36 protein-coding genes and 2 tRNA genes (1 of these 38 running past the window's edge) are annotated in these 44082 nt (G+C 63.5%); 24 read left to right on the top strand and 14 right to left on the bottom strand.

Features of this window, described 5'->3' with window-relative positions; translation table 11 throughout:
* Positions 1 to 169 precede the first annotated feature (169 nt).
* A tRNA-Ile gene (locus AC1D3B_RS10890) sits at positions 170 to 246 on the bottom strand.
* A gap of 35 nt (positions 247 to 281) precedes the next feature.
* Complete coding sequence (hrcA, locus tag AC1D3B_RS10885) at positions 282 to 1286, bottom strand: heat-inducible transcriptional repressor HrcA (protein WP_478190667.1); 1005 nt, start codon at positions 1284 to 1286, stop codon at positions 282 to 284.
* Positions 1287 to 1314: 28 nt separating this feature from the next.
* Here hrcA and AC1D3B_RS10880 point away from each other — a divergent pair, with 28 nt between their 5' ends.
* The 3 genes from AC1D3B_RS10880 to rapZ are packed head-to-tail and all read left to right on the top strand — an operon-like array spanning position 1315 to position 4767.
* Positions 1315 to 2211 carry an NAD kinase gene (locus tag AC1D3B_RS10880; protein WP_478190666.1) on the top strand — a complete coding sequence of 299 codons (897 nt, stop codon included), beginning with the start codon at positions 1315 to 1317 and terminating at the stop codon, positions 2209 to 2211.
* 1 nt (position 2212) lies between these two features.
* Entirely contained in the window at positions 2213 to 3895 is a 1683-nt protein-coding gene (recN, locus tag AC1D3B_RS10875; RefSeq protein ID WP_478190665.1) for a DNA repair protein RecN, read from the top strand.
* Positions 3892 to 4767, top strand: coding sequence for an RNase adapter RapZ (gene rapZ, locus AC1D3B_RS10870; protein WP_478190664.1), 876 nt, complete (start codon positions 3892 to 3894; stop codon positions 4765 to 4767). Before recN ends, rapZ begins: the two co-directional genes overlap by 4 nt.
* A 20-nt stretch (positions 4768 to 4787) precedes the next feature.
* Here rapZ and mutY read toward each other — a convergent pair whose 3' ends face one another.
* From mutY to mutM, 3 genes are all read right to left on the bottom strand, one after another.
* The gene (mutY, locus tag AC1D3B_RS10865) at positions 4788 to 5825 is read right to left on the bottom strand and encodes an A/G-specific adenine glycosylase (protein ID WP_478190663.1); all 1038 of its coding nucleotides are present in this window, start codon (positions 5823 to 5825) and stop codon (positions 4788 to 4790) included.
* A gap of 99 nt (positions 5826 to 5924) precedes the next feature.
* On the bottom strand, positions 5925 to 7886 hold the full coding sequence (locus AC1D3B_RS10860) for a dynamin family protein (protein WP_478190662.1): 1962 nt from the start codon (positions 7884 to 7886) through the stop codon (positions 5925 to 5927).
* 73 nt (positions 7887 to 7959) lie between these two features.
* A complete protein-coding gene (gene mutM / locus AC1D3B_RS10855; protein WP_478190661.1) occupies positions 7960 to 8775 on the bottom strand; it encodes a bifunctional DNA-formamidopyrimidine glycosylase/DNA-(apurinic or apyrimidinic site) lyase in 816 nt (271 codons plus the stop codon).
* An 82-nt stretch (positions 8776 to 8857) separates the two neighbouring features.
* Between mutM and AC1D3B_RS10850 the strand changes: the two genes are divergently transcribed.
* The 8 genes from AC1D3B_RS10850 (at position 8858) to AC1D3B_RS10815 (ending at position 15250) form a co-directional block, all read left to right on the top strand.
* Positions 8858 to 10681 carry a tetratricopeptide repeat protein gene (locus AC1D3B_RS10850; RefSeq protein WP_478190660.1) on the top strand — a complete coding sequence of 608 codons (1824 nt, stop codon included), beginning with the start codon at positions 8858 to 8860 and terminating at the stop codon, positions 10679 to 10681.
* Between the two features lie 35 nt (positions 10682 to 10716).
* Positions 10717 to 11178 (top strand): lipoprotein insertase outer membrane protein LolB, encoded by a 462-nt coding sequence (locus AC1D3B_RS10845; RefSeq protein WP_478190677.1) that lies wholly within the window; start codon positions 10717 to 10719, stop codon positions 11176 to 11178.
* The gene (gene ispE, locus AC1D3B_RS10840) at positions 11175 to 12035 is read left to right on the top strand and encodes a 4-(cytidine 5'-diphospho)-2-C-methyl-D-erythritol kinase (protein WP_478190659.1); all 861 of its coding nucleotides are present in this window, start codon (positions 11175 to 11177) and stop codon (positions 12033 to 12035) included. Before AC1D3B_RS10845 ends, ispE begins: the two co-directional genes overlap by 4 nt.
* 67 nt (positions 12036 to 12102) lie before the next feature.
* Positions 12103 to 12179 (top strand) — tRNA-Gln (locus AC1D3B_RS10835).
* 77 nt (positions 12180 to 12256) lie between these two features.
* Positions 12257 to 13234: a ribose-phosphate pyrophosphokinase gene (locus tag AC1D3B_RS10830; RefSeq protein WP_478190658.1), complete on the top strand. Its 978-nt coding sequence runs from the start codon at positions 12257 to 12259 to the stop codon at positions 13232 to 13234.
* Between the two features lie 96 nt (positions 13235 to 13330).
* Positions 13331 to 13990 (top strand): 50S ribosomal protein L25/general stress protein Ctc, encoded by a 660-nt coding sequence (locus AC1D3B_RS10825; protein ID WP_478190657.1) that lies wholly within the window; start codon positions 13331 to 13333, stop codon positions 13988 to 13990.
* A gap of 143 nt (positions 13991 to 14133) precedes the next feature.
* A complete protein-coding gene (gene pth, locus AC1D3B_RS10820; protein WP_478190656.1) occupies positions 14134 to 14766 on the top strand; it encodes an aminoacyl-tRNA hydrolase in 633 nt (210 codons plus the stop codon).
* A 31-nt stretch (positions 14767 to 14797) separates the two neighbouring features.
* Positions 14798 to 15250, top strand: coding sequence for a hypothetical protein (locus AC1D3B_RS10815; RefSeq protein ID WP_478190655.1), 453 nt, complete (start codon positions 14798 to 14800; stop codon positions 15248 to 15250).
* On the opposite strand, the gene AC1D3B_RS10810 is transcribed toward AC1D3B_RS10815, so the two are convergent.
* Positions 15247 to 15558, bottom strand: coding sequence for a YfhL family 4Fe-4S dicluster ferredoxin (locus AC1D3B_RS10810; RefSeq protein WP_478190654.1), 312 nt, complete (start codon positions 15556 to 15558; stop codon positions 15247 to 15249). The genes AC1D3B_RS10815 and AC1D3B_RS10810 overlap by 4 nt on opposite strands.
* Positions 15559 to 15704: 146 nt before the next feature.
* On the opposite strand from AC1D3B_RS10810, the gene AC1D3B_RS10805 reads away from it, so the two are divergent.
* From AC1D3B_RS10805 to AC1D3B_RS10780, 6 genes are all read left to right on the top strand, one after another.
* Entirely contained in the window at positions 15705 to 16655 is a 951-nt protein-coding gene (locus tag AC1D3B_RS10805) for an ABC transporter permease (protein WP_478190653.1), read from the top strand.
* Positions 16652 to 17530 (top strand): ABC transporter permease, encoded by an 879-nt coding sequence (locus AC1D3B_RS10800; RefSeq protein WP_478190652.1) that lies wholly within the window; start codon positions 16652 to 16654, stop codon positions 17528 to 17530. The genes AC1D3B_RS10805 and AC1D3B_RS10800 overlap by 4 nt, the downstream gene beginning before the upstream one ends.
* Positions 17531 to 17537: 7 nt before the next feature.
* Complete coding sequence (locus tag AC1D3B_RS10795) at positions 17538 to 18527, top strand: ABC transporter ATP-binding protein (RefSeq protein ID WP_478190651.1); 990 nt, start codon at positions 17538 to 17540, stop codon at positions 18525 to 18527.
* Positions 18524 to 19357: an ATP-binding cassette domain-containing protein gene (locus AC1D3B_RS10790; protein ID WP_478190650.1), complete on the top strand. Its 834-nt coding sequence runs from the start codon at positions 18524 to 18526 to the stop codon at positions 19355 to 19357. The genes AC1D3B_RS10795 and AC1D3B_RS10790 overlap by 4 nt, the downstream gene beginning before the upstream one ends.
* Before the next feature lie 84 nt (positions 19358 to 19441).
* Positions 19442 to 20932, top strand: coding sequence for an ABC transporter substrate-binding protein (locus AC1D3B_RS10785; RefSeq protein WP_478190649.1), 1491 nt, complete (start codon positions 19442 to 19444; stop codon positions 20930 to 20932).
* Entirely contained in the window at positions 20929 to 22335 is a 1407-nt protein-coding gene (locus AC1D3B_RS10780; protein ID WP_478190648.1) for an amidase, read from the top strand. Before AC1D3B_RS10785 ends, AC1D3B_RS10780 begins: the two co-directional genes overlap by 4 nt.
* Positions 22336 to 22395: 60 nt before the next feature.
* Here the strand turns inward: AC1D3B_RS10780 and AC1D3B_RS10775 are convergent, their stop codons facing one another.
* The 7 genes from AC1D3B_RS10775 to tssH all read right to left on the bottom strand — a co-directional run bounded on the left by AC1D3B_RS10775 (position 22396) and on the right by tssH (position 32128).
* Positions 22396 to 24561: a type VI secretion system Vgr family protein gene (locus AC1D3B_RS10775; RefSeq protein WP_478190647.1), complete on the bottom strand. Its 2166-nt coding sequence runs from the start codon at positions 24559 to 24561 to the stop codon at positions 22396 to 22398.
* A 47-nt stretch (positions 24562 to 24608) separates the two neighbouring features.
* Positions 24609 to 25949: a type VI secretion system baseplate subunit TssK gene (gene tssK / locus AC1D3B_RS10770; RefSeq protein ID WP_478190646.1), complete on the bottom strand. Its 1341-nt coding sequence runs from the start codon at positions 25947 to 25949 to the stop codon at positions 24609 to 24611.
* A 36-nt stretch (positions 25950 to 25985) separates the two neighbouring features.
* The gene (gene tssJ, locus AC1D3B_RS10765) at positions 25986 to 26702 is read right to left on the bottom strand and encodes a type VI secretion system lipoprotein TssJ (protein ID WP_478190645.1); all 717 of its coding nucleotides are present in this window, start codon (positions 26700 to 26702) and stop codon (positions 25986 to 25988) included.
* Positions 26703 to 26753: 51 nt separating this feature from the next.
* Positions 26754 to 27239: an Hcp family type VI secretion system effector gene (locus AC1D3B_RS10760; protein ID WP_478190644.1), complete on the bottom strand. Its 486-nt coding sequence runs from the start codon at positions 27237 to 27239 to the stop codon at positions 26754 to 26756.
* A 49-nt stretch (positions 27240 to 27288) separates the two neighbouring features.
* Positions 27289 to 28794 (bottom strand): type VI secretion system contractile sheath large subunit, encoded by a 1506-nt coding sequence (gene tssC / locus AC1D3B_RS10755; protein WP_478190643.1) that lies wholly within the window; start codon positions 28792 to 28794, stop codon positions 27289 to 27291.
* Positions 28795 to 28803: 9 nt separating this feature from the next.
* A complete protein-coding gene (gene tssB, locus AC1D3B_RS10750; RefSeq protein WP_478190642.1) occupies positions 28804 to 29361 on the bottom strand; it encodes a type VI secretion system contractile sheath small subunit in 558 nt (185 codons plus the stop codon).
* Between the two features lie 73 nt (positions 29362 to 29434).
* Positions 29435 to 32128, bottom strand: coding sequence for a type VI secretion system ATPase TssH (gene tssH, locus AC1D3B_RS10745; RefSeq protein ID WP_478190641.1), 2694 nt, complete (start codon positions 32126 to 32128; stop codon positions 29435 to 29437).
* 613 nt (positions 32129 to 32741) lie between these two features.
* Here tssH and tssL point away from each other — a divergent pair.
* The 7 genes from tssL to AC1D3B_RS10710 all read left to right on the top strand — a co-directional run bounded on the left by tssL (position 32742) and on the right by AC1D3B_RS10710 (position 43446).
* Positions 32742 to 33923: a type VI secretion system protein TssL, long form gene (gene tssL / locus AC1D3B_RS10740; protein ID WP_478190640.1), complete on the top strand. Its 1182-nt coding sequence runs from the start codon at positions 32742 to 32744 to the stop codon at positions 33921 to 33923.
* A complete protein-coding gene (gene tssM, locus AC1D3B_RS10735) occupies positions 33920 to 38056 on the top strand; it encodes a type VI secretion system membrane subunit TssM (RefSeq protein ID WP_478190639.1) in 4137 nt (1378 codons plus the stop codon). The genes tssL and tssM overlap by 4 nt, the downstream gene beginning before the upstream one ends.
* Positions 38053 to 38691 carry a TagK domain-containing protein gene (locus tag AC1D3B_RS10730; protein ID WP_478190638.1) on the top strand — a complete coding sequence of 213 codons (639 nt, stop codon included), beginning with the start codon at positions 38053 to 38055 and terminating at the stop codon, positions 38689 to 38691. The genes tssM and AC1D3B_RS10730 overlap by 4 nt, the downstream gene beginning before the upstream one ends.
* Complete coding sequence (tssE, locus tag AC1D3B_RS10725) at positions 38688 to 39296, top strand: type VI secretion system baseplate subunit TssE (protein WP_478190637.1); 609 nt, start codon at positions 38688 to 38690, stop codon at positions 39294 to 39296. The genes AC1D3B_RS10730 and tssE overlap by 4 nt, the downstream gene beginning before the upstream one ends.
* A gap of 81 nt (positions 39297 to 39377) precedes the next feature.
* On the top strand, positions 39378 to 41258 hold the full coding sequence (gene tssF, locus AC1D3B_RS10720) for a type VI secretion system baseplate subunit TssF (protein WP_478190636.1): 1881 nt from the start codon (positions 39378 to 39380) through the stop codon (positions 41256 to 41258).
* 2 nt (positions 41259 to 41260) lie between these two features.
* Positions 41261 to 42343, top strand: coding sequence for a type VI secretion system baseplate subunit TssG (gene tssG, locus AC1D3B_RS10715; RefSeq protein ID WP_478190635.1), 1083 nt, complete (start codon positions 41261 to 41263; stop codon positions 42341 to 42343).
* Positions 42340 to 43446 carry a type VI secretion system protein TssA gene (locus AC1D3B_RS10710; RefSeq protein ID WP_478190634.1) on the top strand — a complete coding sequence of 369 codons (1107 nt, stop codon included), beginning with the start codon at positions 42340 to 42342 and terminating at the stop codon, positions 43444 to 43446. The genes tssG and AC1D3B_RS10710 overlap by 4 nt, the downstream gene beginning before the upstream one ends.
* A gap of 50 nt (positions 43447 to 43496) precedes the next feature.
* On the opposite strand, the gene AC1D3B_RS10705 is transcribed toward AC1D3B_RS10710, so the two are convergent.
* Positions 43497 to 44082, bottom strand: the 3' portion of a protein-coding gene (locus AC1D3B_RS10705) for a PAAR domain-containing protein (RefSeq protein WP_478190633.1). It continues 386 nt past the right edge of the window; only the last 586 of its 972 coding nucleotides appear in the window; its start codon lies beyond the right edge, outside the window; its stop codon occupies positions 43497 to 43499.

Below are 44082 nucleotides of genomic sequence, written 5' to 3'. Positions count from 1 at the left end.
GGGTCTGGGTCTGGGTCTGGGTCTGGGTCTGGGGAATGTCGCGGCACCGGCGTGATCACCAAGAAGGCGATGGGGTTCGAGAAACCCATGGCAGCAACATGGTGCGTGGCAGTCATTCCTCCTGCCACGCTTTCGCGGCAGTGGAATCGGCCTCTCTCTGAAGCGTTCGTGGTAGGCCGTGCTGGGCTTGAACCAGCGACCAACGGATTATGAGTCCGCTGCTCTAACCAACTGAGCTAACGGCCCACGCGCCAAGGATTCTAGTGGGCCTGCGCCGCGCCCTACTTCCGATGGCTCAACGCGTTGGTGACCAGCTTCGACGTGATGTCGACGATCTGGATCATCCGTTCGTACGGCATGCGCGTCGGACCTATGACGCCGAGGGTTCCGACCACCTGTCCGTCGACCTCGTAGTTCGCGCTCACGATCGACAGGTCGTCGAAGGGCACCACCTGGCTTTCACCGCCGATGAAGATGCGCACGCCCTCCGCCTGGCTCGATACGTCGAGCAGGCGCATGAGTTGGGCCTTCTGTTCGAAGAGTTCGAACGCGCGTCGAAGGTGGCTCATATCGCTCGAAAAATCGGTCACGGCCAGCAGGTTGCGCTCGCCTGCGATCACCACTTCGTCCTGCGCCTCGGTCATCACCTCGGAACTGACCTGGACTGCCGCCTGCATCAGCGCCGCGATCTCGCTGCGCAGTTGCTCGACCTCCGACTGGAGACGATCCCGTACCTGCTCGATCGACAGGCCTGCATAGTGGGCGTTGATGTAGTTCGACGCCTCGACGAGTTGCGACTGCGAATAGTCGGCTTCGGGAAAGATGACCCGGTTCTGCACATCGCCATCGGGCGCCACGATGATCACGAGCAGGCGCCGGTCGGACAGCCGCAGGAATTCGATCTGCCGGAACACCGACGCGCGGCGCGGCGCCATCACGACACCCACGAACTGCGACAAGTTCGACAACAGGTTCGCGGCGTTGGCGATCACCTTCTGCGGTTGGTCGGGCGCAAGGCTCGGGGTGGAAAACTGTTCGCGCTGCGCGGTCAGCATGGTGTCGACGAAAAGCCGATAGCCGCGTGCGGTCGGAATGCGCCCCGCAGACGTGTGCGGGCTTGCGATGAGGCCCAGGCCCTCGAGGTCGGACATCACGTTGCGGATGGTCGCTGGCGAGAGGTCCAGCCCCGATGCACGGGACAAGGTGCGCGAGCCAACGGGTTGCCCTTCGGCGATATAGCGCTCGACGAGGGTCTTTAGCAGCAACTTGGCGCGGTCGTCCAGCATCCGGCAATTTTAATGTTGTAATTTGTAGATGACCTCCCGCTTTCGGCACGTCGCGCTCATAGGTAAATACCAGGCCTCCGGTGCCCGGGCGCAATGTGGTGCGCTGGACGACGTCATGGGAGGCATCGGCGCCTTCCTCGAAGCACAAGGCTGCAAGGTATTCGTCGAACAGTCTCAGTCTGACGATGTCGAGGTGGGCCCCTATCCTGCCCTGACGGTCGAGGAAATCGGTGAGGAGTGCGATCTCGCGCTCGTCGTCGGGGGCGACGGCACCATGCTCGGCATCAGTCGGCAGCTCGCGCCGTATGGTGTTCCGCTGATCGGCATCAACCGGGGCCGCCTGGGCTTCATCACCGACATATCGCTGGACAACTACCAGGCGACGCTGATCCCCATGCTGGCCGGAGAGTACGAGGAAGACCACCGCAGCCTGATGCACGCCCAGGTGATGCGCGATGGCGCCTGCGTCTTCGACGCGCTGGCCCTCAACGACGTGGTGGTCAATCGGGGCGCGACTTCCGGCATGGTGGAGCTGCGCGTCACGGTTGGCCGCCATTTCGTGGCCAACCAGCGCGCGGACGGCATGATCATCGCTTCCGCCACCGGTTCGACGGCCTATGCACTCTCGGCCGGCGGGCCGTTGTTGCACCCTGCGGTGCCTGGCTGGGTAATGGTGCCAATCGCACCCCACACCCTCTCCAACCGCCCGATCCTCCTGCCGGACGAAGACGAAGTCTCGATCGAACTCGTGGGCGGACGCGACGCCAGCGCCAGCTTCGACATGCAATCCCTGGCTTCCCTGGCGATCGGCGACCGGGTCGTGGTGCGTCGGTCGGAATACCGCGCCCGCTTCCTGCATCCCAAGGGCTGGAGCTATTTCGACACCCTGCGCAAGAAACTGCATTGGAACGAAGGAGGTTCCTGACATGGCATTGCGCCGCATCGCCTTGCGCGATTTCGTGATCGTGCGCTCCCTGGAGCTCGATCTTTCCACGGGCTTCACCGTCCTGACCGGCGAAACGGGGGCGGGCAAATCCATCCTGATCGACGCGCTGCAGTTGGCGCTCGGCAACCGCGCGGACGCCGGCGCGGTGCGCGAAGGCGCGGAGCGCCTGGACGTGAGCGCCGAGTTCGACGCCGATCCTTCGCTCACCGGCTGGCTTGACGACGGCGGCTTCGAGGCGGGCGATGCCCTGCTCCTGCGCCGTACCGTCGACCTCCAGGGGCGCAGTCGCGGCTGGATCAACGGCAGTCCGGCAACCGCAACGCAGTTGCGAGAAGTCGGCGACCGCCTGCTGGATATTCACGGCCAGCACGCCTGGCAGAGCCTCACGCGGCCCGATGCCGTGCGTGGGCTCCTCGACGCCTATGCGGGCGTCAGCACGACCTCGCTCGACATCAGCTGGCAGGCTTGGCGGCAAGCAATCTCCGCCCTGGAGAACGCACGCTCCGCGCAGGACTCGCTGCAGCGCGAGCGGGAGCGCCTTCAATGGCAGGTCGCCGAAGTGATGAAGCTGGCGCCCGGGGCAGACGAGTGGGACGAACTGTCCGCGAGCCACACGCGCATCTCCAACGCCCAGGCGCTCATCGACGCGGCCGAAGGCGCATCCAGCGCACTCGAGGACGACGACAGCGGTGCGCTGGCCGCGCTGAGTCGTGCGGTCACGCTGCTGCAGAACTGCGAACACATCGAACCCGAATTCAAGGCGCTCGGCGAGGTGCTGGCGTCGAGCGTGGCGCAAGCCTCCGATGCCGCGCATTCGCTGCACAGCTACCTGCGCCAGGCCGACACCGATCCGGAAAAGCTCGCCGAACTCGACGAGCGCATGGGGCTCTGGATGTCCCTTGCCCGCCGGTACCGACGCCCTCCTGCCGAACTGCCCACCCTGCTCTCGGGCTGGCAGGCCGAGCTCCAGGCGCTCGACGCCCAGAGCGATCTGGATGCGCTGGAGCGTGCCGAAAATTCGACGCGGCAGGCCTACCTCAAGGAAGCGAAGGCCCTGAGCAAGGCACGCAAGCAGGCCGCGCCACGGCTCGCCCTTGCTGTAACGCAGGCCATGCAGGAACTCGGGATGAAAGGCGGCCGGTTCGAAGTCGAACTCCAGCCCTTGGCGCAGCCCTGTCGTTCCGGTCTCGAAGACATCGCCTTCCTGGTCAGCGGCCATGCGGGAAGCACGCCGCGCTCGATCGGCAAGGTCGCGTCCGGCGGTGAGCTCTCGCGCATCGCATTGGCCATCGCGGTCACGACCAGTGAGCTCGGTGCAGCGCAGACGCTGATCTTCGACGAGGTCGATGCAGGCGTCGGCGGCGCAGTGGCCGAGACCGTGGGACGCCTCATGAAGCAGCTCGGCCGCGACCGGCAAGTGCTGGCGGTCACGCACCTGCCGCAGGTTGCCGCCTGCGCGGATCACCATCTCGTGGTCGCCAAGCGGCAGACGAGCGTCAAGGGCCAGGAGGGGCCTCGAACGGAAAGCGGTGTGTCGGTGCTCGACGGCGAAGCGCGGGCCCAGGAAATCGCACGCATGCTGGGCGGCGAACGCGTGTCCGCGACATCGCTGGCGCACGCGCGCGAAATGCTCGGCACGAAGACACCGGAGACCTCCTCATGAGTCTGGAGCTGGTGCTGATCACCGGCATGTCGGGCTCCGGCAAATCCGTGGCGCTTCATGCGCTCGAAGATGCCGGCTATTACTGCGTCGACAATCTGCCGCCTGAACTTCTTGCACCCTTCGTCGCCCTGCAACAGCAGCAGAACGCCAAGCGCGTTGCCATTGCGATGGATGTGCGAAGCGGCGTCTCCCTGCCGCTGGTGCCGCAACAACTCGAGGGCCTGCGGCATGAAGGCGTTTCATTGCGGTCGCTCTTTCTCGACTCCACGACCGATGCCCTGGTACGCCGATTTTCGGAGACGCGGCGTCGCCATCCCTTGTCGCGCCACGAAGGCCGCACCGATGCGCCCGAACAGCAACGCGTGCTCGTCCAGGCCATCGAGCTCGAGCGCGAACTGCTTGCGGATCTGCGCGATGGCGCGGATGTCATCGACACCAGCATCATTCGTCCGTCGCAGTTGCAGAGCTACGTGAAGGCCCTGATCTCGGCGCCGGAAAGCGCTCTCACGCTGGTCTTCGAATCCTTCGCGTTCAAGCGCGGCGTGCCGCTGGACGCGGACTATGTGTTCGACGTGCGGATGCTGCCCAACCCGCACTATGTTCCGGCGTTGCGTCCGTTGACCGGCCGCGACGTTCCCGTGATCGAGTGGCTGCGAGAACACGATGACGTCGCCCGCATGTACGGCGACATCGAACAGTTTCTCGGACGCTGGCTCGACGCGCTCGCACGGGATCATCGCAGCTACGTGACCGTGGCGATCGGTTGTACCGGAGGCCAGCATCGCTCGGTCTTCCTGGTGGAGCAATTGGCGCGCGGCTTCGGGGCGCAGTGGGCGGCTCTCAAGCGCCATCGGGAACTCGACGGGGCGTGACGCGCCGCGTAACCGGAGTTTCAGCCGCCGTTGGCCAGCAACTTGCGGACGGGCGCGGGCAGGCCCAGCGCAGGCCATTCCTCGGCGCTGTACCAGCGTCCGGCTTCGCCGGCAGGGCGCTCGGCTCGAGAGACAACCGACACCGGATGCAGATGGAGATCCTTGTGCGTCAGCACGTGGAGAAAGGCAGATTCGTCGCGCGCGGTCTCGCGATCTTCGGTCGCCAGTGCCTCGATCAAAGCTGCCCGTGTCTCGAACACGGGTAGGCAGTAGAGACCCGCCCAAATGCCGCGGGATGGGCGCTTTTCCAGCCAAACGTGGCCTTTGGTATCGCTCGCCAGCAGCATCCATAGGGAATGGGCGCTGCGGCGCAGCTTGCGCGTCTTGACGGGGTACTTTTCGGGCGGGCCCTCTTGCCGCGCGACGCACACGTCGTTCACCGGGCAGATGATGCAGCTGGGCTTCCGCGGCAGGCAGACGGTCGCGCCCAAGTCCATCAGCCCTTGCGTGTAGCGCGCGATCGCCTTGCGCTGCGTCGCGGGCGGCAACAGTTCAGTCGCCCCGTTCCACAAGATTCGCTCCTGCGCGGCAGAAGAGAGATCGCCGTCGAAGCCGAGCACGCGCGTCAGCACCCGCTTTACGTTGCCGTCGAGAATCGCGACGCGCTCACCGAAGCAGAATGCTGCAACCGCAGCGGCGGTGGAGCGGCCGATGCCAGGCAAGGTCTGGAGTTCAGCCGCCGTACGCGGAAACGCACCGCCAAAGCGCGCCGCGATTTCCTGCGCGCATCGGTGCATGTTTCGCGCACGGCTGTAGTAGCCCAGGCCGCTCCAGAGTGCGAAGACCTCGTCCTCGGTACCTGCAGCAAGGTCCAGCACGGTGGGGAAGCGCTCGAGAAATCGCGCGAAATAGCCCAGCACGGTCGAGACCTGGGTCTGCTGGAGCATGACTTCCGACAGCCAGACCCGATAGGGGTCCTGCGTGTTCTGCCACGGTAGCTCGCTGCGTCCGTGGCTGCGCTGCCATCCGACAACCCGCTCGGCGAATACCGGCGCCAATGCCTGAGCGGCCCCGAGTCCCTCGCGGTTTGAAATCTGAGCGCTCAAGATCAGAAGGGATGGGCGGTCGCAGGCAGTGACCCGAACCGGGCAAGCGGCTCAGGCCGCACTGAGTTCGCTGCGCGCAGTGGGGGCATTCGGTGCTTCGTTGCCGGCGAGCACGGAGGTGAGTTCGTCCAGGCGCCTGTGCAGTTCGGCAAGATTTCCTTCCTGCGCGGAGAGTTCCGCCAGGCGTTCGTCGAGGTTGCCCGCGGCGCCCTGAATGCGCTCGACGGCCTCGATACGCTTCGTGAAGGTCCTGCGCCGTTCCTTGAGCTGCGCATCGAGCTGGGCACCCGCACCCTTGCTCCAGCGCTCGACCTCGGTCATGGCCGCCTCGTTGACCACACGTAGCCGGCTCGCCAGCGCGCGCACCAGCTTGTCGCAGAAATCGGGCTGCGCCAACTTGAGCAGATTGCCGACCCCGAGGTAGTGGACGTGGCTGCGCTCGATCTGCGTCAGTTGCTGTTCGAAGTCCGACAGATCGGGCTCGGCCGGCGCCTGCAAGGTGAAGCCGTGCTCCGCATTGAGTTGCCGGAACGTCGCATGCAGCATCGACTGGATCTCGGCGGTGGTCGCCTGGACCTCGCGCAGATTGTTGCGCAGCGAGTCGAAGGTTTCGCCGTACACCTTGCGCACGTTGAACTTGATGCCGCGGCGCTTCAGGGCTGCGGCAAGGCGCCCCATGTCCGCCTTGAGCGCCGTGCTGCCCAGCACCGCGTACACCTCGCGCAACAGCTTGCCCTGCACCGACCGCAAGGCGAGGATGCGGGTGTTGCTGCCTTCGAACTCGGTCTGCTCCTGCTCGATGCGCGATCGCATGTGGCGGATCACGGACCCATTCTTGCCACGCAGGCCTTGCAGTTCCAGCGCCTGCTCGGACAGGTCGCGCTGCCGCACGTTGAGAATGCGTGCCGCCTCGGTCCGCAGCGATGCGATGCCGGCATCCACGGCCAGGCGAAGCATCGTCTCGCGCTTGCCCAGGAGGCCCTCGCCGAGAACGGCTTCCAGCGCCGGAAGGCGGCTCGCCTGCAGGAGGGGAACGTCGCGACGGATCTTGGCCTGCAAGCCTTTCTGCGCCGAGACCGGCAATACCTGCGACAGCGGCACGCCGAGCAGGTCCGCTGCGCCCTTGCGCTGGCGCTGGATCTGCGCGTCGACCTGCGCGGGCGTGCTGAGGATGTCCCACATCGTGTCGATCTTGTTCAGGACGACGATGCGGGTTTCGCTGACGTCACCCTCGGTAATCAGGTGCTCACGCCAAATGGAAAGGTCGGACCGCGTCACGCCGGTGTCCGCCCCGAGGATGAACACCACGGCGTGGGCCTGGGGGATCAGGCTCACTGTGAGTTCAGGCTCGGCACCGATCGCGTTGAGGCCGGGCGTGTCGAGAATCACCAGGCCCTGCTCGAGCAGAGGGTGCGGCATGTTCAAGACCGCGTGGCGCCAGCGAGGAATCTCGACGCGCCCGTCGGAATCGGGCACCGGGTTGTCGTCCGGTGCATCGTCGCTCCAAAAACCCAGCGCCCGGGCATCGTCTTTGGGCACCCACCGCACTTCGGCGACCTTGCTCATCGCCAGTGACAGCTGCTCGGCGTTCTCCACGTCGATTTCGATTTCGGTCCAGCGCTCCGGTTCGTCGCGCCAATGTGCGAGCGAATGGGGTTCCAGCCGCGTTTCGATCGGGAGCAGGCGCAGGCTGGGGGGATAGGCGGGGTCGTAGCCCAGTTCCGTCGGACACATCGTCGTGCGCCCTGCGCTTGCCGGCATGATGCGGCGCCCATAGCCGGCAAAGAAGATCGCGTTGATCAGTTCGGACTTGCCGCGCGAGAACTCCGCGACGAAGGCCACCATGACCTTGCTGGTACGCAGTTGCGACTCCACGTCCCGCAAGCGCTCGGCGACGCTCTGGTTCAGTAGCTCGTTCTCATCCAGCCAGCGCGAAAGCCACTTGAGCCGATGCGCAAAGTTGCGCCGCCAAGCACCATGCTGGTCGAACTGCTGGTTGAAAGAGGCGGTCAATGGGCTAGATGTAAGAGCGACTTACAAAATATAGCATCGGCATGGCTTTGCGTCGTCATTCGCCTGATGGGTTTCAGTACTTTTGGCAATTAGGGCAGAAATACGTGGATCGTTGCCCCTGGCGCATCTGCCGAATGGGTGTTGCGCACACTCTACAGGGCTCGCCTCCGCGACCGTAGACCGCAGCCTCCAACTGGAAATAGCCGCTTTGCCCGTCGACATTCGAGAAATCGCGCAGGGTGCTTCCTCCGCGTTCGACGGCCCGCGCCAGGATATCGCGCACGGCCGCGTGTAGACGCGCCGCGCGCGGCCGGCTGATGCGGGAAGCGGACAGCGTCGGCCGAATTCCCGCGAGAAACAGCGCTTCCGAGGCGTAGATGTTGCCGACGCCAACCACCACGTCGCCGGCAAGCAGGACCTGCTTGATCGGGGCAGAGCGCCGCCGCAGGCCGGCGTGGAAGGTGTCGAGATCGAACGCATCCCCGAGGGGTTCCATGCCCAGGCCGCCAAGCAGCTTGATGGCCAGCGGCGATGCCTCGTCCTCGACGTAGACCACTGCGCCGAAGCGGCGGGGATCATTCAGGCGCAGCGTGCCACGGCTGGTAACCAGGTCGAAGTGGTCGTGCGCAGCCGGCGCAGGCAGTGCTGCATCGAAGCGCAGGCTGCCCGACATGCCCAGGTGCATCAGCAACAAGCCGGCATCGAGGTCCACCAGGAGGTATTTGCCGCGACGCCGAACCGTCCGGACCGTTCGCCCCACGAGCGCGCCTGGCTCGACGGCGAGCGCCCACCGCAGCGGCTTGCCCAATCGAACCGCGTCGATGCGGGCACCGGCAATCCGGTCGGCAAATCCGCGGCGAGTGACTTCGACTTCGGGGAGTTCGGGCATGAGAGAAGGCTGACACGAAAAACACGTCGGCGTCGTAGCCCCACGCGACCATCGTGCAAAAGGCTTGGATTATTATGGTCTGATGACCTTTCCGCTCCGCCGATCCCGCCTTGCGGCGGCCGCGTTCGTGGCTCTGACGGGGCTTGCCGCCCAGGCGCAGACTGAACCGCCCGCTCCCGCAGCCCCCACGAGTCCTGCACCCCTGGTTGAACCTGGCGGGCCAGTAGTATCGCCGGCTGCGTCTGCAGACGCAGACAAATCCCCGGCGGAGCCCTCCGCGATGACGGCCGAGCTCTTCTATGAGGTTCTCATGGGTGAGCTCACGGTGCGCGAGGGCGACCCCGGCGCCGGTTACGGAATCGTTCTGGACGCCGCCCGGCGCTCGCGCGACGGCAGACTGTTCCAGCGAGCCGTCGAGATAGCGCTCCAGTCGCGCTCCGGCGACGCGGCGCTGGCGGCTGCCCGCGCTTGGAAAGAGAGCGTGCCCGGCTCGCGAGAGGCGCGGCGCTTCGAGCTGCAGATCCTGATCGCGATGAACCGCATCGGCGAAACCGCCGAACTCCTCCGCGCCGAAGTGGCGGCGACGCCGCAGGTCGAGCGACCTTTCTTGATGGCCGTGATCGCGCGCAACTACGGCAGGGCGACCGACAAGAAGCTCGCGGCTTCGGTCGTCGAGCAGGCGCTGGCCGATGAACTCAAGAGTCCCGCAACCGGGGGGGCCGCTTGGGGCACCGTGGGTCGGCTTCGGCTCGCGGCGGGCGATACCGCGGGGGCGCTCGACGCCGCCATCAAGGGCCAGGAGCTGGACCCATCGTCCGATGGCCCGGCGTTGCTGGCGCTTGAATTGATGGATCCCAGCCAACCCCAGGCGGAGGTCATCGTCAAACGCTACCTGGCGGGACCGAAGGTACAGCCGGAGATGCGCATGGCCTATGCGCGGGTGCTGGTGGAAGGGCGTCGCTACGCGGATGCGTCCGCCGAACTCGCTGCACTCACGGCGGCCCGCCCCGAACTGCCCGAACCCTGGCTGTTGCTCGGAAGCCTTCAGGTGCAGGCCCGGCAGGACGCGGCTGCCGAAGCATCGCTCAGGCGGTACATGTCGCTGGCCAGTTCGCAGCGCGATCCGGATGCGCAGGAGCGCGGGTTGACGCAGGCTTATCTGCTGATGTCCCAGTTGTCGGAACGGCGCAAGGACTACGCCGGCGCAGACAGCTGGTTGGCACGCATCGACAACACCGATGACTTGGTCGGCGCGCAAGTGCGCCGGGCGGCTCTCCTTGCCCGCCAAGGCAAGCTGCCGCAGGCGCGTGAACTCGTCCGCAGCCTGCCCGAGCGGACGGCGGACGAGAAGAAGCAGAAGTTCCTGGCCGAAGTCCAGCTTCTGCGCGACGCGAAGCAGTATCAGGCGGCCTTCGACATGCTGGCGCAGGCCAGTGCGGCTGCTCCCACCGATACGGACCTGATCTACGACCAGGCCATGGTCGCGGAGAAGCTCAATCGGCTGGACGAAATGGAGCGCCTGTTGCGCCGCCTGATCGAGCTCAAGCCCGACAACCAGAACGCCTACAACGCACTCGGCTACTCGTTCGCCGATCGCAAGGTGCGGCTGGAAGAGGCGCGCACCTTGATCCAGAAGGCGGTGCAACTGGCGCCGGACGACCCGTTCATCGCGGACAGCCTGGGATGGGTCGAATATCGGCTCGGCAACACAGGCGAGGCCATGCGCATCCTGGAAGACGCGTACAAGCGCCGGCCCGATCCCGAGATCGGCGCGCATCTGGGCGAGGTCTTGTGGGCCACGGGTCAACGCGATCGCGCGTTGACCATCTGGAAGGAAGCGTCCCTGGCCGATGCAGACAATGAGACGCTGCAGGAAACGCTCAAGCGCCTGCGCGTGAAACTTTGAATCGACGATTGTGGCTGGCGGCCGGCTGTGCCGGCGTGTTGCTGGTTGCAGGTTGTGCGAGTCCAGGCGGTTCGGCAAAACCGTACGACAGACCCGTCGTCGAAGCGTGGAGCGGGCGTCTTTCGTTGAGGGTCGACAGCCAACCTGCGCAAACCTTTTCAGCGCTGTTCGAGCTCCGCGGTGCACCGCAGGCAGGCGACCTCACGCTGACGAGTCCTATCGGCAGCACGCTCGCCCAACTTCACTGGGCGCCGGGGGAAGCATTGCTGAGGAACGGCAGGGAGACGCGGCGTTTCGATTCCGTCGATGCGCTGATCGAGGCCGCGACGGGCGCCGCCATACCCGTCGGCGCATTGTTTGCGTGGCTGGCCGGTCGGGACGAGCGCGTACCGGGATGGCGCCCGGATCTCTCCCAGGTCGGCACCGGACGGCTGCAAGCGACCCGCGAGTCGCCCGAACCTCGTGCCGACCTTCGCATCGTGTTCGAACGCGCATGAAAGCGCTCTACGATCTTCCGGCCCCGGCCAAGCTCAACCTGTTCCTGCACATTACGGGCCGGCGTGCGGACGGGTACCACCTGCTCCAGTCGGTGTTCATGTTGATCGACTGGTGCGACACGCTGCACATCGAACGACGGGACGACGGAATCATCACCCGCGAAGACCTCACGACAGAATTGCCAGCCGACGACCTGACCGTACGCGCCGCCAAGACGCTGCAAGCCTTCGCGCAGACGAGTCAGGGCGCCCACATCGGGCTTGCCAAGCACGTACCGACACAGGCGGGGATGGGTGGCGGCTCCTCTGACGCGGCGACGTGCCTGCTGGCGTTGAATCGGCTCTGGGCTTTGAATCTGCCACTTTCGAAACTCGAGGAGATCGGGCTCCGGGTTGGCGCGGATGTCCCATTCTTTCTGCGAGGACGGAACGCCTGGGTCGAGGGAATCGGCGATCAAATCACCCCGATCGCGCTGCGCGCAGGCCGCTTCGCCGTCGTGAAGCCACCGGCCGGATTGGATACCCGACTGATTTTTGCAGCGCCGGACCTCCAACGCACAACTCCCGCTGCTATAATCTCGGGCTTTGCTGCACACAGCGAAGCGGGAGTTTCAGATTTCCGCTTTGACTTCGGTCATAACGACCTGCAGCCGGTTGCGCAGCGGCTTTGTCCCGCGGTTGCTGAAGCCATCGAATGGCTCGGTTGCCAAGGACTAGAGGGCCGCATGACCGGTTCAGGAAGCTCGGTGTTTGCGACAATGCCGCATGAAGCGGAACTAGCCGAAGCGCCTCAGGGCTGGCAAGTTCGCAAGTGCAGCAACTTGGCCGTTCATCCCCTTGCGGGCTGGGCGGTCTAGATAATCAGAACGCTCTGCGGTCTGATGCGACATATATCGGTTGATGACGTTGGTCATCGACCCGTGTAGGGGAGTCGCCAAGCTGGTTAAGGCACTGGATTTTGATTCCAGCATGCAAAGGTTCGAATCCTTTCTCCCCTGCCAAATCTTCTTTCACGAGATTTTTGGCGGCTCCTTCAAGAGCCATTTCGCATTGCCGGATGCACTTTGCCGGGACGCTCATGCAGGCTGCTCATCACCCTGATTTCATGGTTTTCACCGGCAACGCCAATCCTGGCCTTGCCGCGGAAATTTCGCAGCACCTGGGCACTTCGCTCGGTGCGGCCCGGGTCGGTCGTTTCTCGGACGGCGAAGTCACCGTCGAGATCAACCAGAACGTTCGAGCACGCGATGTGTTTGTCGTGCAATCCACCTGCGCGCCAACCAACGAGAACCTGATGGAACTGCTCATCATGGTCGACGCGCTCAAGCGTGCTTCGGCCGAGCGCATCAGTGCGGTGATTCCCTATTTCGGCTATGCGCGCCAGGATCGCCGGCCTCGCTCGAGCCGTGTGCCGATCTCCGCCAAGGTCGTGGCCAACCTTCTCGAAACCGTGGGTGTGGCCCGCGTCTTGACGATGGACCTGCACGCCGACCAGATCCAGGGCTTCTTCGACATTCCGGTGGACAACATCTATGCATCGCCGGTGCTGCTGGGCGATCTGCGCCAGAAGAACTACGAAGACCTGATCGTGGTCTCGCCCGACGTCGGTGGCGTGGTTCGCGCCCGAGCGCTGGCGAAACAACTTAACTGCGACCTCGCGATCATCGACAAGCGCCGTCCGCGAGCCAACGTGAGCGAGGTCATGCACGTCATCGGCGAGATCGACGGCCGCAACTGCGTGATCATGGACGACATGATCGACACGGCCGGCACGCTGGTCAAAGCAGCCGAAGTGCTGAAGGAACGCGGCGCCAAGAAGGTGTACGCCTATTGCACGCACCCGATCTTCTCAGGCCCCGCCATCGAGCGGATTGCCCAGGGCACGGCGCTTGACGAAGTCGTCGTGACCAACACGATCCCCCTCTCCGATGGCGCGACGGGCTGCGGAAAGATCCGCCAACTCTCCGTAGCACCGCTGATCGCCGAGACGATCCAGCGCATTGCCAAGGGCGAGTCAGTCATGAGTTTGTTCTCGGACCAGGAAAACCTCTTCTGAGGATGACCTGACGAGCAAAAAGCCGGGCTTCCTTCGGGAGGCCCATTTTGAAACCGGAGTCGCACTGGTCGCGGTCGACTTCCACAGGAGTCAGTTATGAAATTCGTCGCTTTTGAGCGCGCAAAGCAGGGCACGGGTGCGAGCCGCCGTCTCCGCATCTCGGGCAAGACGCCTGGCATCGTCTACGGTGGTGAAACCCAGCCTCAATTGATCGAGATCGATCACAACGCGCTGTGGCACGCCCTCAAGAAGGAAGCCTTCCACTCGTCCATCCTCGAAATGGAACTCGCCGGCAACACCACCAAGGTGCTGCTCCGTGACGTGCAATACCATCCCTTCCGCCAGCTCGTGCAGCACATTGACTTTCAACGCGTCGACGCCCGCACCCGCATGACGGTCAAGGTGCCGCTGCACTTCAAGGGTGAAGAAGAGTCCGTGGCCGTCAAGCTCGACCACAACCTCGTGAACCACGTCATGACCGAACTCGAAATCAGCTGCCTGCCGGCCGACCTCCCCGAGTTCATCGAAGTCGACCTTTCCGGCCTGACGAAAAACGCCACCGTCCACGTCAACGACATCAAGCTGCCGAAGGGCGTGAAGTTCGTGAGCCATGGCAAGGTCAACCCCGTGGTCGTGTCGGCAGTGCCCCCGCTGGTCGCGGACGAGCCCGCAGCCGGTGCCGAAGGCGCTCCCGCCGAAGGTGCTGCCCCCGCAGCCGCCAAGGCTGATGCCAAGGCCCCCGCGAAGAAGAAGTAATCAGCTTCGCCCGCCCAGAACGGCCCGCACCACGCGGGCCGTTTTGTTTTTGGGGGCCGCCGCGCCCGGCAGGGGGTTGGCGTACCGACACGAAGTACGGACAGCCTGGGGGCGAGCAACTCCTCCAGCAATATCATTCAGTCATGATCAAGTTGTTCGTAGGCTTGGGCAATCCAGGCCCGGAGTACGAAGCCACGCGGCACAACGCAGGCTTCTGGTGGATCGACGCGCTCGCGCGCGATCTGAAGCTCACCCTATTGCCTGAGCGCTCCTATCACGGTCTCGTGGCGCGCACGCAGGTCGGCGGGAAGCCGCTGTGGCTGCTCGAGCCGCAAACCTTCATGAACCTCTCAGGCAAGTCGGTCGCGGCGTTGGCGCGGTTCTTCAAGATTGAGCCGAACGAGATCCTGGTGGCCCACGATGAACTCGATGTGGTTCCCGGCCAGGCCAAGCTGAAGCTCGGCGGGAGCCATGCCGGCCACAACGGTTTGCGCGACATCCACGCCCAACTTGGCACAGCCGACTATTGGCGCCTGCGAATGGGCATCGGCCACCCCGGCGTGAAATCGGAGGTCGTCAACTGGGTGCTGAAGAAGCCGCTCAAGGAACAACGCGAGGCGATCGACGATGCGATCGTCCGCACGCTGCATGCTTTCCCGGCGCTGGTGGCCGGCGAGATGGACAAGGCGACGCTGCTCATTCACACGAGCAAGCCGCCGCGCCCCAAACCCCCGAGGCGCGAGCCCGAGGGCGGGGGCGGACCCGCCGCGGGCTAGCGGAAGAGAGAGAAGAAAGGGAGCGAAAAAAATGAAACTGTCACACCAACGAATCGCCAGACGGAGCGCCGTTTTTCTGGCAGGGGCGTGCCTTCAATGGTCCGCCATTGCAGCGGACGGCGTCAATGGAACCTGGCGTTGCGGCAACACGTATACCGACCAACCGTGCCAGGGCGGCAAGCCGCTGAGTGTCGAAGACACGCGAGATACCGATCAGAAGCGCGCTGCCGACCAGACCACGCGCGATGCCCAGGCTGCGGCCGACCGCATGGAACGAGACCGCCTGCGCCTGGAATCCACCAGTGCACGCAGGCAGGCTTCATTGATCGACAACCAGGCAAAACCGGCCGCAGCGAAGCCATCGCGCCAAGGCAAAAGCGGCGCGCAGAAGTCCAAGAAGGGCAAGGACCCCGTCTACGTGAGCGGGCAAGCCCCGACATCACCGCCGACGAAGAAGGCCTCCAAGTCCGCGAAGAAGAGCTAGGAAGCGGATGCCGCGGCAGGCGGCGGCATGCTGCCTGCCGCGCTGCCCTGTTCAGCCTGTTTCGCGGCTGCGAGCCGCTCGAACTTCTGCCAGAGCGTCTCGCGCGATTCCACATGCTCAGGGTTGGTCGGGATACAGGCGACCGGGCACACCTGAACGCACTGCGGCTCGTCGAAGTGACCAACGCATTCGGTGCACTTGTGCGGATCGATCTCGTAGATCTCCACGCCCATGTAGATCGCGTCGTTCGGGCACTCCGGCTCGCACACATCGCAGTTGATGCATTCGTCGGTGATCATGAGGGCCATGCACGCATTATCGATCGGCCGCCGGCGGCCCGCCCCAAGGCGGTCGAAGGCCCCACGGAGGCCGTGAGAACGGCAAGCGCCAAACGTGGGGCAGACGTGCACGGGCATGGTCGTTGCGTCAATCGGGTTATGCTGCGCCCCGCCCCATGAGCCTGTTTCTTTTCAAGCGCCTCGTGACGCTGATCGCCACCCTGATCGGCGCCTCCGTCATTGTCTTTCTCGTGCTCGAGATCCTGCCCGGCAACGCCGCGCAGATGCTCATGGGCCCTGACGCGTCGCCCGACGCCGTCGCCGCCCTCGCCGCCAAGCTCGGACTCGACCAGCCGGCATGGACCCGCTACTGGCACTGGATCGGCGGCCTCCTGACGGGCGAACTCGGCGACAGCTATGCCTACAGCTCGCCGGTGCTCGATCTCATCCTCGAACGGCTCGCGCTGACCGTTCCGCTGGCGCTCCTCGCGATGACTTTCACGACCGTGCTGGCGCTGGTGGTCGGCGTGACTGCCGCGGCTCGACACAACAAGCTCGGCGACGTCGGCCTGATGGGCCTGACGCAGGTGGGCATTGCCATCCCCAACTTCTGGTTCGCGATCCTCCTCATCCTCGTGTTCTCCGTGCAACTGCAATGGTTCTCGGCCGGCGGCTTCGAGGGGTGGGACGAAGGCATCCTCCAGGGTCTGAAGGCTCTGCTGCTGCCAGCGATATCACTCGCGGTGGTACAGGCGGCGATCCTCGCGCGCATCACGCGCTCCGCGGTGCTCGAGGTGATGCGCGAGGACTTCGTCCGCACCGCGCGCGCAAAGGGCGTGTCGCAGCGCGCGGTGCTCTGGCGCCATGTACTGCGCAATGCGCTGATTCCGGTCATCACGGTGATGGGCATGCAGTTCTCCGAACTGCTGGCCGGCACCATCGTGGTCGAGAACGTGTTCTACCTGCCTGGCCTCGGCCGGCTGATCTTCCAGGCCATCAGCAACCGCGACCTGATCGTGGTGCGCAACTGCGTGATGCTGCTGGCGGCCATGGTCGTCGTCGTCAATTTCGTCGTCGACGTGCTCTATGCCGTAATCGACCCCCGGATAAAAGCATCTGATATATGAGCGCGATCCCCTCTGTGCCGAGCGCAGCTGCCTTCAATGTGCCGGGCTTCTGGCGGCGTGCGCTGCATCACCGCAGCTTCGCGATCGGCGCGGCTCTCACGTTGCTGCTGCTGCTGGCTGCGGCGGTCTCGCTGGTCTGGACGCCCTGGTCGCCCTACGAGATGGACCTGGCCAGCAAGCTGCAGCGGCCCAGCGCTGCACATTGGCTGGGCACGGACACCTTCGGGCGCGATGTGGCATCGCTGTTGCTGGTCGGCGCGCGCGCATCCATTCTGGTCGGGGTGATCGCTGTGGGCATCGGTCTCACGGCCGGAACTGCGCTCGGCCTGCTTGCAGCGGCCAGGCGGGGATGGGTCGAGGAAGCGATCATGCGCTTCACCGACTTCTCGATGGCGTTCCCGGCGATCCTGTCGGCCATCATGATGACGGCCGTGTTCGGCGCGGGCATCGTCAACGCCATCATCGCCATCGGCATCTACAACATCCCGACCTTCGCGCGCATCACGCGCGCATCGGCCAATGCGATCTGGTCGCGCGAATACATCGCGGCCGCGCGCGCCTGCGGCAAGGGGTCGTTCGCCATCACGATGCAGCATGTGCTGCCGAACATCTCGGCGGTGCTGATCGTTCAGATCACCATTCGCTTTGCTGTTGCGATCCTTGCGGAAGCCGCCCTCTCCTACCTCGGCCTCGGCACACAACCGCCGCAGCCCTCGTGGGGCCGCATGCTGAGCGAAGCGCAGACCATGATGTTCCAGGCGCCCCTGCTCGCCGTGTTCCCTGGCATGGCGATCGCCCTGGCGGTGCTCGGTCTCAACCTTCTCGGTGACGGCCTTCGCGACCTGCTCGACCCGCGCCTCGCCCGCGCTCGCTGAATCCGACATGCCTCTTCTCGAAGTCAACGATCTCCACGTGCAGTTGCAGACGCAACGCGGTCCGGCCGAGGCGGTGCGCGGCATCGACTTCACGCTGGAGCGCGGCGAAACGCTCGGCATCGTCGGCGAGTCCGGCTGCGGCAAGTCGATCACGGTCCAGTCGCTGATGGGGCTGCTGCCTTCCAGCGCCCGTATCACCGGCAGCATCCGCTTCGACGGCACCGAATTGGTCGGCCTGCCGGAACACGACATGTGCGAGTTGCGCGGCAACCGCATCGGCATGATCTTCCAGGAGCCGATGACGGCGCTGAATCCGGTCCACACCATCGCGCGGCAGGTCGGCGAGCCGCTTCGGCTGCACCGCGGCCTGTCGAAAGCCGATGCCCGCAAGGAAGCGCTCGCGCTCCTCGAACGCGTGGGCATCCCCGACGCCGCATCGCGTCTCGATGCCTATCCGCATCAGTTCTCGGGCGGGCAGCGCCAGCGCATCGGCATCGCGATGGCGCTAGCCTGCGGGCCCGATCTGCTGATCGCGGACGAACCGACGACCGCCCTCGACGTCACGATCCAGAAGCAGATCCTCGAACTCATCCGCGGGCTGGTCGCCGAACGCGGCATGGCGCTGATCCTGATTTCGCACGACCTCGGCGTGATCGCGCAGAGCGTATCGAAGATGCTCGTGATGTACGGCGGCAGCGTGGTCGAAAGCGGGCCGACGGCCGCAGTCTTCGCCGAACGTGCCCATCCGTACACGCAAGGCCTGTTCGCGGCTCGCCCCGCCCTCGGCGCACCGCGTGGCGTGAAGCTCGCGACGATCAGGGGCAGCGTGCCCGAACTGGTCGACTTGCCTGCCGGCTGCCCGTTCGCGGGACGCTGCGGCTACACGGTCGACGCCTGCCTCTCGACGCGCCCGCCGCCGGTCCTGCTGCCGCACGAACATCGGGTGCGCTGCATCCGTCTCGACGAGATTGCCGCTGACGAAGGACTTGCCGCATGACCGACCACTTCGATCTCGATCCCCAATCCGCCGCGCTGCTCGAAGTCACCGACCTCGTGCGCCACTACACCCTCCCGCGCGAGCGCCTCTTCGGACCGCCGCCGACGGTGAACGCGCTCAACGGCGTGAGCTTCAGCATCCGGCCTGGTCAGAGCCTGGGCATCGTGGGCGAATCGGGCTCGGGCAAGTCGACGATCGCGCGACTTGTGATGGCGCTCGATCGGCCGACCTCGGGCAGCGTGAAGCTGCTCGGCCGCGATCTCCACGCACTGCCCAAGGACCAGCTCCGCGCGGCACGACGTGATGTGCAGATGGTGTTCCAGGACCCCTACGGCTCGCTCGACCCGCGCCAGACCGTGGCACGCATCGTCGCCGAGCCGCTCGAAGCGCTCGCCGAAACCAGCCGTGTCGAACAGCGCGAGCGCGCTGGCGAATCATTGGCCGCCGTGGGACTGCGCGCGAGCGACCGCCACAAGTACCCGCACGAGTTCTCCGGCGGGCAGCGGCAACGCATCGCGATCGCGCGCGCGCTGATCACGCGTCCGAAGCTCATCGTGGCCGACGAGCCGGTGAGCGCGCTCGACGTCTCGGTGCAGGCCCAGGTGCTCAACCTGATGCAGGACTTGCAGCAGCAGTTCGGCATCAGCTACCTGCTCATCAGCCATGACCTCGCGGTGGTGAACCATCTGTGCGACGAAGTCTGCGTGCTGCATCGTGGCCTGGTGGTCGAACACGGTGCGCCGCAGCAGCTCTTCGCGCATGCGGAGCACCCCTACACCCAGGCGCTGCTGGCGGCCGTTCCACGCGCCGAACCGGTGGCCGCGTCATGAGCAAATGCTTGCCGCGCAGGCGGCAGCTCGCGATGATGTAACGTTGTATTTCCACTCCCTCAGCTTTTCCCTGGAGCCTTGACCATGTTGAATCGCCGCACCCTCCTGACCACCGCCGCACTCGCCACCGTGCCGCTCGCGCTGCCGCAGGCCGCACTCGCGCAGGGGCGCAAGGATTCGATGGTGCTGGGGATGACGCTGGAACCCCCGGGGCTGGACCCGACCGCCGGCGCCGCATCCGCCATTGCCGAGATCGTCCAGTACAACATCCTGGAGACCCTCACCAAGATCAACGCAGACGGCAGCGTCTCGCCACTCCTGGCCGAAAGCTGGGAAGTCTCGCCCGACCTGCGCACCTACACCTTCAAGCTGCGGCGCGGCGTCAAGTTCCAGAACGGCGAGCCCTTCAACGCACAGACCGTCAAGTTCTCGTTCGACCGCGCCGGCGGCGAGAAGAGCACCAACAAGGACAAGCGCACCTTCGCCAACATCAGCACCCAGGTGGTCGACGACTACACGGTGGTGCTGATCAACAAGGAAATCGACCCCGACCTGCCCTTCCTGCTGGGCCAGGCCACCGCCGTCATCGTCGAGCCCAAGAGCGCCGACAACAACGCCACCAAGCCCATCGGCACGGGGCCCTACAAGCTCGACAGCTGGAACAAGGGCAGCTCGCTGGTGCTGAGCAAGTGGGACGGCTTCCGCAGCCCGGGCGCGGCGAAGCTGAACAAGGTCACTTTCCGATTCATTTCCGATCCGGCCGCGCAGGCCGCCTCGCTGCTGGCCGGCGACGTCGATGCCTTCCCGCGCGTCGCGACGCGCGTGGTGCCGCAGTTCAAGAACAACCCGCAGTTCCAGGTGATCCTGGGCGGCTCGCGCGCCAAGACCATCCTGGCCATCAACAACAAGCGGAAGCCGCTGGACGATCCCCGCGTCCGGAAGGCGATTTCCATGGCCATCGACCGCAAGGCCGTGATCGAGGGCGCGGCCGACGGTTTCGGCGTGCCGATCGGCAGCCACTACGTGCCGGGCGCCGCGGGCTACGTCGACACCACCGGCGTCAACCCGTTCAACATCGAGAAGGCCAAGCAGCTGCTGGCCGAGGCCGGCGTCAAGACGCCGCTCGAACTCACGATGACGCTGCCTCCGCCGCCCTACGCCCGCCAGGGCGGCGAGGTGATCGCGGCCCAACTGGCCAAGATCGGCATCAACGTGAAGATCCAGAACGTCGAATGGGCGCAGTGGCTCAGCGGCACCTATGGCAACAAGGAGTACGACCTCAGCATCGTCTCGCACGTCGAGCCCTTCGACCTCGGCAACTACGCCAAGTCGGACTACTACTGGGGCTACCAGTCAAAGGAATTCAACGCGCTGTACGACAAGATCAAGTCGACGGGCAATGCCGCCGAGCGCAACAAGCTCCTCGGCGAAGCACAAAAGGTGCTGGCCAATGACGCGGCCAACGCATTTCTGTTCCAGCCTCAGTTCCCGGTCATTGCGAAGAAGAACGTCAAGGGCCTCTGGAAAGAGATGCCGATTTTCGTCAACGACCTGTCCGCGCTGTCGTGGTCGTGAGCAACGCGCTGCACGACCTGTCCGCGCGGGAGCTGATCACCGCGTATCGCGCAGGGAGCGTTTCGCCGGTCGAAGTCACGCAGTCCGTGCTCGACCACATCGAGCGCTGGGAGCCCCATCTGCAGGCCACCTGGCTGCTACGCCCCGACGCCGCGCTCGAGCAGGCCCGCGCGTCCGAAGCGCGGTGGCGGCGCAGCGAGCCCCTCGGCCCGCTGGATGGGGTGCCCACGACCATCAAGGAAAACATCGCGACCCGAGGCGATCCGATGCCGGCCGGCACCGCCGCCGTCGAGCTGCGGCCCGCCGCGGTCGATGCCCCGCCGGCGGCACGGCTGAAGGAGGCCGGCGCGGTCATCGTCAGCAAGACGACGATGCCCGACTACGGGATGTTGTCTTCGGGGCTGTCGAGCTTCCACCGACTGGCGCGCAACCCCTGGGACTTGTCGAAGACCCCCGGTGGCTCCAGCGCCGGCGCCGGAGCCGCGGCAGCCGCAGGCTACGGCCCGCTGCACATCGGCACCGACATCGGCGGCTCGCTGCGCCTGCCGGCCGGCTGGTGTGGCATCTTCACCCTCAAGCCGAGCCTGGGCCGCATTCCCATCGATCCACCCTACATGGGGCGCGCCGCGGGCCCGATGACGCGCACCGTGGGTGATGCGGCGCTGATGATGCAGACGCTCGCGCAGCCCGATGCCCGCGACAGCATGAGCCTGCCCGCGCAGGACATCGCGTGGTCGTCATTCGATGTGGGCGCCGATCACTTGCGCGGCCTTCGTATCGGTCTGCTGGTGGACGCCGGCTGTGGTCTCGCGGTCGATCCGGAGATCCAGGCGGCCGTCGAGCAGGCAGCGCGCCTCTTCGAAAGCGCCGGCGCGATCGTCGAGCCCATGCAGCCGTTCATGTCGCAAGCGATGCTCGACGGCATGGACCATCTGTGGCGCATGCGTTCACTGGTCGACATGAATGCGTTGAAGCCTGGGCAGCGGGCCAGGGTCCTGCCCTATATCCGCCAATGGGCGGAAAGCGCGGAAGGCTTCAGCGGCGAGCATGTGTTCCGCGCCTTCAGCCAGTTCCACGCAACACGCGTCGCGACGGTGGCGGCCTGTGCGAAGTACGACTACGTGATCTCGCCCACTTCTCCCAACCTGCCGGCCGGCGCGGAAATGCCTTCGCCGACGAACGACCCGTTGCGGCCGCTGGAGCACATCGGCTTCACGGTGCCGTACAACATGTCGGAGCAGCCGGCGGCGTCGATCAACTGCGGTTACGGCAAGGACGGCCTGCCGATCGGCCTGCAGATCGCCGGGCAGCGCTTCGACGACCTGGGCGTGCTGCAGGTCTCGCGGGCGTTCGAGCTGATCCGCCAACCTCAACGGCCCTGGCCGCAGCCGCCGCGAGCCTGAAGCAATTCGTCGCCCGTCAACCCCGCGGCCGACGACAGAGCCAATCGATGGCCGGGCGGTTCACCTCGGTGGATTGACATCGAACTGCCCGGTGTTGACTTCCGTCAGATTCCGGCCGTTGATGCGGATTGTGTCGGCGTTGATCTCGATCAAGCCGGGGCTCACGACGATACTGGTGCGACCGGATATAAGGCGGATTGTGTTGCTGCTGCACGACCAATTCCCTAAGACAGTTATCGTCTGGTTTTTGTACACCGTCGTGCTGGCGTTGCCGGTGATCGTAAACGCAGCGTCTTGGCCGACATCCATGGCATAGCTTTGGCCGACATCCATGGCATAGCTTTGGCCGACATTCACGGCATAATTTTGGCCGAAGGTACCGGAGGCTGCGCCCCGGACTGTGATGGATTCCGTGCCCTGAACAGTCCTGGACCGGTCTTGGTCGACGGTCTCGCTGCTGTTACGTTTGACGCGTCTGGTCTGGTCGCCGTCAACGGTCACGCTCCGGTTTTTGCGCACCTCCTTGGTTTCGTCGTGATCAACGATCACGCTCCGGTTCTGACCCACTTTCGTGATTTGGTCCTTGTCAACGGTCACGTTCCGGTTGTTGCGCACATTCTTGATTTCGTCCCGTTTGATTTCTTTCCTATCGTCGCGATCAATGGTCGTGCGCCGATCATTGCCCACCCACCTGTCTTGGTCGTTTACGATTTCGTTCCGTTCGTCTTTCTTGGCATACGTCCATAGTTCCTCCTGGCCCTTCTGGTCCTCGAAGCGCATCGCGTTGGAGGGTGAACCGTCGGGCGTGCTGCAACTGAGGAGGCCCGACTGGGTCATGTTGTCGGGCAACGACCAGGGTGGCATGTTCATCTTGTTGAAGACGCGACCGGTGATCATCGGCAGGTGAGGCAGGCCGTTCTCGAAATCGACGACGACTTCCTGGCCGATGCGCGGAATGGAAACGCCACCGAAGCCGTTGCCCGCCGAGGGGCTGGAGACGCGAACCCAGCAGGACGAATTCTCGTCCTTGGAGCAATAGCGATTCCAGTGAAAGCTGACTTTCACCTGGCCGTATTCATTGGTCCAGATCTCTTTTCCCGGCGGCCCGGTAACGACGGCGGTTTGTGGGCCAGCGGTGCGCGGGACGGGATGGCGCTGCGGGCTGCGATAGGTGTCGTTGGCCGGCTGCACCTGGAACTCGGTGTGGCATTCGTAGCGGTCGTCGCCTTCAGCTGCATGCGACGACTCATGCAGCAGCAAGCTGGCGCCGATGATGAGCCAGTCGCGGTTGCTCGTTTCCTGCGGATGGTTGTGGAGGCTGAAGGTGAAGCCCGGCACCATGGCGCGCAGGTTGCCCTCGCCGGAGGCTCGCTTGCCTAGCGAGCCGGCCTCTTGCATGCGGATGCGTGCGAGACGTTCCCCTTCGGCCGGATCTGCATAGCCGCCCGGCCATTGATACATCTCCTGCTTGTTGTTGCCCGTGTCGCGGGGCATCCTGCTGATCTGCCGCAGCGTCGCGTTGGGCTGGGTGAAGTCGAAGTCGTCGATGACCCACTGGCCCGGCGCCAAAGTGTCTGCCACGTCGAAGCGATAGCAGTATTCCTCGTCGAGCTTGGCGCCTTCACCGTAGAAGTTGACGACCTGATAAGCAACCCAATGGAAAGGCGTGTGGGCACCGGCGTCGTCCACCAGCACGAGCCTGTGAACACCTCCGTCGTGCGCAAAGAAATAGTAGATGCCCCACTCTTCCATCAACCGGCTGATGAAGGCGAAATCGGTCTCGCCGTACTGCACCTGGAAGACACGGTTCGGATAGGTATGACTGACGCGGACTTCAGTGGGGAAGCTGTAGTCGGCCAGCACTTCCTGAATGATTTCCAACGGTGTCTTGTTCTGGAATATCTTGAAGTCGCTGGTCCGGGTGGCCAGCGTCAGCCAGGGTTCGATGACGACTTCGTAGATGGAGCGGCGGTTCTCCGCGCGCACGAAACGCGCACGCGTGACCAGGCCATTGATCTCGCGAATGCCGCCGTCGTCGATCTCGATGCTCACCGAGAACTCCTTGCCCACCAGGACCTTGACGGGAAGATTGGCGGTGACGACTTCCGTGAGAAGCGAATTGTCGGGGGTCTGAAGTTCGATGTTGTAGCTGAACAGGTTGCCAAGACTTTCCTGACCCTGAAGCCGTTTGAACTCCAAGGCCGGCACGCCCAACAACGTGGGCATGGCCGGGCTGCGGACTGCGACTGTACGTGTCACTGTAGATATCTCTTTCATCGCACTCCCCAAAGCTCCAGCCGCAAGCCGGGTAGCTCGCCGGCGATGTGCAGTCCGATGCCGCCGTGCTGCGCCATGTGTTCCCAGAGCGGTCCGCGCGACTCGACCAGAAAATACACAAAGCCGGCGTTGAAAGGAATCTGCCGAGGTGGTACCGGCAAAGAAGTGAGCGCAATGCCCGGCAGGTGCAGACGCACTTGTTCGGGCAGGCGGTCGGAGGGGCCGAACTTGGCCTGCGCGGGAAACTGCCGGGCCAACTGATCGACGGGCAGTTGCGCGGAGACCGCCAGCACCAGGCTCGTGAATTCACTCAGGGCTGCCGGGTCGACACTCGCGACGCTCAGGCCGTGGGCCCGCGCTTCCAAGGGAATGCTCTGCGCGCTGCGGATCAGGATTTCGTTGAGCAGGGCCTGCACCTGACTGACCAGTTCGCGAAAACTCAAGTAAGGGTCCAGATGTTGATAGTCTGGACATGGTGCAGGGCGCCGGGTTCGGGTGCGCACATAGGTGGCCAGTTCGGCAGCAAAGGCACTGAGCAATTGGTAGGCATGCTGAGGCGACGTTTCCCGCACCGTGAGCAAGTGCTGGAGCAATGCCTCGTGACGGTTGACGATTTGCAGCAGCAGGTAGTCGCTGACTTCTGCCGCTTCGGCGGCCTTGCCGTCGCTACCCACCAGGCGCACCGCCAGGGCGTCGGCACGCAGCTTGGTGGTGCCGTGCAATTGAGTCAGCCATTGAGTCAGCAGAGGGCTGGCACCGTAGACATTGACCGGAGGTATCAGCTTCTCGTCCAGAGTGGCGCAGCCATCCGATCGCAGGCTGGTCATCTTGCCAACTGGCAGGCCAATCCAGCCATCGGCGAGCTCGTTCGCGTGGACCAGCCGCAGGCGCAGGCGTGAGAGTTGCACGGGCTTGGGACCTTGGCCGACAGAGTTGGAGTCGCGCAGTTCCAGATCGAAGACGCTGAAACGCGCGAGCGATTCCGGCGCGTCCTCGAACGTGGTTTCCTCACTGTTGGCCGCGCGGATCGGAACGGCCAGGTAGATGACCTGGTCCTGGTGTTCCGGTCGCAGAGTGAGCGGCGCAGGCGGAGGGTTCTGGCCAGGAAACTCGAATGGTGTGCCATCGGGGAAGACGCCCGCGGCGCTGGTCAGAACCAGCTTGCCAAGGGCGAGCGAGTCGTGGTCGATTTGAACCTGGCTGAAGCCCCAGAAGAAGGGCGATAGCGGCGTGCTGCGCCGATGCGAAAAGCTTTCCAGATAGCGCTCCGTCTGTTGAAACAGTTGCGGGCGCAAGAACAAGCCCTCGCTCCAGGTGATCTTGTTGGTCCAGGTCATGAGGTGTTGCGGTGTGAAGTCAATGTGGGGAGTTCGCTATCGACTCTTCCTGCTGACAGGCCGGCGCTTCGCGCCTTCGCCCGAAGCTGGACTTTCCGGCAGCAACTGGATCAACTTCGGCTGATGCGCGGACGCAAGCGATTGCGTGTCATCGAGGCCGTTGGGGGCAGGAGTGGCGGGCACGAAGTCGTTGCCCGATGTGGTGGCGCCGACAGGAGGATTTTCAGGTTGCATGTCGCGTCCCCCTTTGCGACGGTCGGTGACGAGTATCGAGTTGGGCTGCAGGTCTATTTGCAGATCGACACTTTGGTTGGAAAGGAAGGTGTGATACCAGCGCGCTTCGGAGGACGGGGGAAACAGGTGGACTGCGCGCCAGATCGAGTGCGGCAGGTCGCGGTACCCCGCGAATACTCCGATCACGCGGGTTTCCGGATTTGCGCTGCGACTGATGTTGTAACGCTCGCCTGGACGCAGGACGACCTGGTCTACGCCGATCAGGTCAGCGCCCAATGTCGCACGGTCGGTGTCCGAGAGTGCGAAGAAGTCAGCCTCGTTGAAGACGCGCGGGGCGCGCAGTTCGTAGATGCGCAGAAGGATGGGCGCGGGGCGCCCCTCCGCATTGGGATTCAGTCCCTCAGAGGCCTGCACAAGCAGTTCCATCTTGGGCTGCCCACTCTGCGCCCGCGGGCTGGGCGCAATCAGGCTGCACCCCCCCAATAGCAAGGCCACGCCCAGGGCTATACGGTGAAACATGTTTGACGTGCGAACGCTCGGGCGGCGGGGCCTGAGCCCCGCCCGGCTACGTCAGGGTGCGTGATTCATCTGGATGTCGTAACTCGCCGACACAGTGCCGCCCGAACCACCGTCCCCGTTTTGAACGGTGTATTCGGAAGTGACCTTGGCGAAGGACAAGGCGACGCGCTCGCGCACTTTGATGTCGTCGTCCGCGTGACTTGTGGGATTGACCATGGTCACGAGAACTTTGGTCATGGTCAGCGTCAGATAAGCGAGCGGGTTGCCACCGGCTTTGCGGACCGTCAGCTTGGCTTCGGGAATGTGCGTGCCGGTCAGGCACTTCTGCATCAAGGTGGGGCTCGATCGATCCACGTAGTGCTCGAACACGAGGTCTTCAACCGTCGCCTTGCCGGTGCCGCCACCGGATCCAGTGTGCATGGTCGATTCCTGGGCAACCGACCACGTCCAGTTCAGGACTTCGATCTCACCGCGATGAGTCTTGTCCTGGCTCTCGCCAGTGATGCCATCGAGTTTGAGGAATACATCGTGCGCCATTGAGTTTTCTCCTAAGTTAAGGCGTTGAAAGAAATGAAAAAGAAACTGTTCAGGCAGCCTGCTTGACCGAAGGCAACTTGGCGACGAGGCGCAAGGACACCGTCAAGCCTTCAAGCTGGAAGTGAGGGCGCAGGAAGAACTTGGCGCTGTAGTGGCCCGGGCTGCCGTCCATGTCCTCGACCACGACTTCGGCGGCGGCCAGCGGCCGGCGCGCCTTGGTTTCCTGCGATGAGTTGGCCGGATCGGCATCGACGTAGTTCATGATCCACCCATTGAGCCAGCGCTGCATGTCTTGGCGCTCCTTGAACGAACCGATCTTGTCGCGCACGATGCACTTCAAATAGTGCGCGAAACGTGTACTGGCGAACAGATACGGCAAGCGAGCGGAAAGGTTGGCGTTGGCCGTAGCCTCTGGGTCAGCGTATTCCTGCGGCTTTTGCAGCGACTGCGCACCTATGAAGGTTGCATGGTCGCTGTTCTTGCGGTGCACCAGTGGGATGAAGCCGGCCTTGGCCAATTCGGCCTCGCGCCGGTCGGAAATGGCGATCTCGGTCGGACACTTCATGTCGAAGCCGCCGTCATCAGTCGGGAAGCTATGGGCCGGTAGATCTTCGACTGTGCCGCCCGACTCGACACCGCGGATCATCGTGCACCAGCCGAAGTGCTTGAACGAACGATTGATATTGACCGCCATCGCGTAGGCCGCGTTGGCCCAGGTGTACTTCTGATGGGTGGCACCGTCAGTCTCTTCTTCAAAGTCGAATTCGTCGACGGGATTGGTCTTGACGCCATAGGGCAGTCGCGCAAGGAAGCGTGGCATGGCCAGACCGACATATCGCGCATCTTCGGTATTGCGCAGCATGTTCCATGGGGCATGGTCAAGGTTCGAGGTGATCTTGGTCAGGTCGCGCGGATTTGCCAGTTCCTGCCAGGATTCCATTTGCAGGACTGAAGGCGCCGCGCCGGCAATGAAGGGCGCATGCGTCGCTGCGCTGAGCTTGGCCATTGCGCCGAGCAGTTCCACGTCCGGCGGTGTGTGGTCGAAGTAGTAGTCGGCTACCAGCGCCCCATAGGGCTCTCCCCCCAACTGGCCATACTCCTCCTCGTACAAGCGCTTGAACAGAGGGCTTTGGTCCCATGCGATTCCCTTGTATCGGCGCATGCTTCGGCGCAGTTCGACCTTCGAGATGTCCATGAAGCGGATCTTCAGTTGCTCGTCGGTCTCGGTGTTGAACACCAGGTGATGCAGTCCGCGCCACGCCGATTCGACCTTCTGGAAGTCCTCGTGATGCATGATGAGATTGATCTGCTCGGAGAGCTTGCGGTCGATCTCCGCGATGATGGCCTCGATGCTTGCGTAGGCATCGTCGCTCACCGTGGCAGTATTGATGAGTGCCTGCTCGGCAAGGGTGCGCACGGCCGATTCGACGGCCTCGCGCTGCTCGCTGCCGGCGGGCTTGAATTCGCGGTCCAGCAGGTTGTTGAAGGCGTCTGCGTCGGACGGTCTTTGGGTCTCGGCCGCAAAGGCCTCAGCGGTGTTTTGGGTGGCTGCCATAGTGGTCGGTCACTTCTTCGTCGCGGCTTCCTGGGAACTCTCGGCCTTGGGCTTGGGACTGGCTGCCAGTGACTTGAGCAGTGCCTTGTCTTGCAGCAACTTGCGCACAAGGTCTTCGGCACCTAGCTTGCCATCCATATAGGTCTGAAGGTTGGCCAGTTGGATGCGGGCATCGAGCAGCTTCGACAATGCATCGACTTTGCGTGCCACAGCCGCGGGCGAGAAGTCGTCCATGCCCTCAAAAGTGAGGTCGACCATGACGTGGCCTTCTTCTGTCAAGGTGTTGGGCACCGCGAAGGCGACGCGCGGCTGGATGGCCTTCATGCGCTCATCGAAGTTGTCCACGTCGATCTCGAGAAACTTGCGGTCCGTCACCGGTGGCAGCTCGTGCGCCGGGCTGCCCGAGAGATCGGCAAGTACGCCCATGACGAACGGCAACTCGACCTTCTTCTCGGACCCGTAGATCTCCACGTCGTACTCGATCTGCACACGCGGCGCCCGGTTGCGGGCAATGAACTTCTGTCCGCTTATGTTGGGCATGTGGGACAGGTTGGATATTCGAGACATGAATTACTAACTCCTCGACGGATGGATTGATGGGTAAGTGATGGGGGAAGGAGCGAACAGGAGCCACGCAAGGTCATTGCGTGAGATAGACCAGGCCGCCAACCTCGATGGCCAGCGGGTCGGCGGCCTGGACGGCGTCAACGCCGATCGTGACGGAACGCACGACATCGCCCTGCATGGCGCGCAGCCAAATGTCCGCAAGGGGCGGCAACACGTGTTGTTCGATGAATCCAGCCAATAGGCGCGCCCCGGTTTCATGCGTGCCGCAGCGCTCGACAATGTGGCGGACCACTCCGTCGTCATATGAAAGCGCAATACCGTGTTGCACCTGCATGCGCTCGGCCACACGGCGCATTTGCAACACGACAATGTCGCCCAGCACCGCCTGGCTCAACGGGAGGTAAGGCACGATCGAAAGCCGCCCGATGAAGGCAACCGGGAACACCTTGCGCAGTTCGGGCGACAAGGCCGAGCGCAGCGCTTGCGGCTCAGGCATGTGGCTGGGGTCGTCGCACAAGCGGGCAACCAGATCGGAGCCCGCGTTGCTGGTCAGCAGGATCAGGGTGTTCTTGAAGTCAATGACACGACCCTCTCCGTCCTCCATGCAGCCCTTGTCGAAGACCTGATAGAAGAGCTCATGCACATCCGGGTGCGCCTTCTCGACTTCGTCAAGAAGGATGACGCTGTATGGACGACGGCGCACGGCTTCGGTGAGCACTCCGCCCTCGCCGTATCCCACATAGCCCGGCGGCGCCCCCTTGAGCGTGGAGACCGTGTGGGCCTCCTGAAATTCGCTCATGTTGATGGTGATGAGGTTCTGCTCGCCGCCATACAGCGCCTCCGCCAGCGCGAGCGCCGTTTCGGTCTTGCCCACGCCGGACGGACCGACCAACAGAAAAGTTCCGATGGGCTTGCCGGGATCTGTCAGGCGCGCCCGCGCGGTCTTGACTCGCTCGACCAGCGCCGCCAGCGCGGCGGATTGACCTATCACGCGACGCTCCAACTGCGCCTGCAACCCCGTGACCCTGGACACTTCGTCCTGCACCATGCGGCCGGCCGGAATGCCGGTCCAGTCGGCAATGATCGACGCAACCACGGCTTCATCGACCTGGGGATGGATCCAAGGCACATCGCCCTGCACCTGCTTCAGGGCGGCCTCCAGTGCGCTGAGCTCGTTCCAGCATTCATCTGAAATACCGGCAGCAGCGCCCGCCTCGTCTGCCGCCATCTTCGCTCGCAGATCCCGGATCGCGCGAACCATGTTCTGCTCCTCCTGCCAGCGAGATTCCTGCGCGTTCAGTTCAGCACGCACGCTCTCAAGCTCGAGACGGGTGGCGGCTTCGCGTTCGGCGCGCACCTCGCTGCCCAGGACAATGAAGCGCTCCTCGGTCAGCAAGCCGAGCTCTCCCTCCAGCGCCGATATGCGCTGGCGCAATTGAGCAACGACAGGCGGCGGCATATTCAAGAGCATCGCCACGCGCGCACAAGCCGTATCGAGCAGACTGATGGCCTTGTCGGGCAATTGCCGCGCGGGGATGTAGCGGTGGGAGAGCACGACGGCGGCCCGAACCGCCTCGTCCAACACCGTCACTTCGTGGTGCCTGGTGAATGCGGGAACCAAGCCACGCACCATCTGGACCGCGACAGCCTCTTCCGGTTCGAGCACCTGCAAGACCTGAAAGCGTCGAATCAGAGCCGGATCCTTTTCGATGTGGCGCTTGTATTCGCGCCAGGTGGTGGCGCCAATCGTTCGCAGCGTGCCCCGCGCAAGCGCCGGCTTGAGGAGATTGGCTGCGTCGCCAGTACCGGCTTGGCCACCGGCGCCGATTAGGGTGTGGACCTCATCGACAAACAGGATGACGGGCTGCGACGATTGGACCGCCTCTTCGAGCAAGGCCTTCAGGCGCGACTCGAACTCGCCACGCATGCTGGCGCCGGCCAGCAAGGCACCCAGATCCAGGCTGAGCAATCGAACTTCACGCAACGCCGATGGAACCGCCCCTTGCGCGATGGCCAAGGCGAGTCCTTCGACCAACGCCGTCTTGCCCACGCCCGCCTCGCCAGTGATCAATGGATTGTTCTGCCGCCGTCGCAACAGAATGTCGACCATGGTGCGAACCTCATGCTCGCGACCAACGACGACATCTATTTCACCCGCGCGGGCGCGCTCGGTGAGATCGGTGCAGTACTTGGCCAGGGCCGACTTGCCGCCGCTCGCTTCAGACAACGCACCACCGATTCCCGCGGGGGCAACTTTCAGCGAGGCCGAACCGTCGTGCGCCTCCTCCCGGCTTTCGGGGGAGCAATCCACCAGTTCTTGCAGCACATCGGCGAGTCCTTCGTCGGGGATCTTCCGAAATTCAGCCGATATCTCCACCAAGACCCGGCGGAGTTCGGTCGAATCCACCAAAGCAGCCACCAGCCAAGCTCCGCGCACCACGCGGCCACCAAAGGCAATGGTGCCTAGCACCCAAGCTCGCTGGATCGCAAGTTCGACGTGATGGGAGAAGTCACTGATGGCACTCGACCCAACAGGCAAAGCACCCAACGCAACCGCAAAGTCTCGCTCCAGGGTGGCGGACTCCAACCGGAAGTGCCGGCAGATTCGATGCAGATCGCTGTCCGGCAACTGCCAGATCTGGTAAAGCCAATGGAGCAACTCGACATAAGGATTGCCACGGGCCTTGGCGAGGGTGGTGGCCGATTCGATCGCACGAAACAATGTCGAATCAAGTTTGCCGAACAGTGCCCGACGAGAAATATGCATAAAGGCGAACGGGGCACACCGCAATTGAAAAACTATTTGCGATTATTGTATTTGGATCTCCACGCAAACGTTATAACCAACCGCTGCGCTTGGTATTTAACAGTTACTCACAATAGCAAAATTATTCGGCCAAATTAGACATGATCGTCAATGAATTCACCCCTCCATTACCAGACGACCGGCATATTCATTAACAATTACATAGCATCGTGAATTGCAGTTGGAGATCAAAATGCGGCATTTTTCGCACTCTCAAACATGGCGACCATGCTACATTTATTGCCGCAATCATTGATGGATAGTTCGCAAAAGGCTCGCGCCAGTTGCCTTATTGCCTGATATTTGGATAGCTGAAACGCGAGTGAGACTATTCAATTGAGGCCGCCATCCTTCGTTGGCTGACTCAAGAAGACGCCGGATTCCGGGGCGCAAAAATGCTGCCCCCTTGAAGAAGCCGCGCTCGTTCGACCTACCCCGATACACAAGAAAGACTCGCATGGCAGCGGAAGCTTCCGACCACGCCCTAATCCCACCGCGGCCTCATCAGCCAACCCGCCGCTCCATTGACGACCCGTTTGGCGAGCCAGCGGCGGCCGCGACCCTGAATACAAGAATGCTGGGCGATCAGGGGGAGCGCCTCACCGCCGTTCTTGCCGCACGCAATCCTTTTCTGGCTGCAGCGAACCCGTTGCTGCAAGCCGTGGCGGACATGCCGCAACAACTTGAGCCAGCCGGCATCGAGATGCTGCGGCAAATGCTGGAAATCGAGGTCAAGGCGTTCACCCGCGTGTGCGACCAAGGCAACTTGCGCCGCGAACATATGTTGGCCGTGCGCTATGCCCTCTGCACAGCCTTGGACGAAACAGCCAATCTGACTCCCTGGGGTGGGGGTACAGCAGTCACGACCGGCCCTTGGTCAGGCCATGCACTGCTGCAGACATTTCATCAAGAAGGCGATGGCGGCAAGAAGGTGTTCCTGTTGATTGGCCGGCTGGCGAGCAATCCGCAAGAGCATCTGCCGGTCCTCGAAGTGATGCTCCACCTCCTCGGACTCGGCTTCCAGGGGCACTACCGCCTGCAGATTGAAGGTCGGCGCATGATCGAGACGATCCGCAACCGACTCTACAACCTGGTTGTCAGCGCCTACGAGGCTGTGCCCCGCGAACTGTCACAGCAGTGGGAAGAGGTGCCGCCGGGCAAACGGCGTTTGCTGCACAACATTCCGGTTTGGGCGAGCGCCGGTGTTCTGGGACTGTTCCTTCTCGTGGCGCTCGTCTGGAACAAGCATCACCTGACGGCCCAGAGCGAAGTCATCGAGGCTCGCATTCGCGACATCGGCAAATTGATGCCGGCGCCGCAACGACTGCGCCTGAAGGAACTCCTGGCCAGCGAAATCGAAGCCGGCCGGGTGGACGTCGATGAGACTGCACTGGGGCTGCACAGCAAGGTGACCTTCCCCGGCGACGATATGTACAGCGTGGGTCTGTCCGAGATCAACGTCAGCATGGCGGCCTTGCTGGAAAAGGTCGCCGCCGGCATCAACGAAGTCAGCGGCACCGTCAAGGTGGTCGGGCACACCGACAACACACCGATCGCCACGCGCGAATTCCCGAACAACCTGGCGCTGTCCGAAAAGCGCGCGCACGCGGTGGCACAGCTCCTGGAGCAGAACCATGTCGAGCCCAGCCGCATCACGACGATCGGCATGGGCGAAGCACAGCCCGCGGCGGACAACGTCACCCCCGAAGGACGCACGCGCAACCGCCGCGTCGAGATCATCGTGGACTCGCAATGATTGATTTTTTCTCAGCCTTTTTCCGGACGGTCTTCTCGCGCTACACCCTGGCGCTGCTCGCGCTGTCAATCGGCGCCCTGGTGGTCTGGTTCCTCGGACCCTTGCTTTCATTCGGCGGTCTTCATCCTCTGCAGACAGTGGAAATGCGGGTCAGCGCCATCGTGTTGCTCCTCGCCACGTTGATGTGTCTGCTGTTGCGCTGGTCGATGCTGCTTGTCGGCGTGACCGCGCTGTGCCTGCTGATCTGGCATGCCGGCCCGCTTCTGGCGTTCGCCGACACGAAGCCATTGGCGTCGATCGCGGTGCGCACGGTGCTCATCGCTTTGATCGGACTGGCCTACATGGTCTATGGCCTCCGCCGGCTGTTCACTGCCCTGCGCTCCAACCGGGAACTGCTTGATCGCTGGCTGCGTCCCGAAAAATCGAGCAACAAGCCCAGCACCGAGGCCATCGCGAGCGAGGAACTCAAGACGCTGTCGGGAATCGTGCGGGTCGCGGTCACCCGCTTGCGACAGACGCGCGCAGCCGCCACAGGCAGTTGGCGACGGTTGATCGATGGAAAACGCTACCTCTACGAACTGCCCTGGTACATGGTCGTCGGAGTGCCCGGCTCCGGCAAGACGACGGCGCTGCTCAACTCCGGCTGCAAGTTTCCCATCGCGAATCAGATGGGCGCGGCGTCCGCGCAAGTCGCCCTGGCAACCAACGTCGGCACCCTCAACACCAATTGGTGGTTCACCAATGAAGCGGTATTGATCGACACCGCCGGCCGCTATGCCCAGCAAGGCGACGGCATGGTCGATCCGCCGGGCAGCACCGTCAACAAGAATGCCGTCGAGTGGCTCGCCTACCTCGGCCTGCTGCGCAAGTACCGACCAAAGGCACCGATCAATGGCGCGCTGGTCACGATCAGCCTGACGGACCTTGTCAACCTCGACGATGCGGGACGTACCGCACAAGCGGCTACGCTGCGCGCGCGCCTGGCCGAGTTGCGACGCGAGCTGGGTGTTCGCTTTCCGGTCTACGTGATCGTCACCAAGGCCGACCTGCTCAAGGGTTTCGGCGAATACTTCAGCGTACTGACCAACGAGGGCCGCGAACAGATCTGCGGCCTGACTCTGCCGTGGCAGGGGGATGCCTCGCCTTCAGGCTTGTTCCGGAGCAAACGCCAGCCAGCGCCCGATGAGGAGATGGTCCCCAGCCCCTTGGCCCGAGCCGTATCGACGGAACTTCAGGCGCTGCGGCAACGCCTGGAGGACGGACTGGTCGTTCGACTGCAGGAGGAATTCGACCTGGATCGTCGTCATCGCCTGTATGCCTTGCCCACTGAACTCGGTGGCGTGATTCCTGCGCTGGCCAAGATGGTCGAGGAAATCTTCCTCGACTCCCGATACGACCGCACCGAGCTGAACCACAGCCTGCGCGGGATCTATTTCACCAGCGCCCGGCAAACCGGCACCGCGGTCGAGGCCGAGTCCACCACGTTGGCGTACCGCCTCCGGCGGATGCTGCCACGCACTCCGATGCCGCGCGTGGCAAACACCCTGGTCAGCAATCGCAGCTTCTTTCTGCATGACCTGCTGTCGAACCTGGTGTTTCGCGAAGCGCACCTTGTACGCCCGGCCCTGGGTTGGGAGCTCCGCTCACGGACACTGCGCCTGCTGGGTCACGCGCTGGTTCTGGCGATCGCCGTATGGCTCGGTTGGGCGCTGATGTTGAGCTACGGCAACAACCGCAAATACCTTGCTGACGTGAGCTTCAAGACACAGGCGCTGGGCGAGCACGTGAACAAGTTGTACGCCCGATTCCGCCTCGAAGAGGCGCCGCAGATGCTTGACGCCGCCCGGGAACTGCCAGAGCACGGCGGCCTGGACCTGCAAGACCCGCCTGCCACCTATGGCTATGGCCTGTACGCCGCGCCGCCGATCGTCGATGCCGCCGTGGACACCTATACGCACTTGCAAGACCAGACCTTGCTGCCTCAGGTCGTACGCCGCATGGAAAACGCCTTGTCGCGAGCCATCGTCGAACGAAATGACAACCGCGCCTTCGAGACGCTGCGCGTCTACCTCATGATGTTCGACCAGACGCACCATGATCCCCTGGAAGTCCGCGACTGGGCGCTGCGGGACTGGCAAAGCGGCGACGGCAGTCGCATGACCGACGCGCAGACTGCGCTCCTGGTCCAGATCGACCTGATGTTCTCGGGCACCCGGGTCGTGCAATCCCCGCTGCGCAAGAATGAAGGACTGATTCAGCGCGCCCGTGCGTTCCTCAGCGGCACGCCTCCGTCCGCTCGCCTGTACGAGCGCGCGAAGGCTGCCTTGGCTCAGGCTGCGCCACCGGACTTCACGCTGCCGCGCATCGTCGGACCGCAAGCCGGCTCGGTGTTCACCCGCATCTCAGGCCAGCCTCTCGACCACGGCGTGCCCGGCCTCTATACCTACGACGGCTACCGCGAGTTGTTCGACAAGCGAATGCCCGAGTTGCTCGCCAAGTCCCAAGCCGATGACGCATGGGTGATGGGCGATGCCAGCTGGGACGCAGCGGAGGAAAAACCCCTCGATGCCGACGTCTCACGCGCAGTGAATATCACGCCGTTGCTGGAGGATCTGCGAGGCCAATACTTGACGGAATACGCGCAGCAGTGGAGAGACTTCCTTGCCGACATCGCCCCGGCCACCGGCACCACGCTGGCGCAGGAGCTCAATGTGGTGCGTCAGTTCGCTGCGCCCGATTCACCGCTCGTGCGGCTGGCAGTTGCCGCAGCGCGCGAGACCACGCTGTCACGCTCGCTGGATCCAAACGCCGAAATTGGAAGCGACAAGAGCTACTTCGACAAGGCTTCCGAACGGCTGGCCAGGCACGCCGAACAACTCAAGAAGAACGCGGGCCTGCGTCCCGGGGCACGTCTGGAGCGACAACTGGTGGACAGCCAGTTCGTCGCATTGCGCGAAGTGGTGACAGGCCAATCGGAAAGCATGGCGGCTTCCGGCAGCAGTTCACCGCTGTGGAACGGCGGACTACGCAGCAGCCTGCACGCCGCCGCCCGCGATGCCACCTCGCAGGGGCAAATACCCAATGCGGGTCGCCCGGCCCTGGACGCCATCACCTCCTTGGTCAACGACATGTACACCGTCATGGCGGTAGCCGACACTGCCATGGCCACCAACAGCCTGCCGTCGGCCGGCTCCGATCCTGGTACCCGGATGCGCATGGAAGCAGCCCGGCTGCCGGCTCCCTTCAGGGAAGTGTTGACGCGCCTGGCCTCCAACAGCTCGGACAAGGTGACGCAAGGCGCGACAGACATTCTGAAGGTCCAGGCCCGGGCGCAATTGGACCGATTGCTTGGGCTGATGGCGGTGCAAGTGAGCGAACCCTGCAAGCGCGCGATCACCGGACGCTATCCGTTCGTGGCCAACAGCACGCAGGAGGTCCATATCGATGACTTCAACACCCTGTTTGCCGCCGGCGGTGCGGCCGACGAATACTTCACCAAGTTCCTCGCACCCTTTGTCGACACCAGTGTCCGTCCCTGGCGCTACAAGTCGCCAAGGACCGGCAGCATGATGGTTGGCGTGGAGACCGCCGGCAACGCAGCAACGCTCGCCACAACGGGACCGACACTGACGGGCGAATTGCTCAAGCTATTGGCCGCGCGAGGTCCCAGTCCCGAAGCATTTGCGCGCATTGCGCAGATTCGAGACATCTTCTTTCGCGACAACGGCAAGAAAAGCATGGCGTTGAAGATGGATATGCAGGTGCAGTACCTCGACCCCTCCATCACCGAGTTCATCATCAATCTGGACGGCCATAGCCAGCGCTACGTCCACGGTCCTGTGCAGACGCTGTCGGTCACCTGGCCGGGCCCGCGTGGCGGCACCATCGCCGAATTGGCGGCCATCCCGAGCATCCGCCGCAGCGATACCTCCACCCTGACGAACAACGGGCCTTGGGCCCTGATGCGGCTGATCAAGCGCGGCCGCGTGGTCGATGGCGCCAGCTTGGGGCACACGGCAGTCGAGTTCGATTTCGATGGGCGCCGCGCGGTGCTGGATATCAACACCGGCGGCTTGCGCAACCCATTGACCACCGATGTTCTGCGGAGCTTCCGGTGCCCGGGACGAGCATGAGATTCAGCCAGGAGGAAAAGCGGGCGAGCCAACAAGTCGATCCGTATCCGGATTTCGCGCTGACGGACCTGCTGGCCGGCGATGCCGGCGTGGCGCGGCGCTCGTCGGATATTGGCAACGCGATGCCTCTGCACGACATAGCGGACGTCGCCTCTCTGCTGGATCCAAGCACCACCGGCATCGCGCTTCAGGGACACCCACCGCCTTCCGGCACCGCCGCGAACACACCGGGACCCGATCCAGACTTACAGCTGATGCACGGATTGCACGCCGAGTACGTGCAACTGATGCGCGACCCGTATGGTTACGCGTCCACACAGACACGACATTCCCATCGACTGGAGCCCGTCGACGCACTCGACGTACTCCAGAGTGAAGAGCATGACCGCGATGACGTGTATGACCTCCTTGGCGAGAGCGATGCCATCGGGCCCGTACTGGCCGGATTGGACCCGTTTGGCGAGCATGACATTCTTGAACCGGAACCGCATGTGGAAGTGCTACGGCTGTTCGCGCCAGACGAACTCCGCGAACAGCGCAGTGCAGTGCCTGTACTCACACGGCGCGAACACCACGTGTTGTCTGCCGACAGCGCCCTCAACGCCGACACCTGGATCCCATCGCCCTCATCATGAATTCCGACGATCCCACCCTCCACTCCGTCGCGGACGATCCGCCGACCGCTGTCAGCGCCGCGATACATCCCGGTACGCGCACCCTGCCGTCGAAACGCGCCTCCAGCGTCCTGCGGTCCTGGCACAACCAGTTCCTTCCCACGCTGTTCGATCGACTGTGCGACGACGCACCTCACGAGCACAAGGAAGCGCCGGCCGACTATGCCCCGACGCGAAACAGGATGCGCAGCATCGTGCGACGTGACCTGGGCTTTCTGCTCAACGCCTCCAACCAGGACGACTTGCTGCATTCAGATCGCCATGGCGCGGTGATCTCCTCGACGATCAACTATGGCGTGCCCTCCCCCACTGGCGGCTATTTATCCGAGCGCCGATGGATGGACATCCAGAAGTCCATCCGCCGCGCCATCCTGAACTTCGAGCCGCGCTTGTTGGCCGAATCTCTGAGCGTCAGGCCCGTCGCGAAAGGAGACGCCGGGGGGCACTACAACGTGCTCATGTTCGAAATCCATGGCCTGCTCCATATGGAGCCGTACCCGGTCGAGTTCAGTGCGCAAAGTTCGGTGGATCTGGAGACCAATCAGGTGAGCCTCAACGAGGCCTGATGGAGTCGACTCGGATCAGACATCAAGACAGCCAGGCCCCACGCCTCATCGAGGCATCACTGTTCACTCACATTTCCGTCCATGGACCCGCTCCTTCTCGACTACTACAACCAGGAACTCCTCTATATGCGGGAGCAGGCCGGCGAATTCGCGCAACTGCATCCGAAGATCGCGCGCCGTCTCGGCATGCAGGGCATAGAGGTGGCAGACCCCTATGTGGAACGCCTGATCGAGGCTTTCTGCTTCATGTCGGCTCGCATGCGCATCAAGCTCGATGCTGAATTCCCGCGTTTTACCCAGCGGCTGTTGGAAGTCATCTATCCCAACTACGTCAGTCCCACGCCGTCGATGGCGGTCGCGCAACTGCACCCCAATCCACGCGAAGGCGACCTGACGCGCGGCTTTCTCGTTCCGCGCGGCAGCGCGATGTTCGCCAAGGTGCCTGAGGGCGAAGAAACCTCGTGCGAGTTTCGCTCCAGCCAGGACGTGACGCTCTGGCCGTTGTCCATCATCGAGGCCAAGCTCACCGGCATTCCACCCGACATTCCGGCCCTGGAGCGCCACTTGCCAGCCAACTTGCAGGTGGCGGGCGCGCTGCGCCTGCGCCTGCGCACCAAGGGCGACACCCGATTCTGCGACCTCAAAGGCCTAGATCGTTTGCCCATCTATCTGGCCGGCGATGACCAAGTGGCCACGCATCTGTTCGAGTTGCTGCACACGTCGGCCATCGCGACCTTCACCGGTACGCCGGGCCGCATCGGCGAGCGCCCCCATGTGGTCACCGAAGATGCACTCGTACATGAAGGACTGTCGCCGGATCAGAGTCTGTTGCCGGTGCAATGGAACACGCTCCATGGCCACAATCTCCTGCACGAGTTTTTCGCCTGTCCGAGCCGCTTCTACTTTTTCTCGCTGCAACATCTGGCGCCAGGACTGGCTCGTGTGCAAGGACCGGAAGCCGAGATCGTCATCCTGCTCTCGCGCTCGGCGGGCCGCCTGAACGGACTGATCGACGCCCGGCAGTTTGCGCTGTTCTGCACTCCCGTCATCAATCTCTTCCAGAGACGCACCGACCGGATCGAACTGAACGCAGCCCTGCCCGAATATCACCTCGTGCCGGACCGCTCGCGCCCACTCGACTTCGAGGTTTTTTCCGTGAGCGAAGCCTGTGGGCAGCAAAGGGCCACCACCGAGCAGTTGAACTTCCGCCCGCTGTACCAAACACTCAGTGACGACGAGGGCAACCACGGCCGCTATTTCTCGCTGCGACGCGAGCCACGGCTGGTGTCAGACTCGGCGCGCCGCTACGGAACGCGCACGCCCTACGTCGGCTCGGAGGCGTTCATCTCACTGGTCGATCAGAACGAAGCACCTTATCCGGAAAGCTTGCGCTATCTGTCGGTGCAGGCATTGCTTACCAACCGCGATCTGCCGCGCCTCGTACCGCGCAATGGCGTCTCTGACCTGAGCATGGCGGATTCGGCGCCGGTGGCGAGCATCGGCTTGATTCGGCAGCCCTCCGCTCCCACACCGGCGTTCGCCCAGGGCGAACTGGCATGGCGCTTGATCCGCCAACTGGGCTTCAACCACCTGCCGTTGGCCGATGTGCCGCACCGGGAGGGTGCCCGAGCCCTTCGTGACATGCTGCGGCTGATCATCCACCGTGACGATGACGTCGCCCAGCGTCAGATCGACGGCTTGATCGGCTCGCAGGTGCGCCCTGTCGTCCGCCGGTTGCCGGGCTCCGGACCGCTCGTGTATGGGCGCGGCGTGGAGTGCACGCTGACTGTGGACGAGGATGGCTTTTCAGGCTCCAGCCCCTATCTGTTCGGGCGAGTTCTGGACCAATACCTTGCCCATCATGTGGCAATCAACGTCTTCGCCGAAACCGTGCTGAAGTCGATGCAGCGGGGCGAGATCGCACGCTGGCCTGTGCGCATGGGCACACGCGGAGTCTTTTGAAAGTGGACGCGCCCAAGCACTCCATGGCACAGGCAGGTGGACGGACGCTGACGAGTTCCATGGTCGATGCCGCTCGCGAACCGTGGCGCCACGGATTCATTTCGATCGTCCGCGAGCTGGCGGCGCAACATTCCCATCTGCCTCCTGTCGGCCATGCACAGCGCGCGCAACAGGAGCCATTCCGGCTCGGGCAGCAGGCCTCGATGGCCTTCGCTCCGCGCGAAATCGCCGAAATCCGGGAGCGCGACGGGTTGCCGTCGATCCGCCTCTTCGGCCTTGGCATGCTCGGCCCCAACGGACCATTGCCGATCCACATGACGGAGTGGGTGCGGGAGCGCAGCCAGGGCAAGCGCGACGACACGATGGCGGATTTCCTGGACATGTTCCATCACCGCTATCTGGTCCTTCTCTATCGCGCTTGGGCCCAGGCCCAAGCGGCTGCCGGTCTGGACCGTCCAGGAGAGGAATCCTTCACGCCGTACATCGCGCGCCTGGCCGGAGACGAGGTGGATGACGTTCCGCACGCAGCGCTTCCGCCCCATGCCCGGTGGGCTTCCGCCGCGCACCGCGTGCGCCAGGCGCGCAACCCGGAAGGACTGGCGTCGACGCTTTCGCGCTATTTCGGCGTCGGCGTGCAGTTGCACGAATACCAGTTGCAATGGATTGCGATAGAGCCGGTTGATGCCTGCCGCATCGGCATGCCGCGCCGCTCGTCCATGCTCGGACAAGGTGCGTTGGTCGGCGACGTGGTAGCCGACCGACAGCACAAGTTTCGCTTGACCATCGGCCCGCTGACCCTGCGCCAGTACCTGCGCTTCACGCCGCAAAGCGCGCGAGATGGCAGCGACGTCCAGGCCTTGATCGAATGGGTGCGTGCCTTTGTCGGCTACGAATACGCCTGGGAAGTCGCACTGGAGTTGCGCCGCGACGAGGCGCCGTCAACGAGGCTGGGCGGTGAGGAGAGACTGGGATGGTCCACCTGGATGGGAAGGGCCATCTCAGGAGACACGGTGACAGGCATGAGTTACGAACCGGAGAACGATATCCACGCAACCCCGCAGAAGCCAGACCAGGAGGCTCTTTGAGCAAGATCAAGAAAGCAGCACGCCGCGCAACCCCCCTCTCCGAACAGGACGAGATCCCGCAACAGCCCGAGCACTGGCTCGAGCCGATCACCGAGTCCGCCCCCTGCGGCCCCAACCTCGAATACGACAACGAATACGTGACGCTGCTCGCTCGCATGGCACCTCAAGCGGATGTGCAGTACGGCAGCTTCACCGAAAAACCCGCGCTGCCGGATTGGAATGATATCGAGCGCGAATGCCGTCGACTGCTCTTGCGCAGCAAGGATTTGACGGTGCTGATCTGGCTGATGCGCTGCCGCACGCGGTTGGGCGGAGCTACCGGCATGCACGAAGCATTGGAAATGCTTGCACGTACCCTGGCTCGGTATCCCGAAGCGATCCATCCGCAGCTCATTGTCGAGGGTGAGCACGATCCGGCAATGCGCGCCAATGCGTTGGCAGCCCTGTGCGACCCTGAGGGATTCTTGTCGGACCTGCGTGAAATCGTGGTCTGTCCGCATACCGCGTCACGACTGACAGTTCGCGACGTGGAACGCGCCTTTGCTGTCCCGCGGTTGGCCGACGCGCTCCCACTCGACGCGGTGCGGCGTCAACTCCATGATCTGCAAACCCAGGGAGACTCGACCGTTTTAGCCTTGGCCAATGCTTCCGCACTGCTGCGACAGATCGACCAACGGGGCCGTGACAGCCTCGGTGCGGAAGCACCCAATATTCAAGTGATACTGAGATTGATCGACTTGTTCGAAGTCGAATCAGCCGACGCGCCCACCGGGACGCCGCCTGCAGCAACGACAAAGACGGAAGAAACGCGGCCCACGGAGGCGGCGGTGATTTCATCAAGCACACGTGCTGACGAACTCCCACAACGATCGCGACCGCACCACACGGCGCTTGCGACCGATTCCGGCCACACCACCCCTATCGAGCGACGCGAACAGGTGCGGGAAAGCCTCCGCGCCGCCAGGGAATGGCTGGAACTCTGCGAGCCCAGCAGCCCGGTCGCCCTCTTGCTCAAACAGGCCGATCGCCTCCTAGGCAAGCGCTTTGCAGAAGTCGTCCAGGCAATCCCGCCTGACTTGCTGGCGAAATGGGACGCCGAATAAGTGACTATCAGGCGTCAAAGACGCCAATAGACTGGACTTTGGAAAATGCATCAAACTCGCTCTTTCGCGAAGTCCAAGAAGGTAAAGCGCGGACCATGAAGCTGACGCGCTTGAGCCTCGCAGGGTGAGTCTAAGGATCCCCAGTACAGGGAGGCGGTTTCCGCAAAGTCCTCATCTATATTTTCCCCCCCGTATTCCGACGGCGCCGGGTCACCTTGGATCGTGGCCTCGTATTGCTCCTCCCATCCTCGAGGCCATGACATATTCCAGAGGTGTGCACTTTCGTGGAGCAGGACAGCATCGACAAACGCCTGCGAAGTTTGATTTGTCGTCGGGAAAATATCAATCCCACCCCACACAAGAGGATTTGGCAGGTCGGGATCTCGCAAGAAACTTGCTACCGCATCTGTGATAAAGTTTGGCCTTATACTGATACGTGGACCAGGATTTATATTAATCCATCCTATGTGCCTGAGTTGTTGGCGCGGGAGGTTTTCCAACCCCTTCAGTACCCACTGCGTTAATTGCGAGAGATCTCCCGCGGGCGCGCGCAATGGGAAAGTATATCCTTGTGTGGTCACGTTATAGACCTGAGTGTCGTATGTCCTGGACCTGTCATTCTTCTCAAATACATAC

This window comes from Variovorax sp. P5_A3 (assembly GCF_056400665.1).
The sequence above is the reverse complement of the archived record's forward strand: the minus strand, read 5'-3'. Positions and strand labels throughout refer to the sequence as shown.

Coding starts and splice junctions, on each gene's coding strand:
- AC1D3B_RS10815 (WP_478190655.1), top strand. CDS start 14,798: ATGAAACTGTCACACCAACGAATCGCCAGACGGAGCGCCGTTTTTCTG.
- AC1D3B_RS10880 (WP_478190666.1), top strand. CDS start 1,315: ATGACCTCCCGCTTTCGGCACGTCGCGCTCATAGGTAAATACCAGGCC.
- hrcA (WP_478190667.1), bottom strand. CDS start 1,286: ATGCTGGACGACCGCGCCAAGTTGCTGCTAAAGACCCTCGTCGAGCGC.
- tssJ (WP_478190645.1), bottom strand. CDS start 26,702: ATGTTTCACCGTATAGCCCTGGGCGTGGCCTTGCTATTGGGGGGGTGC.
- recN (WP_478190665.1), top strand. CDS start 2,213: ATGGCATTGCGCCGCATCGCCTTGCGCGATTTCGTGATCGTGCGCTCC.
- AC1D3B_RS10805 (WP_478190653.1), top strand. CDS start 15,705: ATGAGCCTGTTTCTTTTCAAGCGCCTCGTGACGCTGATCGCCACCCTG.
- ispE (WP_478190659.1), top strand. CDS start 11,175: ATGAAAGCGCTCTACGATCTTCCGGCCCCGGCCAAGCTCAACCTGTTC.
- tssM (WP_478190639.1), top strand. CDS start 33,920: ATGATTGATTTTTTCTCAGCCTTTTTCCGGACGGTCTTCTCGCGCTAC.
- AC1D3B_RS10825 (WP_478190657.1), top strand. CDS start 13,331: ATGAAATTCGTCGCTTTTGAGCGCGCAAAGCAGGGCACGGGTGCGAGC.
- tssL (WP_478190640.1), top strand. CDS start 32,742: ATGCTGGGCGATCAGGGGGAGCGCCTCACCGCCGTTCTTGCCGCACGC.
- mutM (WP_478190661.1), bottom strand. CDS start 8,775: ATGCCCGAACTCCCCGAAGTCGAAGTCACTCGCCGCGGATTTGCCGAC.
- tssK (WP_478190646.1), bottom strand. CDS start 25,949: ATGACCTGGACCAACAAGATCACCTGGAGCGAGGGCTTGTTCTTGCGC.
- AC1D3B_RS10790 (WP_478190650.1), top strand. CDS start 18,524: ATGACCGACCACTTCGATCTCGATCCCCAATCCGCCGCGCTGCTCGAA.
- AC1D3B_RS10785 (WP_478190649.1), top strand. CDS start 19,442: ATGTTGAATCGCCGCACCCTCCTGACCACCGCCGCACTCGCCACCGTG.
- AC1D3B_RS10775 (WP_478190647.1), bottom strand. CDS start 24,561: ATGCCCACGTTGTTGGGCGTGCCGGCCTTGGAGTTCAAACGGCTTCAG.
- AC1D3B_RS10810 (WP_478190654.1), bottom strand. CDS start 15,558: ATGGCCCTCATGATCACCGACGAATGCATCAACTGCGATGTGTGCGAG.
- rapZ (WP_478190664.1), top strand. CDS start 3,892: ATGAGTCTGGAGCTGGTGCTGATCACCGGCATGTCGGGCTCCGGCAAA.
- AC1D3B_RS10850 (WP_478190660.1), top strand. CDS start 8,858: ATGACCTTTCCGCTCCGCCGATCCCGCCTTGCGGCGGCCGCGTTCGTG.
- tssC (WP_478190643.1), bottom strand. CDS start 28,794: ATGGCAGCCACCCAAAACACCGCTGAGGCCTTTGCGGCCGAGACCCAA.
- pth (WP_478190656.1), top strand. CDS start 14,134: ATGATCAAGTTGTTCGTAGGCTTGGGCAATCCAGGCCCGGAGTACGAA.
- tssF (WP_478190636.1), top strand. CDS start 39,378: ATGGACCCGCTCCTTCTCGACTACTACAACCAGGAACTCCTCTATATG.
- AC1D3B_RS10800 (WP_478190652.1), top strand. CDS start 16,652: ATGAGCGCGATCCCCTCTGTGCCGAGCGCAGCTGCCTTCAATGTGCCG.
- AC1D3B_RS10795 (WP_478190651.1), top strand. CDS start 17,538: ATGCCTCTTCTCGAAGTCAACGATCTCCACGTGCAGTTGCAGACGCAA.
- AC1D3B_RS10760 (WP_478190644.1), bottom strand. CDS start 27,239: ATGGCGCACGATGTATTCCTCAAACTCGATGGCATCACTGGCGAGAGC.
- tssE (WP_478190637.1), top strand. CDS start 38,688: ATGAATTCCGACGATCCCACCCTCCACTCCGTCGCGGACGATCCGCCG.
- AC1D3B_RS10730 (WP_478190638.1), top strand. CDS start 38,053: ATGAGATTCAGCCAGGAGGAAAAGCGGGCGAGCCAACAAGTCGATCCG.
- AC1D3B_RS10830 (WP_478190658.1), top strand. CDS start 12,257: ATGCAGGCTGCTCATCACCCTGATTTCATGGTTTTCACCGGCAACGCC.
- tssB (WP_478190642.1), bottom strand. CDS start 29,361: ATGTCTCGAATATCCAACCTGTCCCACATGCCCAACATAAGCGGACAG.
- tssH (WP_478190641.1), bottom strand. CDS start 32,128: ATGCATATTTCTCGTCGGGCACTGTTCGGCAAACTTGATTCGACATTG.